Below are 55,880 nucleotides of genomic sequence, written 5' to 3'. Positions count from 1 at the left end.
CGCTGACCGGCGCCATCGATGCCATCGGCAATGTGTTCGGGCGTGACGACGACGAGGACAAGTGACCATGCATCTCTACCTCTACGCGATCACCCGCTCCGACCATCCGCTGCGGCTGGACGGGCTGCGCGCGGTGGGTGGCGTGGCCGGCGCGCCGCGCGCGGTGACCAGTGGCCCGCTGACGGGCGTGGTGAGCCCGGCGCCGGAGACCCTGCGCCCCAAGCGCCGTGATCTGACCGCCCACCAGGCGGTGCAGGAGCGGCTGATGACGGACGGGGCGGTGCTGCCGATGCGGTTCGGGCTGCTCGCCCCCGACGAGGTCGCGGTGAAGTCGGCGCTGGACGCCAAGCGCGCCGACTACGTCCGCGGCCTCGACGAGCTGCACGCCACCACGGAGTTCAACCTGAAGGCGGCCCGCTCCCAGGACGATCTGCTGCGGGAGGTGCTGGCCGAGTCCGACGACGCGCGGCGGCTCAACGAGCGCACCCGCGACGGCAGCGGTTCGTACGAGGACCGGGTGGTCCTCGGTGAACTGGTCGCCCGTCAGCTGGGGGCGCGGCAGCAGAGACTCGCCGAGCAGGTCGTGGGCAGCCTGGCGGGAATGGCCCGCCACAAGGTGGTGTCGTCCCCGGCCGGGGACGACTTCCTGAACGCCTCGTTCCTGGTGGAGCGGGCGCGGGCCGCGGAGTTCTCCCAGGCCGCGCAGCAGCTGGCGCAGGGCTACGGGGACGGGTACGACTTCCGGCTGCGCGGCCCGTTGCCCCCGTACAGCTTCGTGGCCTGAGAGGTGGGGGCGCCGTGGGACTGCTGACCGGGCTCCTCACCTTTCCGCTCGCTCCGGTGCGCACGACCGTGTGGGTCGCCGAGCAGGTACTGGAGGCCGCCGAGCGTGAGTACTACGACCCGGCTCCGGTCCGGCGCGCCCTCACCGCACTGGAACAGGACCTGCTGGCCGGGCGGATCGGTGAGGACGAGTACGACCGCCGCGAGAACGAGTTGCTGGACCGGCTGGACGAGCTGGAACAGTACGAGCAGAGACGAGCCCCGAGACGATGACAGAACCGGTAGCGGGCAGGCTGGGCGCGCCGCGCCTGCCCGCCTCGTACGACCAGCGGGACGCCCCGTCCCTCGCCGACATCCTGGAACGGGTGCTGGACAAGGGCGTGGTGATCGCGGGCGACATCCGGATCAACCTGCTCGACATCGAACTGCTCACCATCAAGCTCCGGCTGCTCGTCGCCTCCGTCGACAAGGCGAAGGAGATGGGCATCGACTGGTGGGAGCACGATCCGTCGCTGTCCTCGCGCGCCCGGCCCCCGGCCGTGGACGGCGGCGGGTCCGACGGGGCGGAACGGTCCCTCAGCGAGGAGAACGCACGGTTGCGCGCCGAGATCGCGGAGCTGAGGGCACGGACCGGGAACGGGAGCGACAGGAGCGTGGACGGGTGACCGAGATCGCACAGCACATGGTGTACGCCTACGCGGTGCTGCGCCCCACCCCCGAGGCCGCGCGTGCGGTCGCCGCGCTGCGGGGGGTGGCCCACGAGCAGGTGGGGCTCGTGGAGACCGGCGAGCTGGCCGCGGCCGTCGGCCCGGTTCCGGCCGGGGAGTTCGGGGAGGAGGCGCTGAAGGCCCGGCTGGAGGAGCTGCCCCGGCTCGAATCGCTGGCCCGGGGGCATCACGGGGTGGTGGCGGCGCTGACCCCGCTGGGCGCCGTCCTGCCGCTGCGGCTGGCCACCGTGTACCGGGACGAGGACCGGGTGCGGCAGGTGCTCCAGGAGCGCCGGGACGCGTTCCTGCCGCTGCTGGAGCGGCTGACCGGACGTGTCGAATGGGGCGTCAAGGTCTATACGGACGTCCGGGAAGAAGCCGAGAGCGCTTCGGAGAACGGCGCGGGGGACGGCACGGGGGACGCCGGGCTCAGCCCGGGCCGGGCCTATCTCGCCGCGCGCCGCAGACGGCGGCGCGGCACCGAGGACGCCTGGCAGGCAGCGGTGCGCACGGCCGCCCGCATCGCGGACGAGGCCGGGGAGATCGCCGTGGAGCGGGTCGCCCACCGGCCGCAGCGCGGCGAACTGGCCAAGGCGGGCGGCGGGGACGGCGGCGGCGAGAACATCGCCAACGACGCCTATCTGGTGCCCGCCGACCGCGCCGAGGACTTCCGCGCCCGCGTCCTGGCCGCGGCCGAGGGCCAGCAGGGAGTGCGGGTCGAGGTGACGGGCCCCTGGGCGCCGTACTCCTTCGCCCTCCCGCCCGAACCGGCCGCCCACCGGGAGACCGCGTGAGCACCGCGCTGGACGAGGAGGACGCCCGGGCGCTCGCGGGCCGCGAGGTCTCCCTGATCGACATCCTCGACCGGCTGCTCCAGGGCGGGGTCGTGCTGACCGGGGACCTCGTGCTGTCCATCGCGGACGTCGATCTCGTACGGATCGACCTGCGCGCGGTCATCGCCCCCGTCGACGCCGACCACCCGGCTCCGCCGCTGCTCTGACCGGAAGGAACCACCGCCGCATGTCCGCCACTCCCGACCGCCCCGCCCAGCGCCTGAGCACCGATCCGGACTCGGTGGAACGCGATCTGGCCCAGCTCGTGCTGACCGTGGTCGAGCTGCTGCGTCAGCTGATGGAGCGCCAGGCGCTGCACCGTGTCGAGAAGGGGGATCTGACGGAGGAGCAGGAGGAGCGGATCGGGTTGACGCTGATGCTCCTCCAGCAGCGCATGGAGGAGATGTGCGACCGGCACGGGCTGCGCATGGCGGACCTCAACCTCGACCTCGGCCCGCTGGGGACCCTGCTGTCCCCGGCGGGCCAGGCGTAGGGCGGGTCCGCGAGCGTCGCCTGGCGGGGCCGCGGGCGTCACCTCATTCTCACCGCCCGCCTCTCAAGGCGCACTCGACCCCCCTACGAGCCCGCACCGGCATCTTTTTCCCTGGAATCCAGTGACCCCGTCACGGTGTGCCACTTTACCGTTTCTTGAGCTTCGGTAAATGTGTCCAGAAGGGAACGCCATGCGATACGGCAACGCCTTGCGAGAAGATATCGGATCGTCTCGCACCACACCACTCATCGGCATCTACGACATGTACTCGGCATCGATCGCGGCCCGCCACTACGACGGCTTCTTCGTCTCCGGCTTCGGATTCGCCGCGTCGTACTACGGACTGCCGGACATCGGATTCATCGCCTGGCCGGACATGGTGAACTTCGTGGAGCGGCTGCGGCTGGCGTTCCCCGGGCACCATCTGCTCGTGGACATCGACGACGGCTATGTGGACCCCGAGGTCGCGTGCCATGTGGTGCAGCGGCTGGAACGCGCCGGGGCGTCCGGGGTGATCCTGGAGGACCAGAAGCGGCCGCGCCGGTGCGGGCACGCCGACGGCAAGCTGGTGCTGCCCCTCGAGGAGTACCTGGAGAAGCTCAACCTGGTGCTGAGCAGCAGGAAGGACATGCTCGTGGTGGCGCGCACGGACGCCACCGAGGAGGCGGACATCCTGCGGAGGGCCGCCGCGCTGGCGGAGACCGACGCGGATGTGGTCCTCGTCGACGGGGTGCGCAGCGTGGAGTGGATCCGCCGGATCCGTACGGTCGTCGGCGACAAGCCGCTGCTGTTCAATCAGATCGCGGGCGGGAAATCCCCCCGGCTCTCGCTTTCCGAGCTGACGGACCTCGGCGTCGACATCGCGATCTACAGCACCCCGTGCCTTTTCGCCGCGCACGGCGCGATCGACGGAGCGCTGGTCGATCTGAAAAAGGCGGACGGCCGGCTGCCGGACACCCGGGAGACCGACTGCATCGGTGTGCGGGGGTCCACGGAACTGCTGGAGGCGAACATCAGCAGGCATCACGCCGATCACCATCCGGCCACGGTATGACCCACGGATTCCGTTCCGTGTCGCCCCCGCCTTTCCGGGCCGGTACCGGCCGTCACCGGAAGACGGAAAAAGAGAGCGGCTTTACCCGGGCATCCGCCAAGGGAATCGTCCTCGCGGCCACCGCGGGCGTGCTGTGCGGCAGTCAGGCAGCAGGGGTCGCCACGCCTGCCGCGGCTGCCGCGCCCACCCCGCCCACTCCGTGCCCGGGCGCATCCGACGAGGAGCCGGAGGAGCCCACGCCGGTCGCCGGGCCGAAGATCGGCCTGGTGGTCATCGACAACTCCTTCGCCGACTCCTGGCTGGAGATCGACCGCGCCCTCGACACCCTGCTCCTCAGCGCGGGCACGGCAGGCAGCGATCACGAAAGCGGAAGCGGTGATTGACGTGAAGTCGCTGTCCTGGCCATGGCCGCGGTCATGGCCGGGCCGGCTGAGGAAGGCGGTCGACCCCTACGTCGCCGCCCTCCTCGGCACGGTCGCGCTCGCGGCGCTGCTGCCCGCCTCCGGACGGGCGGCCGGGGCGGTCGAGGGCGCCGCGGACATCGCCATCGGACTGCTCTTCTTCCTGTACGGCGCCCGGCTGTCCACCCGGGAGGCGGTGCACGGCCTGCGGCAGTGGAAGCTTCACCTCCTGGTCGGGGCGAGCACCTTCCTGCTGTTCCCGCTGCTGGGGCTGGCCATGGGCGGTCTGGCCCCGTTCCTGCTCACCGACCGGCTCTACACCGGCGTTCTCTTCCTCTGCGTCGTCCCCTCGACCGTCCAGTCCTCCATCGCCCTCACCTCCACGGCCCGGGGGAACGTCCCGGCCGCCATCTGCGCGGGTACGTACTCCAGCCTGGCCGGGATGGCCGTCACACCGCTGCTGGCGGCCTGGCTGATCGGTTCCACGGTCGGCTTTTCGGCCGACGGCGTGCTGAGCATCGCCACCCAGCTGCTGCTGCCCTTCGCCGCCGGGCAGTGCCTGCGCCGCTGGATCGGGGAGTTCACCGTCCGTCGAAGGCGGGCGCTCGGCCTGCTGGACCGCGGTGCGATCCTGCTCGTCGTGTACACGGCGTTCAGCCGGGGGATGACGGATGGCGTCTGGCAGCAGATCACTCCGGTGCGGCTGCTCGCCCTGCTGAGCCTGGCCGCGACGCTGCTGGCGGCGGCCCTCACCACGACGTCATGGGCCGCGCGGCGCCTCGGGTTCGGCCGGGAGGACCGGGTCGCCATCGTCTTCTGCGGCTCCAACAAGAGCCTCGCCACCGGGCTGCCCATGGCCGCGGTGCTGTTCGGGGACTCGGCGGGCCCGGTGATCCTGCCACTGATGCTCTACCACCAGCTCCAGCTGATGGTGTGCGCGGTCATCGCGGCCCGATGGGCCCGCCGTCCCGCCGGGTCGACACCTCTGATCAGTGCATAGACCACGGACCCCTGAAGGTCCGCGTTTCAACCTCTTGGTACCGTGATTTTTAGCGGTGTCACCCACCGCGAAGCACGACCAGTAGAGGAAGCAGTACCCATGAAGACCACCGCACGGGGGCGCGCCATCCTCAGCGATCCCCGGCTCAACAGGGGCACCGCGTTCACCGAGTCCGAACGCGACGCCCTCGGACTGACCGGCCTCATCCCGGCCCAGGTCATGACCCTGGAACAGCAGGCCACCCGCGCCTACGCCCAGTACCGGGCCAAGCCCACCGACCTCGACAAGAACGTGTATCTGCGGTCCCTCCAGGACCGCAACGAGGTGCTGTTCTACCACCTGCTCGGCCAGCACCTCAGCGAGATGCTGCCGATCGTGTACACCCCCACGGTCGGCACCGCGATCCAGCGCTACAGCCATGAGTACCGCCGCTCCCGCGGCGTCTATCTCTCGGTGGACGCCCCGCAGGACATCGAGCGCGCGCTGCGCGCCAGCGGCCTGGGCGCCGATGACGTGGACCTGCTCGTCGCCACCGACGGCGAGGCCATCCTCGGCATCGGCGACTGGGGCGTGGGCGGCATGGACATCTGCGTCGGCAAGCTCGCGGTGTACACCGCCGCCGCCGGAATCGACCCCGCCCGCGCGCTCCCGGTCGTCCTGGACGCGGGCACCAACCGCCAGGAACTCCTGGACGACCCGCTCTACCTGGGCAACCGTCATCCGCGCGTGGACCGCGAGACGTACGACGCCTTCATCGCCGAGTACATCGCCGCCGTCGGCCGCGTCTTCCCCGACGCGCTGCTGCACTGGGAGGACTTCGGGTCCGGCAACGCCCGGCGCATCCTCGACCACTACGCCGACAAGGCGCTCACCTTCAACGACGACATCCAGGGCACCGGCGCCGTCAACCTGGCCGCCGTCCTGTCCGGCGCCCGGGTCACCGGTACGCCGCTGCGCGACCACCGCATCGTCATCTTCGGCGCGGGCTCGGCCGGGCTCGGCATCGCCGACCAGCTGCGCGACGCCCTGATCGCCGACGGGCTCGGCCCGCAGGAGGCGTCCGACCGGTTCTGGTGCGTCGACCGGTACGGCCTGATCACCGATGACGCCGAGGGTCTCGACCACCACCGGCGGCGGTACGCCCGGCGGGCGGCCGATGTCGCCGACTGGCACCGGGACGAGCAGGTCGGCGGCATCGCGCTCACCGAGGTGGTCCGCCGCGCCCGGCCGACCATCCTCATCGGCACCTCGGGCCAGGGCGGCGCCTTCACCGAGGAGATCGTGCGGGAGATGGCCGCCCACACCGAGCGGCCCGTCATCCTCCCGATGTCGAACCCGACCCCGCTGGCCGAGGCCACGCCCGAGAACCTGGTCCGGTGGACCGGCGGACGGGCCCTGATCGCCACCGGAAGCCCCTTCCCGCCCGTGACCCACGACGGGGTCACCCATGTCATCGGGCAGGCCAACAACGCCCTGGTCTTCCCCGGGCTCGGTCTCGGCGCGATCGTGGCGCGGGCCACCCGGGTCACCGAGGGCATGCTGCTCGCCGCCGCCGAGCAGATCGCCGGGATGATCGACTCCAGCACCCCTGGTGCCCCGGTCCTCCCGATGGTCGACCAGCTGCGCGAGACCTCCGCCGCGGTCGCCGCGGCCGTCGCCCGCGCCGCCGCGCGCGACGGGGTGGCCCGTACGCCCATCGCCGACGACCAGCTCGACCGCACGGTCCGCGAGGCCATGTGGAGCCCGGTCTACCGCCCTATCCAGCCGGTCTGACGAACCGCACCTACCGGCTGAATTGGGGACTGGACCATGTCTTTTTCGCACATCTTCACCATCGTCGTGCCCGTCTTCCTCGTCATCGCCCTGGGCTACGGGGCCGGGCGGGGCACGTCGTTCGACGGGCAGCGCGCGGACGCGCTCCGGGTGCTCACGATGGAGTTCGCCCTCCCGGCGTCCCTCTTCCTGGGCATCGCGAACACCCCGCGCCACATCCTGCTCGGCCAGGGCCCCCTGGTGGGCATGCTCGCCCTCGGGCTGCTCGGCCTGTTCGGGCTGATCCTGCTGGGTCTGCGCCTGGCCGGGCGGCTGCCGCTGGAGCGGGCGTCGATCCTGGCGCTCGCCTCCGTCCAGCCGCAGTACGCCTTCATGGGCGTCACGATCCTGGGCAGCCTGTTCGGCGATGCCAAGGCCGCGATCCCGATCGCCATCGCGGGCATCCTCGTCAACGTCCTCCTCGACCCCCTCGTGCTGATCCTGCTCAACCTCGGCCGCTCGCCCGCCACGGAAGCCACCGCGACGGCGTCCGCGCCCGCCCGCGCCCTGGTGTCCTCGGGCGGCGGACCGGCCGCGGCCGAGGAGGAGCGGGACGGCGGCGGGACCGCGCCACCGGCCGCGGCCAAGCCCGTTCCCACCTGGGTGAAGGTCCTCCAGCCGTTGCGCAAGCCGTTCGCCTGGGCCCCGCTGCTCGGGCTGATCATCGCGCTGGCCGGGGTGCGTCCGCCCGAGATGATCGAGAGCTCGCTGTCGCTGGTGGGCCAGGCCGCCTCGGGTGTGGCGCTGCTGTCGGTGGGCGTCACCCTGGCCCGCGTCGGCCGGCCCGAGCTGAGCCCGGGGGCCATCGCGATCGCGCTGACCAGCGTGATCGTGCTGCCGCTCAGCACCTACGCCATCGGGCTGGTACTGGCCGGGCACCAGGTCGCCGCGCAGACGGCCCTGATCCTGGCGTTCCCCGTCTCTCCCGTGCCGATGATGCTCGCGTCGCAGCACGTCAAGAGCGAGGAGCACCGGATCGCCTCTTCGGTGATCATCAGCATCGTGCTGGCGTTCGTCTCACTGCCGATGCTGATCAACCTGACCAGCTAGCGGGGCCGGAGCCCGGTCCGGGGCGCGCCGGTACGCACTTGGGTCGCGTACCGGCGCGCCCTGGGCGTATCGGGCGTCGTGCTAGAAAGAGGGACATGTCTCCAGCGCAGGGATGGCTCCGTTGAGCGCGATCAGCATCGGCCAGGCCGTGGTCCTCGGCGTCGTCGAGGGGGTGACCGAGTTCCTGCCCGTCTCCTCCACCGGCCACCTCAAGATCGCCGAGGGGCTGATGGACATCCCGGTGGACGACAAGGCCGTCGTCGCCTTCACCGCGGTCATCCAGGTCGGTGCCATCGCCGCGGTGCTGCTCTACTTCTTCAAGGACATCGTTCGCTTCGCCCGCGCCTGGGGCCGGGGCATCGCCAACCGGGAGCTGCGCGAGCGGCACGACTACAAGTTCACCTGGTGGGTCATCTACGCCACCCTCCCCGTGGTGGCCGTCGGCCTCGCCGCAAAGCCGCTGATCGAGGGGGTGCTGGCGTCCCTGTGGGTGGTGGCCGGATCGCTGATCGTGGGCAGTGGGCTGATGTGGGCGGCCGACCGGATGGGCCGCCACAAGCGCGGCGAGGACGACACCTCGCTCAAGGACGCCATGCTGGTCGGCGGCTCACAGATCCTCGCGCTGCTCTTCCCCGGCTTCTCCCGCTCCGGCGCGACGATGTCCACCGGGCTGATCCTGGACCTGGACCGGCTGGCCGCCACCCGGCTGTCGTTCTTCCTCGGCCTGCCCGCCCTCACGGGTGCGGGGCTGTACGAGCTGAAGGACGCGCTCGGCGGCGGGGTGGCCGCGGGGCCGCTGGTCGTGGGCACGGTGGTGTCGTTCGTCGTGGCGTACGCGTCGATCGCCTGGCTGCTGAAGTTCGTCGCCAAGCACTCCTTCAACGCCTTCGTGATCTACCGCGTCGCGGTGGGCGTCCTGCTGTTCGGCCTGCTGGGGACGCACGTACTGAGCGCCTGAGCGCGGGCGGGGCCCCGGGCGGTCGCCCGGGGCCGTTCGCAACGCCGCTTGCCGAGAAGGAATCACTTCATGCCGATGGTGGCGCCCGGGCCCAGCGGCAGGTCGAATCCGTAGAAGATCCCCAGGATCGCCAGCCACACCGCCATGAACGGCACGACGAAGATGGCGAGCCGGGAGATGAGGGTGCCGAGCCGGGCTTCCGGTTCGTACTGGCGGACCATCGCGAGGATGAGGAAGAGGTACGGGTTCATCGGCGTGATGACCCCGGTGGCGGAGTCGCCGATGCGGAACGCGGCCTGGCTGAGCGCCGGACTCATGCCCATCAGCATGAACGCGGGCAGGAAGACGGGGGCGACCAGGGACCACAGGGCGGACCCGGAGAGGATGAAGAGGTTGAGGACCGAGGCCAGCAGGACGAACGCGATGATCGCCCAGAAGCCCGTCACCCCCGTGGCCTTGAACAGTGCCGCGGCCTTCACCGCCATCAGCACCCCCACATTGGACCAGGTGAACAGCGCGATGACCTGGGCGGCGAAGAACATCATGACGAGGTAGCCGGACATGTTCTTCATCGAGTCGGTCATGGCCGTGACCACGTCATCCGCACCGGTGAGCTTCCTGACCGTGAAGCCGTAGGTGACCCCGGCCAGCAGGAACGCGAAGAAGAGCACGGGGACAATGCCCTCCAGCACGGGCGAGGGCACGAAGGCCCCGCCCTCGCCGCGCAGCGGGGCCCCGGGCGGCAGCCAGAGCGCGAGGACCAGGGCCAGATAACCGGTGACGACGAGACCCGTGACCACCAGGCCGCGGCGCTGGACCGGGGTGAGGCCCAGGTCCTCCGGCCCGGACTCACCGTCGGCCGGCTCGTAGGTGCCCTCGTACGGGCCGAGGCGCGGCTCCAGGACGCGGCTGATGAGGAATCCACCGAGCAGCGCGAGGACGATGCTGCTGGAGGCGGTGAAGAAGTAGTTGATGAGCAGGTGGATGTGGAGCCCCTCGGCGGCGGGCAGCACCGCGGCTGCCTGCTGGGTGATCCCGACGTACAGGGCGTCGAGGGAGCCGATGGTGAACCCGGCCGCGTAGCCCGCGGTGACGCAGGCGAAGCCGCCGATGAGACCCGCCACGGGGTGGCGTCCGGCGCTCCTGAAGACCATGGCGGCCAGCGGCGGTAGCACGATGGCCCCGACGTCGCTCATCATGTGCGCCTGGCTGGCGACGAGCGCCACCGCGTACGGGAGTGCGGCGCGCGGTATGCGGGCCAGGGTGGCCCGCATCACCGTCTCCAGCAGGCCGGTCTTCTCCGCGAGCCCGACCACCATGATCAGGACCACGACGGCCCCGATGGGCGGGAACGTGGCGAAGTTGGGGATCAGGTTCTGCAGCAGCCAGCGCAGCCCGGTGCCGGTGAGCAGTCCCTCGATGTTCTTGGTGTCGTCGGTGCCGGGGACCTTCACCGAGACGCTCATGGCGGAGAGCGCGGTGGAGACGACGGCCAGCAGTGCGAAGAGCCCGGCGAACAGGACGACGGGGTTGGGCAGGGCGTTCCCCGCCCGCTCGATGAGGGAGAGCACCCGGTCGAGCCCGCGGGGCTTGCCGTTGTCCGGGGACTCGCCGTTCTGGGCGGGGATTCCCGTCAGCGATGCCATCAGGGTCGCGCCCCTTTCGTGGCTGTTGGGAGCAGGAGGTCCTTCTTGACCGCGCCGTCCTGGACGACGCACAGGATGTTGGCGGGGTCGCCGAGGACGGCGATGTCGGTGAGCGGGTCGCCGTCGCACAGGATGAGGTCGGCGGTGCGGCCCGCGGTGAGGGTGCCGAGCCGGTCGTCCACGCCGAGGAGTTCGGCGGCGGTGCGGGTTCCGGCGACGATGGCGGCCATGGGGTCCATGCCCAGGTCCACCAGGTAGCTCAGCTCCATCAGGTTCTGGCCGTGCGGGCAGACGGCGGCGTCGGTGCCGAGCGCGATGCGGGCGCCCTGCTCGATGGCGCGGGCGATGTTCTCCTTGGTGATGCCGGACCAGCGGACCTTCTTCTCGTAGTGGAAGGGCGCCATGGTGTCCTTGTTGATGCCCGCGTAGACGGTGGAGAGGGTCGGTACGACGAAGGTGCCGCGCTCCCCCGCCATCTCCAGGGCCTGGTCGTTCAGTCCGTAGCCGTGCTCGATGCTGGTGACGCCGCCGCGCAGGGCGTTGAGTATGCCCGCGGTGCCCTGGGCGTGGGCGGCGACGGGCTTGCCGCCGTGGCGGCGGCACTCGTCCACCACGGCCCGGATCTCCTCCTCCAGCAGCCCCTCGTCCTCCGGCTGGTCGTACGGGCTGCCCATGCCGCCGGTGGCGCAGACCTTGACCAGGTCGGCGCCCTCGCGCAGCACCTTGCGCACGGCGAGGCGGGATTCGTCCACGGTGTCGGCCAGTTCGGACATCGAGCCGCCGCTGAGGTCGGTGCCGTCGGGCAGCCGTACGTCGGCGTGGCCACCGGTGTGGCTGATGATCCGTACGGCGGTGTGCAGCCGGGGTCCTGTGATCCGTCCGCTCTCCACCGCTGTGCGGTAGCCCGCGGCGAGCCCGCCCAGGTCGCGGGCGCTTGTGATGCCCGCGTCCAGGGTCTGCCGCATGCGGGTGGCGGTGTCGAACGTGACGAGCACCGGGTCGAGTTCGCCGCGGCGGCCGGGCGGGGAGGCGTGTGCGTAAGCGAGGTGGGTGTGGCAGTCGAAGAAGCCGGGGAGGACGGTGCGGCCCCCGGCGTCGACGACCCGGTGTCCGTCCGGGTCGCCGGCGGGCGCGGGAGGCGCCGTCGCGGCGGGTCCCGCGTAGGTGAGGGTGCCCTCGGCGTCGCTGATCACGACCGCGTCGGTCACCGGGGACGCCCCGGTGCCGTCGATGAGGGTGGCGTTCTCGATGCGCAACGCGGTCCGGACGGTTTCGGGGGCCAGCTGATCCTTCATGGACCGGATTCACTCCTCGCGTGCGGTGAACAGGTAGGCAGCAGTGTTGGGCCGGTGTGTTTTCCGCGTGCTACGGTGCAGCATTCCATCGAGAATCGGCCACATCGCGCAGGAATCAGCCGCCCATGGACACGCAGTTTTCCGCCGGGCAACCGCAAGGCGAACTGGATGAACTGGACCGGGCGGTGGTGCACGCCCTCCAGATCCACCCCAGGGCCCCGTGGACGCTGGTCGGCGACGTCCTCGGGGTGAACCCGGTGACGGCCGCGCGGCGCTGGCACCGGCTGGAGGACGCCGGGCTGGCCTGGGTGACCGCCTATCCGCGGCTCTCCGACGCGCGCATCGTGGTGACCGCCGTCGTGGAGATCGACACCGAGCCCGGGGTCGGCGAGGACGTGGCGGAGGCGCTGGCGGCCGATCCGGCGGTGGCGAACGTCAAGCTCACGGCGGGCAGCCGGGATCTGGTGGCCACCGTGCAGACCGCGGACCTCGATGAGCTGGCGCACCTCGGCACGGTGCTGTTCCGGGGGAGACCGGGAGTACGGGCCACTCGTACCCATGTGGCCACGGCCATGCCGACCGAGGGCAGCCGGTGGCGGCTGCGCAGCCTGGACGCGGCGCAGTGCGCCCGGCTGGAGGCGGCGGCCTGCCCCGCGCCCGAACCGGCCCGCGGCGCCCCGGGCCCGGACACGCTGGACGCGCGGCTGCTGGAGTTGCTGGGCGCCGACGGCCGGATGTCCATCCGGGACCTGGCGGCGGCCGCCGACGCGGGAACCACCACGGTGCGGCGCCGGCTGGGCGTCCTGCTGGCCTCCTGGGTGAGCCTGCGCTGCGATCTGGCCCGGCCGCTGTCCGGCTGGCCGCTGTCCGCGGTGTACTTCGCGTCCGTACCCGCGCGGCATCTGCGGGAGACCACCCGGCTGCTGGCCGGGATGCGGGAGGTGCGGTCGTGCTCGATCACGGCCGGTCCGCACAACGTGGTGATCGACGTCTGGCTGCGCGCGATGAGCGATGTGCACGGCTTCGAGGCGCATGTGGCGCGGCAGGTGCCGCATCTGGCCATCGACGACCGCTCGGTGGTGCTGCGCACGGTGAAGCACATGGGGCGGCTGCTGGACCGGGACGGGCGCTGTGTGGGCGTCGTCCCGCTGCGTCAGCCCCAGGCAACGCGCCATGTGACGCCCGACGGGGGCGGCGTGGCGCCCGACGAGAACTGAGCGTCGGGATTCGGTCAGCTCAACGAGTGGAAGGCGCCTCGCGCCTATCCATCTGTCATATGCCTGCGTAGGACAATCGCATGATGCGTCTCCCTCGCGGTAACCCAGAAGAGCCCGTTCCCGCTACGCCCGGCCCGGCGGCCGCGACGATCCGGCGCGGCCGCGGCACGGGCGGTACGACAGCCGCATAGGCCCCCGACGCTTGCGTACGGACCCTCGCGGCGTGGCGCGAACCGGCTGGTCCGGGGCGGTGTGCCGGGCGGCGGCCGACGTACCGGCCACTCCCCCGCCGCGATGCCGCCGGGGGCCATGGGGCCGCGGAGGCCCGAAAGGGCCGCGGACCTTACTACACGGCGTACGCGGTGTCGGCCCAACGACAGATTTCACCCCCATCCGCTGAACCGTGCGTAACCTCTCCGTCACTGGCGAAGCCCCCGGGCGCGCCACGGGCAACGCAGGAGGGGAGACCGCATGCCCGGTATCGACGAATGCCTGCTCGACGCCATGACGGTGAACGGCGCGCGCGGCGCCGCCGTGATCGAGTGGACCAGTGGGCTCGCGCTCGGCATGGTCGGCGAGACCCGCCACGGCGACCCCGAGGCCACCGCGGCGGAGACGGCCGAATTGGCGCGCATGGCCGCCGAGCAGTCCGCGTTCGCGGCGCTCGAACCGCGCGGCGGGGGCGGCTTCGACGAGAGCGACGGCGGGGCGCCCGGGGAGGCCCCCGTGGAGGACGTCATCGTCACCACCCACACCTGCTACCACCTGCTGCGCTTCGTCGACACCGCCTTCGACAGCGGCGTCTTCTTCTACCTGTGGCTCGACCGCCACGAGGGGAACCTGGCGATGGCCCGGATGCGGCTGCGCGATCTGTCGCAGCGGCTGGCGCTCTGATGAGACCCGGCCGCGCGCCCCGCCTCACCGAGCTGGCCGACGAGCGGGCCAGCGGCGCCCTGCTGTGCGACGCGGGCACCGTCTATCTCGCGGACGGGCAGATCGTGCACGCGGAGAGCCCCGAGGCGCCGGGCCTGGACGTGCTGCTCACCACCGGCGGGCGGCTGACCGCCGACAGCTGGCGGGAGGCGGTCGACCGCACGGCCGCCGCCGGGCGGGTCGGCCGGTTCCTGGTGGACAGCGGGCGGCTGACCGACGCGGAGCTGGAGATCTGCCATCTGGGCGCACTGTTCGACGCGGCCTGGTTCGCGCTCGGTCCCGGCAGCGGACCGCGCGGCTTCCAGCGGGGCGCTGCGCACTGGCTCGGCCCGGTGCGCCCGGTGGGCGCGGCCGCCGTCGAGCGGGAGATCCGGCGGCGCGGCAAGCTCCTCGACAGCCTGTGGCCGTATCCGCCGGTGGACACCGAACCGGTGGTGCTGCGCCGCCCGGACGGTCATCTGCCGCCGGTCACCCGCCGCCAGCGCGCGGTGCTGGCGCTCGCCGACGGGGTCCGCACCCCCGCCGGGATCGCCCGGGCGCTGGGCCGCCCCGCCTTCCACACACTGCTCGACGTACGGCGGCTGGCGGCCGCCGGTTACGTGGAGACGCCCCGGCCCTCGCGCACCCCCATGCCGCCGGTCCCGCAACCGGTCCCGGCCGCGGTCGACTTCGCCGAACCCGACGCCCCACTGCTGCGTCGGCTCCGTGACGCCTTGGAGGCACACCTGTGATTCCCCCGACCGCCCCCGCCGCCTCGGGTCTCCCGTCGTGAGACGCGCCCTGCGGCAGCGCCCGGACCCGCGGCAGCGCGCGGACCCGCGCCGACGCGCGCCCGACCCGCGACAGCGTGCGGAGAGGAGAGAGCTGTTGGCCGCCGAAGCCGAAGTCCTGGACGAGCTGCGCCGATTGCGGGCCCGCGTCATTCATGTGACCGGCGCCCTGGTCGCCACCAGCGACGGTCTGGTGCTGGCACACGACACGGCCTCCCTCGAACCCGAGGGCGTCGCCGCGCTGACCGCCGCGGCCCTCGGCGTCTCGCAGTCCCTGGCCGACGCCACCGGCCGGGGAGCCTTCCGCGAACTGCTGGTCCGCGGCGAGGAGGGCTACGTCGCCACGTACGCCGCGGGCCCCGCGGCCGTCCTGACCGTGCTGGCGGGCGATCGCACCAACGTGGGCCGCCTCCATATGGAGGCCCGCCGCTCCGGCGCCCGCGTCGCCGAGCTGGTGGGCGAAGCGCTCGGCAAGGCCGAGCAGAGCTGACTTCCCGCAGACACCCCCGGACACCCCCACCTTCAACACCATCCATCGAAAGGAACCACTCGATCATGGCGAACACCCAGACCGCGCTCAAAGAGGCGATGACGTCTATCGAGGGCACCCTCGGCGTCGCGCTGGTCGACTACTCCAGCGGCATGGCCCTGGGCACCCTGGGCGGCGGCAAGGAACTCGACCTGACGGTGGCCGCCGCCGGCAACACCGATGTGGTCCGCGCCAAGGTGCGCACCATGGAACAGCTCGGCCTCAAGGACGGCATCGAGGACATCCTGATCACCCTCGGCAGCCAGTACCACCTGATCCGGCTGCTGAAGGGCCGCAACAGCCAGGGGCTCTTCCTCTATCTGGCGCTCGACAAGAACCGGGCCAACCTGGCGATGGCCCGCCACCAGTTGCGCCGGATCGAGGCCGATCTGGAGGTCTGATCCGGGGAAGCGCACGGCCACCGTGAGGGGGCCGCTGAACGTGGCGCCTTTCGTCGCCGCCGCACTCAGCGGCCCTCGGGGCGGGCCTTGCGGCGGGCCTCCTCCTCATCGAACAGCTCGGCCAGCTTCCGGGTGTGCGCGTCGAGTTCGAGGTCGTCGTCCCCGGCGCCCTCGTCGTCCTCGGCGTCGTCTGTGAGCAGGCCCTGTTCGCGGAGCTGCTGGTCGTGCAGCTTCACCGGGGGCTGCGGGTCCCAGTCGGAGGGGCGGGGGCCCTCGGGGCCGTCCGGGCCGATGCGCACCAGGCGCTCGACCCGCACGATCCTGAACAGCCGCCCCAGTACCCTCAGTTCATCGCCCCGCTCGGCGTCCAGCCGGTCCGCCGCGGCCATGTACGGGGCGCGCTCGGCGGGTTCGAGGCCGAGCTTCCACGGGATGAGGACCCGCATCTCCAGCGCCAGGGTGTCCCGGGCGCCCTGGGGGGTGGCGGACGTCCCCGTACAGTCGGAGCGCCACTCGCCGCCGGACCGCTCGACGGTCATGTACGTCGGCGGCAGCAGCACGCCTCCCGGGTGGGTGTCCGCCGCGCGCAGGCAGTCGTCGCGCACCTCCTGGGGGACGCTGCCGCGCTTGGGCAGCATCGACAGCAGTTCGAGCTTGAGGAGGCCGTCGGACACACCGGTGGCGGTCACCGGGTCGATCACGAAACCCGAGGTGGGGTCGGGCGCCCTGTGTGCCTCGCCAGGCGGCGCCGGGTCCAGGTCGGTGATCCGCGGCGGCTCGGGCCCCTGCGGTCCTGAGCGGAGGAAGCGCTCGGCCCGCACCACCCGGAACCGGCTGCCCCGGACCGTCATCTCGTCGATGACCTCCCAGTCCATCCGCTCCGCTGCCGCCCGGCACTCCGCGTGGGCCGCCATGTCACCGGCGGCCTCCGCCTCCTGTGCCATCTTGCGGAACTGACAGCCCATCGCCTCACGGGCGTCCTGCGGCGCCAGCCCCGAGAACGGCGACACCAGCTCCCAGCCGCCCTGTTCACGCTCCCGCACCACCCCGAACACCGGCCCGCCGGCCGAGAGGATCTCCGGATACGCCTCCCGCGACCGCCATGCCTCCACGTCCGCCACCGCCGCCACCGGCGCCTCCGGCGCGGCCACCCGGACCGTCCGATAAGCGGGGACGTTCTCGCCCTCTTCCGTCATGGGGCCAGCATGAGCACATACAAGTCATTGGCGCGACAGATCGGCTGAAAGTCCATTCGTCCGTGGGACGAAGGGTTGCGGCACCCCTCAACAACAAGGTGGCGCACGCTTATTGACCTGCCCTCCGGCGCCAACCTAGCCTCCATCTCCATACATAGACCGAGTACACATATGTGGAGCGGGGTCGCATGCCTCTTGTCATCGTCGGGATCAGCGTGCTGAGCCTGCTGTTCCTCATGACGAAGCTGAAGCTCAACGGCTTCATCGCGCTGCTTCTGGTGGCGGTCGGCGTCGCGCTGGTGCAGGGCGTGTCGCTGGAGAAGATCCCGGACGTCCTCGCGGGCGGCATCGGGGACCAGATCGGCGACACGATGATCGTCATCGGTCTTGGCGCCATGGTCGGCCGGGTCATGGGCGACTGCGGCGCCGCCCAGCGGATCGCGGGCAAGCTCGTCGACACCTTCGGGCTGCGCTGGGTGCAGGTGGCCATGGTGGTGACCGCGATGCTGATCGGCGTGACGATGTTCTACGAGGTGGCCTTCGTCATCATCGTGCCCATCGCGTTCACCATTGTCCGCGTCACCCGGTCCAACCTGCTGTGGGTCGGGCTGCCGATGTCCATCGCCCTGTCGACCATGCACAGCTTCCTGCCGCCGCACCCCGGACCCACCGCGGTGGCCGCGTCGTTCGACGCGTCGGTCGGGCTGACCCTGTTCTACGGCCTCTTCTTCGCGGTGCCGATCGGCGCGCTGATCGCCCTGGTGTGGCCGCGACTCCCGTTCGTCCGGCGGATGAACCCCAGCATCCCCGAGGGCCTGGTCACCGAGCGCACCTTCAGCGACGAGGAGATGCCCGGCATGGGCTGGTCGCTGTCGGTGGCGCTCTTCCCGGTGGTCCTGATCGCCGGTGCCGCGGTGTACGACATGTCCGTGCCCGACTCCGACGCGGCGCTGCCCGTCGTCACCTTCATCGGCTCGGCACCGATCGCCCTGCTGCTCACCCTGCTGCTGTCGCTGTGGGCGTTCGGCCCGCGGATCGGGCGGGGGCTCGCGGAGGTCAGCAAGTCGTGCAACGAGGCGGCCCAGGCGATGGCGATGATCCTGCTGGTGATCGGGGCGGGCGGCGCCTTCAAGGGCGTCCTGGTGGAGGGCGGGATAGCCGACTACATCAAGGACCTCACCCACGGCTGGCCGGTCTCCCCGATCTTCCTGGCGTGGCTCATCGCGGTCATCCTCCGGGTGGCCCTCGGCTCGGCCACGGTCGCCGTCGTCACGGCCGCCGGGGTGGTGCAGCCGCTGCTCGACGGCAGCGGGGTGCACCCCGAGCTCATGGTGCTCGCGGTGTCCTGCGGCTCCATCGCCTTCTCGCATGTGAACGACCCGGGCTTCTGGATGTTCAAGCAGTACTTCAACCTCTCCGTCATCGACGCCATCAAGGCGCGCACCACGTACACCACGGTGCTCGCGGTGCTCGGCCTCGGCGGTGTCCTGGCCGTCGAGGCGAGCCTGGACGCCCTCGGCCTGTGACGGGCCGGTCCGCTGTGGCACCGGTTTACGCCGAGTAGGCCCGCTTTCTACCGTTTACGCTCGAATGTGAAGAGCTGGTGGAAGGGAGCGCATCCGTGTCCGTCACCTCATCCGGGCCGTCCCCGGCCTCCTTGCCCCGCCATCGCGGCTGCCCGTTCGACCCGCCCGGTGCGTACGGGGCGCTCCGGGCGCGGGGGACGGCCGCGCGGCTCGCCTTTCCGGACGGGAAGGCGGGCTGGCTGCTCACCGGCTACGAGGACGTGCGCGAGCTGCTCGCGGACGACCGGTTCAGCTCGGACCGGGTGCGGGCCTCGTCGCCGGTCCGGGCGTTTCCGGTCCGGGAGGACGATCCGCGGCGGCTGGGCTCGTTCATCGGCATGGACCCTCCCGAGCACACCCGGTACCGGCGGCTGCTCTCCCGGTGGTTCACGGTGCGGCGGATGCGGGAGCTGCTGCCGCGCATCGAGGGGATCGTCAACGACCATCTGGACGCGATGGAGCGCACCGGCCCGCCAGCCGATCTGGTGCGGGCGTTCGCCCAGCCCATCCCGTCGCTGGTGATCTGCGAGCTGCTGGGGGTGCCGTACGCCGACCGGGCCGCCTTCCAGGCGTGGTCGGCCACCCTGTTCCGGATCGACGAGGACGAGGAGAAGATCTTCGCGGCCCGGGACGCGGTGTGGGACTACATGCGGGACCTGGTGGCGGCCAAGCGGCGGCGGCCGGACGGGGCGCTGCTGTCACGGCTGGTCCACGACGCGGGCGCGACAGGAAGCGCGGACGGCGCGGACCCGGCGGCGGACTTCTCCGACGCCGAGCTGACCGGGGTGGGGCTGCTGCTGCTCATCGCGGGCCATGAGACGACGGCGAACATGCTGGCCCTGGGCACGTTCGCGCTGCTGTGCCACCCCGAGCAGGCACGGCTGGTGCGCGAGCGCCCCGAGCGGGTCGAGGGCGCGGTCGAGGAGCTGCTGCGCTATCTGACCATCGTCCAGTTCGGCACGGTCCGGGTGGCCCGGGAGGACGTGGAGATCGCCGGGGCGCGGGTGCGGGCCGGGGAGACCGTGGTCGCCTCGATCGCCGCCGCCAACCGGGACCCCGCCCGGTTCCCCGACCGCCCCGACGACCTGGACCTCACCCGCGACGCCACCGAGCACATCGCCTTCGGCCACGGCGTCCACCAGTGCCTGGGCCAGCATCTGGCCCGGATGGAGATGCGGACCGGCTATCCGGCGCTGCTGCGGCGGTTCCCCACCCTGCGGCTGGCGGTGCCGCGCGAGGAGGTGCCGCTGCGCGACGACATGCTGATCTACGGAGTCCACCGGCTCCCCGTCACCTGGGAAGGGTGAGCGTGATGCGCGTCGAGGTGGACCGCGACCGGTGCCGGGGAGCCGGTCAGTGCACCCTGCACGCACCGGAGCTGTTCGACCAGGCCGAGGACGACGGCCTGGTCGTCGTCCTGGACGACCACCCGCCACCCGCCCTGCACGGGAAGGCCCGGCTGGCCGCGCGGCTCTGCCCGAACAGCGTCATCCGCGTCGTGGGCGACGGGCCGGACGAGGGCTAGCGCACCGTGCACCCCGTGCGCTCCAAGGCGCCCAGGAGCGTGACGCCGACGATCCGGGACACGCTGCCGGGCGTGCCCGCTCCCCCGGTGTGGCTGCGCTGGCTGCCGGTGCTGTACGTGGCGGCCATCCTGGCGGTCGAGCCGGTGACCCCGGTGGAGTGGCCGGTGAGCTTCCTGCTGATCGCCCTGCCGGTGGTGGCGGCGTTCACCCTCGGGCCGGTCGGGGTCGCCGGTGTCACGCTGTTCACGGTGGCCTTCGAGGGGGTGCTGGCCGGGACCCCCTGCTGTGCGGGCCGCAGCGTCGGCTATCTCTGGGACCGCCACTACGTCGCCTCGTACCTCTCCACCGCCCTGGTCGGCGCCCTCGGCACCGCGCTGGCCGCCCACCGCAAGCGCCAGGAGAAGCAGCTGGTGCACGCGACCTCGGTCACCGAGGCCCTGATGCGCACCCTGCTGCGGCCGCTCCCGCACGAGGTCGGCCATGTGCTGACCGCCGGGCTCTACCGGCCCGCCGAGGCCGGGACCATGATCGGCGGCGATCTCTTCGACATCCGCGCCACCCGGACCGGCGAGCGGGCCATCATCGGCGATGTCCGGGGGAAGGGGCTCCAGGCGGTCCGTACCGTCGCCGACGTACTCGGCGGCTTCCGCCAGGCCGTCTACGAACCGGGGGATCTGCGGCAGGTCTGTGCCCGGCTGGAGCGGCGGATGGCGCGGGAGGCCGCGGAGATCCCGGACGACGAGCTGTTCGTCACCGCCGCGCTGATCGAGTACGACCCGCTCGCGCACCGGCTGACGGTGATCAACCACGGGCACATCGAGCCCGTCCTGATCTCCCGGGGCGAGGTGATGACGCTGAGCGGGCCGCCGTCCCTGCCGCTGGGCCTGGGCTCGCTGGCCGACGAGAGCCCGGTGCCGGTGCACCACCGCTTCCTGCGCGGCGATGTGCTGCTGTTGTGCACCGACGGGCTGATCGAGGCCCGCGATGCGACGGGGGCCTTCTACCCCCTCCTCGACCGGCTGCGCGACCGTTTCGCCGGGGCGCCGCCGCCGGAGCCCATCGACGTCATCGAGTTCCTCAACACGGATCTGCCCACCTACGCCCGGGCGCTCCACGACGACGTCGCCGTCCTCGCCATCTCCCCGCACGAGCGCCAGTGAACCCGGCCCTCGCCGCGCGGGCGCACCGGTCAGCCGACGGGCATCTCCGCCCACCGGGTGATGGCTCCCCCACGGTCCGGGTGGGTGCCGTGGCGGGCCGAGAGCGCGGTGACGATGCCGAGCCCGCGCCCGTGTTCATCGGGTTCGACCTCCTCGGCGGAACCGGGCACCCGGGGCGTCGGTCCGCCGTCGGTGACCGCGATGTGCAGGGTGCCGCATCCCTTGGTCTCGCTCCAGCGCAGCCGCAGAACGGCCGGGGGCAGGGCGTGCAGAACCGCGTTGGTGATCAGCTCAGAGACCACCAGCAGCGCGTCCTCCAGGGTGTCGGCGGCCAGCCCCCAATCGGCCAGCAGCGCATGCGCCCGCCGCCGCACGGTGGCGACGGCCTCGTGGAGATGCGGCACCGGAAAGTGATGATCGACGTAGGTGCCGCCGGTCCACGGGACGGTCAGCTGGTCCGTCATATCTCCTCCTTCCGGATGGTCCGCCGGTCGTGTTCCTCATGTCCTGATACGGACGTTATGGACGACGACCGGCGGGGTCAACGAATCCTGGTCGGCATTACCGAACGTTCCCCTGCGGGGGTGAACGCATGCCCGAAGAGCTACGATCACGTCATGGCCGGCCCGGTGCAGTCCATCGAGCGGGCGGCGGCGATCCTGCGGCTGCTCGCCCAGGGTTCCGGTCGGCTCGGGCTGGGCGAGGTGGCCGCCTCGCTGGGCCTGGCGAAGGGCACCACCCACGGCATCCTGCGCACCCTCCAGAGCGTCGACTTCGTCGAACAGGACCGGGCGACCGGCAAGTACCAGCTCGGCGCGGCGCTGCTGCACCTGGGGACCAGCTACCTCGACATCAACGAGCTGCGGTCCCGTTCCCTCAACTGGGCCGACGCCCTCGCCGCCCGGAGCGGGGAGGCGGTCCGCATCGGGGTGCCGCTGGAGGGCAAGGTGCTGATCGTCCACCATGTCTTCCGGCCCGACGACACCTTCCAGACCCTCGACGTGGGCTCGCTGCTGCCGCTGCACGCCAGCGCCCTGGGCAAGGTCCTGCTGGCGTTCGGGGCGACGCCGGTGGAGCCGGTCGTGGAGGCGGAGCCGGAGACCTATACGCGGCACACGCTGGTCACCCCGGAGGCGCTGCACCGGGCGCTGGGCGAGATCCGGGAGGCCGGATGGGCGTCCGCGGTCCAGGAAACCGTCATGGGTGAGGCGGACATCGCGGCACCGATCCGCGGCCAGGGCGGCCTGGTCGTGGGCGCCGTCGGGGTGTCCGGCACCGTGGAGCGCGTCTGCGACGGCAAGGGCCGGCCCCAGCCGTCACTGGTCGGACTGACCCGGGACGCCGCACGGGCGATCTCCCGCGACCTCGGCGCGGCCCGCTGGTGATCCCCCATGTCCCGCCCGTACCCACTGACCTGCTCGTATCGCCACGAAGGCAGGCAAGGCCATGGTTGAACGCTATGTGTTGTCCATCGACCAGGGCACCATGTCCACCCGGTGCATCCTCTTCGACCATCAGGGGCGCCTTGCCTCCGTAGCCCAGCGGGAGCACCGGCAGCACTACGCCAAGCCCGGCTGGGTGGAGCACGACCCCGCCGAGATCTGGTCCCATCTGCGGCGGGTGGTACCCCGGGCGCTGAGCGACGCGGGCGTCGGCCCCGAGCAGATCGCGGCCATCGGCATCGCCAATCAGCGCGAGACGACGGTGGTGTGGGACCGCCGTACGGGCCGTCCCGTCGGCAACGCGATCATCTGGCAGGACACCCGTACCGACGAGCTGGTCAAGGAGCTGCGGCGCAGCACGGGTGACGACTTCTTCCTCGACCGCTGCGGGCTCACCCCCGCCACCTACTTCTCCGCGCCCCGCATCCGCTGGCTGTTCGACCACGTCGAGGGGTTGCGGGAGCGCGCGGAGCGCGGCGAGGTGCTGTTCGGCACGATGGAGAGCTGGCTGATCTGGAACCTCACCGGCGGCCCTTCCGGGGGGCTGCACATCACCGACGTCACCAACGCCAGCCGCACCATGCTCATGAACATCCGCACCCTCACCTGGGACGACGAGCTGCTGGCGTACTTCGGGGTGCCCCGGGCGATGCTGCCCGACATCCGCCCCTCCGCCGAGGGCTACGGAGTGGCGCGGTCGGTGCTGCCGGGCGTGCGGATCGGCGCCGCCCTCGGCGACCAGCAGGCGGCGCTGTTCGGGCAGACGTGCTTCGCGCCCGGCGAGGCCAAGTGCACGTACGGCACCGGGAGCTTTCTGCTGCTCAACACCGGCACCAGCCCCGTCCGCTCCCGGCACGGGCTGCTCACCACCGTGGGCTACCAGGTCGGCGACGAGCCGCCGGTCTACGCCCTGGAGGGGCCGATCGCGGTCACCGGCTCGCTGGTGCAGTGGTTCCGCGACCGGCTGGGCCTGATCCACAGCGCGCCGGAGATCGAGACGCTGGCCCGCACCGTCGAGGACAACGGCGGCTGCTACATCGTGCCCGCCTTCTCGGGCCTGTTCGCGCCGCACTGGCGCAGCGACGCGCGCGGCGTCGTCGTCGGCCTCACCTCGTACATCACCAAGGGCCATCTGGCCCGCGCGGTGCTGGAGGCCACCGGCTGGCAGACCCGCGAGGTGGTCGACGCGATGAACGCGGACTCGCCCGAACCGCTGAAGGCGCTGAAGGTCGACGGCGGCATGACCGCCAACAATCTGCTGATGCAGTTCCTGGCCGATGTGCTCGACGTGCCGGTGGTGCGGCCGATGGTCTCGGAGACGGTGTCGCTCGGCGCCGCGTACGCCGCGGGGCTGGCCGTCGGCTACTGGCCGGACCTGGAGGGGCTGCGCCGCAACTGGCACCGGGCCGGGCAGTGGCTGCCCACGATGGACCCGGCGCGGCGGGAGGCGGAGTACGAGAACTGGCAGCGGGCGGTGGAGCGGTCGTTCGGCTGGCTGCGCTAGAAGGTGTTCAGGGGCGGCGCGCCCAGGCGGAGATCATGGGGGCGGTGGCCAGGTCGAGGCGTCCGGTGGCGACGTTGGCCAGATGCCGGTCGATCTCCTCGTCGGTGGCCAGGCCCGCGGCCACCAGCCGGGTCCGGATCTGCCGCACGGTGGCGTCCTCCAGCACCGTGCAGGCCGGTGAGGCGATGGGGAAGTACGCGTCGGCGCACACGTCCGCAAGGCCCGCCTCGCGCAGCAGCCGGGGCAGGGTGCGCCCGTACGCGAGGTCCGCGCCGCGCCCGGCCATCAGCTCGCGGAAACCGGACCGCAGCCGGTTGGCGAGGCGCTGTTCGGGGCCTGACTCGTCCGGGCACAGCAGCGGCTGGAGCCCCGGGTCGGCGTCCTCCAGCAGCAGCCAGCCGCCGGGCCGCAGCGCCTGGATCATCCGGCGCAGGGCCTCGGCCCGGTCGGGGACGTGCACCAGGACGAGGCGGGCGTGCACCAGGTCGAAGGGGCCGGGCGGCGGCGGGTCGGCGGCCACGTCGTGGCGCAGCACCTCGATCACCCGGTCGGGACCGGTGGCCGTGGTGCGGGTCCAGGACACGTCGATGTCGGTGGCGATCACCTGCCCGCTGGGCCCGACCCGTTCGGCCAGCCCCTCGGGTACGGAGGGGCCGCCCGCGCCGACCTCCCAGACGCGCATGCCGGGGCCGATGCCGAGCCGGTCGACGTGGCGGAAGGTGCTCGGGTCGAACAGCTCGGCCAGGGCGCCGAACCGGATGCCCGCCTCGGTCTGCCGGTTGTCCAGCAGATAGCCCCGCTCCTCATCGGCCGCGGCGTTGACGCCGTGCGTGTCGTCCATGCCGTAGATCGTGGCAGACGGGGAGCGGGAGGACCGGTCGAGGGGTCAGACGAGGATGCCGGTGCAGCGGTCCTCGATGTACGCGCGCTTGGCGGCCTCGTCGCGGGCGGAGGTCAGATAGCGGGACCAGGCGCGCCGCTCGTGGGAGGTGGCGTCCAGCTCGACGACCTCCTGGGTGGGGCGGGGGGCGCCGTCGGGGACGGGGTAGGGCTGGAAGCCCGCGCCGTCCTTGAAGTAGAGCGTCTGCCAGAACTCGTTGTTGTTGCGCCAGACGCCGACGAGCACGAAGTACTTGTCGCCGGCCCGGTGGTTGAGGATGAAGCCCAGCTCGCCGCGGAGCCCCAGCCGGCCGGCCGCGGCCTCGTCACGGAGGTATTCGCGGGCCTCCTCCCGGACGTCCTTCGGTACGTCCTGGCCGTCGCGGTGGACGTCGTACCACTTGAAGGGGCCGCCGGGCACGGCGAGTTCGTCGCCCGGCGCGATGTTCTTCTGGACGTGCTCGTAGTCCGCGGGGATGTCGCCGAGGCCGTCCAGCTGCGGAAGCGCTTGCGCCATTGTCTCATCAACCCAATCTCGCGTTGTCGGAGTGGTACAGGCCGTTCTCTTCGAGCTCGCGCAGCCGGTGGTAGTCCGCCTCCACCTGCGCCTCGTCGTCTGAGCTGAGGTAGAGATAGCCCGGTGAGGTGGCCAGGTCGAGGGTGCGGGTGACCGGTTGCCAGCACACCGCGCGCTACAGCCGGCCGACCCTCACCTACGTCGACCGGGTCACCCAGCTCGGTGCCAAGGTCCGGACGTCCGAGGACAGACTGCGCCGCATGCTGGTCTTCGACCGAAGCCTCGCCGTCATCGAGGTCCAGGACGACTCCGAGGCGGCCCTGGTGATCCGCGAGCCCAACATCATCGAATTCATGCGGGCCGTCTTCGACCAGACCTGGCTGCGGTCCGTCCCCTTCGCCTCCGCCATCTCCCGGGAACAGGCCAAGGCCATTTCGGACCAGATCCGCCAGGCGATCACGAGCCTGCTGGCCGAGGGCCTGAACGACAAGTCCATCGCCCGGCGGCTGGGCATGTCGGAACGGACCTGCCAGCGCCACATCTCCGAGATCATGGCGCACATCGGCGCGAAGAGCCGCTTCCAGGCGGGCTATCTGCTGCGCGACCTCCAGCAGGCCTGACCGGCCCCGGCCCCGGTGCCCACTACGGCTTCCGGGCGTCCGCGTACAGCACCCGGGTGGCGGTGGTGAAGCGGGCGAGGACGTCCGGCAGCGGGGTGACGCCGATGCCGGGCGTGGTGGGCACCGGGAGATGGCCGTCCGCCAGGACGAACGGCTCGGTGAGGTCCTCGGCGAAGTACCGCCTGGACGCCGAGGTGTCGCCGGGCAGGGTGAATCCGGGGAGGGCGGCGAGGGCCAGGTTGGGGGCCCGGCCGATGCCGGTCTCCAGCATGCCGCCGCACCACACCGGGACGCCGTGGGCGGTGGCGAGGTCATGGATGCGGCGGGCCTCCGTGTAGCCGCCGACCCGGGCGGGTTTGACGTTGATGACCCGGCAGGCGTCCATGGCGATCGCGGAGGCCGCGTCGCTCGCGGAGTGGATGGACTCGTCCAGGCAGACCGGGGTGGTGAGCCGCCGCTGGAGCTGGGCGTGGGCGTGGAGGTTGTTCTCCGCCAGCGGCTCCTCGATGAGCAGCAGGCCGAAGGCGTCGAGCTTCCGCAGATGGGGCGCGTCGGCGAGGGTGTACGCGGTGTTGGCGTCGACCTGGAGGGGCAGTGCGTCGCCGAACCGCTCCCGTACGGCGCGCACCGGCTCCACGTCCCAGCCGGGCTCGATCTTGAGCTTGATGCGGACGTAGCCCTCGTCGAGATACCGCTCGACGTCGTCGATCAGCTCGGGGAGGGAGTTCTTGATGCCGACGGAGACCCCGGCGGGCACCCGGTCGCGGACCGAGCCGAGGAAGGTGGCGATCGGCATGCCGTACGCGCGGAGTTCGGCGTCCAGCAGGGCCGTCTCCACGGTGGCCTTGGCGAGTTCGTGCCCCTTGACAGCGGCCATCGCGGGCGCAAGGGCCGCCGTGGTCGGCTCGGGGAGTGCGGCGACGCGGGGCAGCAGGAAGTCGCGGATCACGGTCTCGGCACCGGCGACGAACTCGGAGCAGTACAGCGGCTCCGGGTCGGCGGCGAACTCGGACCAGCCCTCGGCCTCGTCCGTGACGACACGCAGCAGGAAGGTGTCCTTGGCCGTCATCGTCCCGAAGGAGGTGCGGAAGGGGGTGACGAGCGGCAGGGCGACATGGAGCAGTTCGACGCGTTCGAGCCTCATGAGCGCGGTTCCTCAGGGGTGTTCGGGGTGAGCAGATACCAGCCGTCGCGGGACATCGACGTCGCGCGCAGCCCCTCGGCGTACGCGTCGGTGAACACCTCGCGCACGGCGTGCCGCCAGCGCAGTGCCTGTGCGGGGTCGGCGGCGCGCAGCGCGACGATGTCCTCGGGCACCCGGCACCACAGCCGCCGGCCGTCCCGTACGGCGAGCGGACCGCCGTCGGGGGCCGTGCGGACCTCCGTGGCGCGTGCGCGGGCCGCCCCGTCGGCGGCCTCGTCGGTCGTTGCGGCGGTGGTGCGCAGGTCCCAGGCGGCGGTGAGCCGGTCGCTCTCGTCGCCGTCGTTCACCCCGTCGTTCATCGGCCCGTACAGGTCGACCAGGTACTCGGATCCGACGGCGCCCAGCTTGACCAGGTTGAACCGGGCGTTGCGGCCCACCAGCGGGTCGAAGGTCCAGCGCATGGTGCGGGCGCCGCGGTCCAGCGCCCAGACCCGCTGGGCCTGCTTGAGCGCGAAGCCGACGCCGCGGTCGGAGGCGGTGGCGGCGGCCACGAACGAGTACGCGCTTCGGTCGGCGGGCGGTCCGAAGACCGCGACGGCCGCCCCGGCGAGCCGGTCGCCGTGCGGCCCGGCGCTGTACGCGGCGTGTACCGCGCCGCCCGCGTGCACGAGGCTGTGCAGCACCTCGCTGGGATAGGGCGGGTTGGTGTGCGGCAGCTGCCATACGTCGGCGAGGAAGTCGGCCACCGCCCGGATACCGGCCACATCGTCCACGGTGCGGACGGCGACCCCGGCGGTGTGGGCGGCGGCGGACGCGAGCGCGCGTGCGTCCATCGTCACTGCTGGTGTCATGCCATCGAGTCTCCCGGCCCGCACCCGGACACCCCTTGTCCGGACGCACAAAGACAGCCTAGGGTCCTGTGCCGATCGGCCAACCATGACAGGAAGGGCCCGGCACCGCACCCATGGACGCCCGCACTCTCGGGGACATCCTCGCCGTTCTCGGCGAACCCACCCTGCGCCCGCTCAGCTCCCCGGCCGGTCTCACCGCGCCCGTCACCGAGGTGCTGCTGTACGACGCCCACGCGCCGCTCCCGGCCCGGGCGCCCGGCGCGCTGCTGCTGGCCGTCGGGGTGCGGGCGGAGGACGCCGGGCCGCTGGTGCGGGAGGCGGCCGCCGCCGGGATGGCCGGGGCCGTGGTGCGCGGCGCGGCCGGGCCGGTGGCCGAGGCGGAGGAGTGCGGTACGGCGCTGCTCGCCGTGGACGAGGACGCCGCCTGGCACCACGTCCATCTGCTGCTCGCCCAGGCCGTCGGGGCGCGGCCGTCCCCGGCGGGCGACGGGGCCGCGCTCGGGGATCTGTTCTCGCTGGCGGGCGCGGTGGCGGCGGCCGTCGGCGGTGCCACCGTGATCGAGGATCCGCGGCAGAGCGTTCTCGCGTACTCCACCGTGCCCGGGCAGCCGGTCGACGAGGCCAGGCGGCAGGGCATCCTCGGCCGTCAGGTGCCGGACAGCCCCGAGAACACCGAGCAGTACCGGGTGCTGTTCGCCGCCGAGGGCCCGGTCCGGCTCGCCGCCCTCGGCGAGGGCGAGCTGCCGCGGCTGGCCGTCGCCGTCCGGGCGGGCGGCGAGACCCTGGGCTCGCTGTGGGTCGTGGACGACGGGACGCTCGCCGCCGACGCCGGGACCCAGCTCGCCCAGGGCGCCTCCACCGCCGCTCTCCTGCTGCTGCGGGCACGGGCGGCGGCCGAGCTGTCCCGGCATCTGACCGGCGATCTGCTGCGCCGCCTGCTGGACGGCACCGCCGAGCCCGCCACCGCCGCCCAGCGCCTGGGCCTCACCCCGGGCACCCCGCTGCGGGTGGCCGCCTTCGCCCTGGACCCGGCCGTCTCCGCGTCGCCGGACGGCGAACAGGCCGCGCCGCGGCTGCTGGACCTCGTACGGCTCCAGTGCGAGGCGCGCTACGGGCGGCAGGCGTGCGTCCTGGTCGACGGGGTGGTGTACGCGCTGCTGCCGGGCGACGGGGAGCCCGGCGGGCCCGCCGGGGAGCGGCAGCGGCGGCTCGCGGAGGACATCGTGCGGCGCGCCGGGCAGGCGCTGCGGGTGCCGGTGCGGGCCGGGCTCGGCGAGGCGGTGCCGGACCCGGCGCGGATTCCGGGCTCGCGGGAGGACGCCGATCTGGTGCTGCGGGTGCTCCGCCCGGACGAGACGGTCGCCGCGGTGCACGAGGTGCGGGCCCGGGCCGTCCTGTTCCGGCTCACCGGGCTCCTCGGCGAGCGGCGGGAGCTGGCGGCTGGCGCGTGGCGGCAGGTGCTCGCGTACGACGAGGGCCACGGGACGGACTACGCCCGCACCCTGGTGTGCTGGCTGGACGCGGGCTGCGACATGGCCCGGGCGGCGAAGTGGCTCGCCGTGCACCCCAACACCTGCCGCTACCGGCTCCGTCAGCTGCGCTCCCAGCTCGGCATCGACCTGGACGACCCGGACGAGCGGCTGGTGCTGTGGCTCCAGCTGCGGACGCTCGGGGGCCCCCGCGCGTAGGGCCCCGTCAGCCGCCGAGCCAGTCCGCGAGCCGCGCCTCGCACGCCCGCAGCTGGTCGAGGGGCACGTACTCCCCCGGGGTGTGCGCCAGGGACGGATCGCCCGGGCCGTAGTTGAGGGCCGGGGTGCCGAGCGCGGTGAACCGGGCGACGTCGGTCCAGCCCAGTTTGGGTCGGGGCACCGCGCCCACCGCGGCGACGAACGAGGCGGCGGCGGGCCGGTCGAGGCCGGGGAGGGCGCCGGGGGTGACCTCGGTGATCTCGACCTCGTACTCGGGGAAGAGGTCCCTTACGTAAGCCTCGGCGTCCTCGGCCGAACGGCTCGGCGCGAAGCGCAGATTGACCGTGATCACGCAGGCGTCGGGGACGACGTTCTCGGCCACGCCCGCGCGCACGGCGACGGCGCTCAGCCCCTCGCGGTACTCCAGGCCGTCGATGACGACGCGTTCGGCGGTGTGGTCGTCCAGCCGCTTCAGGACGGTGGCGGCGCGATGGGCCGCGTTGACCCCTCGCCAGGCGCGGGCGGTGTGCGCGCGGGCGCCGCGCACGGTGATGTCGGCCATCAGCATGCCCTGGCAGCCCGCCTCGACCCCGGCGTCGGAGGGTTCCATGAGGATCGCGAGGTCGGCGTGGAGCAGTTCGGGCCGGGCCGCGGCGATCCGCGCGAGGCCGTTGCGGTCGCCGGAGACCTCTTCGCACTCGTAGAAGACGTAACTCACGTCGTGGACGGGGGCGGTGAGGGTGGCCGCGAGCCGCAGCGCCACCGCGACGCCGCCCTTCATGTCGCAGGCGCCGAGCCCGTGGAGCCGTTCCGGATCGAGGCGGGCGGGCAGGTTCCCGGCGGCCGGGACGGTGTCCAGATGGCCCGCGACGATCACGCGCCGGTCGCGGCCCAGGCGGGTGCGCGCCACCACGGAGTCGCCGATCCGCTCGACCGTCAGATGCGGCAGGGCGCGCAGCGCGGTCTCGACGGCGTCGGCGAGCGCGGCCTCCTCGCCGCTCTCGGACGGGGTGTCGACCAGGGCGCGGGTGAGCGCGACGACGTCGGCGGCCGGGGCGATGGCGGGGGCGGGGGTGCTCATGAAGCGGTCTCCTGGACGGTCTTCTCGGGGGTGGGGTTACGGCCGAGCGCGGAGTGGCGGATGCCGTAGAGCCCGTAGACCGCGAGCCCCGCCGCCATCCAGGCGCCGAAAGCGATCCAGGTGTCGGTGCCGAGCCCGAACATCACGTACCCGCAGGCGGCCACGCCGAGCAGCGGGGTCAGCGGCGCGAACGGCACCCGGAAGCCGCGCGGTGCGTCCGGGCTGCGCCGCCGCAGGATCAGCACCGCCAGGTTGACCAGGGCGAACGCGAAGAGGGTGCCGATGCTGGTGGCATCGGCGAGGGCGCCGAGCGGAATGAGCGCGGCGAGGACCGTGACGAAGGCGGTGACGATGACGGTGCCCGCGCGCGGCACCCCGGTCCGCGGATGGACGGTGGAGAACAGCGGAGGCATCAGCCCGTCGCGTGACATCGCGAAGAGGATGCGGATCTGGCCGTACTGCACGGTCAGCACGACGCTCGTGGTGGCGATGACCGCGCCGATGGACAGCAGGACGGGCCACAGGTTGCCGCCGCCGACCGATCGCACCAGCACCTGGCTCAGCGTGGCCTCGGTGCCCGCGAACCGCTGCCAGGGCATCGCCCCGACCGCCGCCAGCGCGACCGCGCAGTACAGGGCGGTGACCAGGGCGAGCGAGAGGATGATGGCGCGCGGCAGATCGCGCTGCGGATTCTTCGCCTCCTCTCCGGCCGTGGACGCGGCGTCGAAGCCGATGTACGAGAAGAACAGCGAGGCGGCGCCCGCGGTCATCCCGGCGGTGCCGAGCGGGAAGAGCGGGCGGAAGTTCCCGGCGTGGAAGGCGGTGAAGGCGACGGCGCAGAACATCAGCAGCACGACGACCTTCACCGTCACCATGACGGCGTTGGCGAGCGCGCTCTCCCGCGCCCCGCGCAGCAGCACCACCATGGCGAGGACGACGATCACCGCGGCGGGCACGTTGAGCACCCCGCCCGCGCCCGGCGGGGCGGCGAGCGAGTCGGGCAGCGTCCAGCCGATCGTGAGCTGGAGCAGTTCGTTGACGTACTGGCCCCAGCCGACCGCGACCGCGGCCACCGACACGCCGTACTCCAGGATCAGACACCAGCCGCAGACCCAGGCCACCAGCTCGCCGAGGGTGGCGTAGGCGTAGCTGTACGAGGAACCGGCGCCCGGGATCATGCCCGCCAGCTCGGCGTACGAGAGCGCCGAGAACAGCGCGGTGACCCCGGCGAGCACGAAGGACACCACCACCGCCGGACCGGCCTCGGGCACCGCCTCACCCAGCACCACGAAGATCCCCGTGCCGAGGGTGGCGCCCACGCTGAGCAGCGTGAGCTGGCTCAGCCCCATGGTGCGCCGCAGCGGGCCCCCGCTCGCGTCGGCGACCAGGCCCGCCACGCTCCGGCGCCTTGTCAGCTTGTTCTCACCCTGCACCGACCCGCTCCTTCCGCTGCCGCATGGCCCCTGATGATGCGGCAGCGGGGCGGGCGCGGGGATGCGCGCATCGGCCAAGATGATCCGGGTCGCTTTGAACGATCGGCCAAGCGCCGTCCGGTGGCGGACCGTGGCCGAAGATGCGCCGCCCTGCCCGGGGCGGCTGTGAGTCCGGACACAGGATCACCGGCCGCTCCGCGGGCGTGCGGCGGACCGCGAACGACATCGCGAAACCGGCTCCCACCAGGCATGCCGCACAAGAAACGGGAGCGGGCGGGGGTGACGGGCGGCCTGGACGCGCGGCCACCGGCCGGGGCCGCGAGCACACCGTAAGATCTGCGGCTCCTGTTAACGCTGGGTAAACTGCCTGCTCGGCGTGGAGCGGTGCCGGTTCGGTTGGGGGGCGGAACAAGCCTTTTCAGCCATCGGTGGCCGCGGATTCGGGGCGGCTGCTGAAGGGCCGCGCCGAAGCTGCGCCCTCGCGGCAGCCATCGGCCGCGAGCGGGTGTTCGGGACCCGGCTCAGTGTGGAGCCGGAATGGCGGAGGCCGATGGTCCGGTGGTCCGGACGGTGTCGCCGAACTCTCGGTCCGCTGACTCCTTAAGAGGCCGGATGACCCTCGTACACGACTCCCAGACACTGATCGCCCCGCCGTCGGCACCCACCGTGGCGGAGCCCGTGCCGCCGCGCGCCCTGTTCACCGGGGGCGGCGCCCACGCCGAGCGCACCCTCGTCGACGTCCTCCGCGAGACGGCCCGCCGCTACCCGAACGCCCCCGCCGTCGACGACGGCACGGCCGCGCTGAGCTACCGGGCGCTGCTCGCCGAGGTGGAGCGGGTGCGGCGGCGGCTGGCCGGGGCAGGCGTCGGCGTCGGCGACCGGGTCGGCATCCGCGTCCCGTCCGGGACCGCCGATCTGTACGTCGGGATCCTCGCCGTGCTGGCCGCCGGGGCGGCGTACGTCCCGGTGGACGCGGAGGACCCGGACGAGCGGGCCGAACTGGTCTTCTCCGAGGCCGGGGTGAGCGCGGTGCTCGGCACCGGTCTGGAGATGGCGCCGCGCGCCGAGCCGCACGGCGCCCCCGGCCGCCCGGGGCCCGGCGACGACGCGTGGATCATCTTCACCTCCGGCTCGACGGGCAAGCCGAAGGGCGTCGCCGTCAGCCATCGCAGCGCGGCGGCCTTCGTGGACGCCGAGGCCGGGCTGTTCCTGGCGGACGAGCCGATGGGCCCGGGGGACCGGGTGCTGGCCGGTCTCTCGGTGGCGTTCGACGCGTCCTGCGAGGAGATGTGGCTCGCGTGGCGCAGCGGCGCCTGTCTGGTGCCCGCACCCCGGTCGCTGGTGCGCACCGGTGTGGACCTCGGTCCCTGGCTGGTCGAGCAGGAGATCACCGTGGTGTCCACGGTGCCCACGCTGGCCGCGCTGTGGCCGGTGGAGGCGCTGGACGACGTACGGCTGCTGATCTTCGGCGGCGAGGCGTGCCCGCCGGAACTGGCCGAGCGGATGGCGGTCGAGGGCCGTGAGGTGTGGAACACCTACGGCCCGACCGAGGCCACCGTCGTGGCGTGCGCCGCGCAGCTGACCGGCGAGGGCCCGGTGCGGATCGGGCTGCCGCTGGACGGCTGGGAGCTGGCGGTCGTGGACTCCCGGGGCGAGGTCGTGCCCATGGGCGAGGTCGGCGAGCTGGTGATCGGCGGGGTGGGCCTGGCCCGCTATCTCGACCCGGCGAAGGACACCGAGAAGTACGCCCCGCTGCCCGCGCTGGGCTGGTCGCGGGCGTACCGCAGCGGTGACCTGGTGCGCGCCGAGGACGAGGGGCTGCTGTTCGTCGGCCGGGCCGACGAACAGGTCAAGCTGGGCGGCCGCCGGATCGAGCTGGGCGAGGTGGACGCCGCGCTCCAGGCGCTGCCGGGCACGGCGGGCGCCGCGGCCGCGGTGCGGACGACGAAGGCGGGCCACCAGCTGCTGGTGGGCTACGTGGTCCCCGAAGAGGAGAGCGGCTTCGACCAGGCGGACGCGCTGGACCGGCTGCGGGATGTGCTGCCCGCGGCGCTGGTGCCGCTGCTCGCGGTGGTGGACACGCTGCCCACCCGTACGTCCGGCAAGGTGGACCGGGCCGCGCTGCCCTGGCCGCTGCCGGGGGTCGGCACGGCCGGTGCGGCGGATGGGCTGACCGGGACCGAGAGCTGGCTGGCCGAGCTGTGGGGCGAGGTGCTGGGCACCCCGGCGAGCGGTCCGGACACCGACTTCTTCGCGGCGGGCGGCGGCAGTCTGGCCGCGGCCCAGCTGGTGTCGCGGATCCGGGACCGCTTCCCGAGCGGTTCGGTCAGCGACATCTACCAGAACCCGCGGCTGGACGCGCTGGCCCGGACGCTGGACGCGATGGGCGGCGAGGTGACGGCCCCGCGCACCGTACGGCCCGTCCGCCGGCGTACCGGGGTGGCGCAGACGCTGCTGACGCTGCCGCTGCTGACGGTCGCCGGGCTGCGCTGGGGCGTGGCCGCGGCCGCCGTCCTCAATGTGCCGCACCTTCTCGGCTCCGCGCCCTGGGCGCCCACCGTGTCCTGGTGGTGGGTGGTGCTCGGCTGGCTGTTCTTCGTCTCGCCGCCGGGCCGGATCGCGATCGCCGCGGGCGGTGCGCGGCTGCTGCTGCGGGGGCTGAAGCCGGGGACGTACCCGCGCGGCGGCGGTGTCCATCTGCGGCTGTGGACGGCCGAGCGGCTGGCCGAACTGAGCGGCGCCACCGGCCTGTCGGGCAGCTGGCTCACCCACTACGCGCGGGCGCTCGGCGTGCGGATGGGCCCGGATGTCGATCTGCACGCGCTGCCGCCGGTGACCGGGATGCTCAAACTCGGCAGGGGCAGCGCGGTCGAGCCCGAGGTCGATCTGTCCGGCCACTGGCTGGACGGCGACTGCTTGCGGATCGGCCGCATCCGGATCGGCGCGGGCGCCACGGTCGGCGCGCGCAGCACCCTCTTCCCCGGCGCCCGGATCGGCAAGCGCGCCGAGATCGCCCCGGGGTCCGGGGTGACCGGTGCGGTGCCCGCGGGGCGCCGCTGGGCGGGCGTACCGGCCGCCAAGTCCGGCAAGGCGGCGCAGCACCGGCCGGAGGACCGGCCGCCGCGCACCCGGCGCTGGGCGCTGGTGTACGGGCTGACCTCGCTGGGCCTTTCGCTGCTGCCCACCCTGGCGCTGCTGCCCGCGCTCGCCGTCCTCGCGCTGTTCGTGCGGGGCACCCACGGCGCGGACCAGGCGCTGTTCCACGCGCTGGCCGCCGTGCCACTGGCGACCGTGGCCGGGATGGTCTGCTACGCGCTGCTGATCCTGGCCGGGGTGCGCACGCTCGGCATCGGCCTGCGCGCGGGTCATCACCCGGTGCACGGGCGGATCGCCTGGCAGGCGTGGGCCACCGAGCGGCTGATGGACATGGCGCGGGTGCATCTGTTCCCGCTGTACGCGAGCCTGTTCACCCCGGTGTGGCTGCGGGCGCTCGGGATGAAGGTGGGCCGCGATGTCGAGGCGTCCACCGTGCTGGCGCTGCCGTCGATGACGACGGTCGGCGACGGCGCGTTCCTCGCCGACGACACCATGGTCGCCTCGTACGAACTGGGCGGCGGGCAGCTGCGGATCGCCGAGTCGCGGGTCGGCAAGATGGCGTTCCTCGGCAACTCCGGCATGGCCGCGGGCGGCAGCTCGGTGCCCAAGCGCGGCCTGGTGGGCGTGCTGTCCGCCGCGCCCAAGGGCGCCAAGGCGGGCAGCTCCTGGCTCGGGATGCCGCCGATGAAGCTGCCGCGGGCGGCCGAGGAGGGCGACCAGAGCCGTACGTACCGCCCGGCGCGGCGGCTGAAGTGGGCGCGTGGCGCCGTCGAACTGTGCCGGATCGTGCCCGTCATGGGCGGCGCGGCGCTCGCGGTGCTGGTGCTGGCCGCCTTCGCGGCGGCCGCCGGGCGCTGGGGCTTCCCGGCGGCCCTGGCGGGCGGCGGGGTGCTGCTGTTCGCTGGCGGTCTGGTCGCGTGCGCGGTCGCGGTGCTGGCCAAGTGGCTGCTGGTGGGCCGGTTCCGGGCGGCCGAACGGCCGCTGTGGAGCTCGTTCGTGTGGCGCACCGAGCTGGCGGACACCTTCGTGGAGGTGCTGGCCGTACCGTGGCTGGCCGGGGCCGTTTCGGGCACACCGCTGATGAACTGGTGGCTGCGGGGGCTCGGCGCGCGCATCGGGCGCGGAGCCTGGTGCGAGACCTACTGGCTGCCCGAGGCCGATCTGGTACGGATCGGCGCCGGCGCGAGCGTGAACCGGGGGTGCGTGGTGCAGACCCATCTGTTCCACGACCGGATCATGCGCATGGACGAGGTGGTGCTGGAGGAGGGCGCGACCCTGGGCCCGCACGGCATCGTGCTGCCGGGCGTCACGGTCGGCGCGTGTGCCACGGTGGGTCCGGCGTCGCTGGTGATGCGTGGCGAGGCCCTGCCCGCGGGCACCCGGTGGCTCGGCAACCCGATCGCGGCGTGGCAGCCGGAGAAGGAGCGGGACATGCGGAAGACGGAGGACACGGCGAAGTGAGCAGGGGCAGGGGCAAGGGCGGCCGGGCACAGACCGCGCCGGGCGGCTCGGTCGGGGCGGACCGGTCCGGGGATTCGTATCTGCCGGGGCACGGCAACGGCGGCTACCGGGTGACCCATTACGACCTGGAGCTGACCTGCCGTCCGAGCACCGGCCGGATCTCGGGCCGGGCCCGGATCTCGGCGGTCGCCGAACCGGGCGCGACGGGCGAGCCGCTGGCCGGGTTCAGCCTGGACCTGGGCGCCTTCCGGGTGGACGGGGTGCTGGTCGACGGAGTCCGCGTGGCCCGCTACACCCACCGGGCGGACAAGCTGCGCGTCCGCCCGGCCCGCCCGCTGACCGCCGGGACGCCGTTCACCTTGGAGGTGCGGTACGTCGGGGTGCCACGGCCGGTGAAGACCCGGCACTGGGGCGACCTGGGCTGGGAGCAGCTGGAGGACGGGGCGCTGGTGGCGGGCCAGCCGATCGGCGCGCCGTCCTGGTTCCCGTGCGACGACCACCCCTCCGCCAAGGCGTCGTACCGGGTCGCGGTGACCGCGCCGTCGCCGTACGCGGTGGTCGCCGCGGGCACCCTGGAGTCGTGCACGGTCAGCGCCTCCACCACGACCTGGGTGTACGAGCACCCGGCGCCGATGTCCACGTATCTCGCGACCGTCCAGATCGGCCTGTACGACCTGGTCGAGCTGACGGACAAGGCGGTGAGCCCGGTGCCCCAGCGGGCGGCCGTACCGCCGCGGCTGCGCGACCGCTTCGACCACGACTTCGCCCGCCAGCCCCGGATGATGGCCGTCTTCGAGAACCTGTTCGGCCCGTATCCGTTCGACGAGTACGCGGTGGTGGTGACGGACGACGAGCTGGAGGTGCCGGTCGAGGCGCAGACGCTCTCCGTCTTCGGCTCGAACCATGTCGACGGACGGCGCGGCTGTGAGCGGCTGGTGGCCCATGAGCTGGCGCACCAGTGGTTCGGCAACAGCCTGGGCCTCGCCGACTGGCGCCACATCTGGCTGAACGAGGGCTTCGCCAAGTACGCCGAGTGGCTGTGGTCGGAGTTCTCCGGCGGCGTCCCGGCCGCCGTCCACGCCGCCCGGTTCCGGGCCGCGCTGGCGGAGCAGCCGCAGGATCTGCTGGTCGCGGACCCGGGCATGGCGCGGATGTTCGACGACCGGCTCTACCACCGCGGGGCCCTGACGCTGCACGCGCTGCGCACGGTCCTCGGGGACGACGCCTTCTTCGCCTGCCTGCGGGAGTGGACGGCCGCCCACCGTCACTCCACCGTCACCACCATGGAGTTCACGGCCCTGGCGCGGCGCCATACGGCACAGCCCCTGGACTCGCTGTTCACCGACTGGCTCTACACCCCCCGGCTGCCGGAACTTCCCGGCGGCAGCGGCCCGGTGTGAGCCGCCCGTTCCGCGTCCGGCCTCCGTACGTTTCAACTCGCGGCTCCCGCAGGCCACTTCATTCCCACCGGACGGCCTGATACTGGTCTCAACGCCGGACCCTTGGAGGAGCCATGCCCGCACCTCTGTTCAGCCGCCGTCACGGGATGCGCGCCGCGGCCGCCGCCGCCCTCGCACTTCCGCTTAACCCCCAGCCGGAGGCCCGCGCCGATACCACCGGCGACGGCCCGGCCGTCCCCGTGGACGGCTCACAGCTGCACTCCATGACCTTCAACCTGCGCTACGCCAGCGACACCACGCCCAACTCGTGGGCCGAGCGGCGCCCGGTCATGCGGGAGCTGCTGCGCCGCGCCGCGCCCCATCTGCTGGGCACGCAGGAGGGGCTGTACGGGCAGCTGCGCGACATCGCCGCCGATCTCGGCCCGCGCTACGACTGGCTCGGCACGGGCCGGGCGGGCGGCAGCCGCGACGAGTTCATGGCCGTCTTCTACGACACCAGACGGCTGGAGCCGCTGGAGTACGACCACTTCTGGCTGTCCGACACCCCGTATGTGATCGGCTCCAACACCTGGGGCGGCGCCGTGGTGCGCATGGTCACCTGGGTGCGCTTCCACGACCGGGCCACCGACCGGGAGTTCTACGCCCTCAACACCCATCTGGACCATCTCAGCCAGTACGCCCGCGAGCGCGCCGCCGGGCTGATCACCGAGCGGCTGCGCGGGCTGGACGCCTCCCTCCCCCGCGTCGTCACCGGGGACTTCAACGTGGCCGCCCACCGCAACCCGGTGTACGACACCATGCTGGACGGCGGCGCGCTGGCCGACGCGTGGGACGCCGCCGACCGGCGCAGCAAGCTGTACGCCACCTTCCACGGCTACAAGCCGCTGGTACCGGACGGCGACCGCATCGACTGGATCCTCACCTCACCCGGGGTGCGCGTCCGGTACGCCGCCATCAACACCTACTCCAGCGGCGGGCAGTTCCCCAGCGACCATCTGCCGGTGCAGGCCGTGCTGGAGCTGTGACGGCGGGCCCGGCCCGGTGTCCGGTGCCCGCCGACGGTCAGGCGCCTTCCCGCAGGAAGAGCTCCACGACCGGCACCGCGACATCGGGCCGGACCACCGGCAGCGACAGGGTCAGCGTCCCCGGGGGCTGGCCGCCGAGCGTGGTGTTCTGGGCGGTGGCCGTGGGGTCGATCTCGCGGTAGTGGATCTCGGACGCGTCGTGCAGGAACTGCGCGTACTCCACCTTGCCGCCCAGGTCGGGGAGGTGCACATGGGTGAAGGGCCAGGAGAAGAGGTGGAGGTAGAGGCGGTTTCCGCGCTGGGTGTACCGGGCGTCGACCGGGGCGCGGTGTGAGGAGGGGCCCGCGCCGTAGATCGAGCGTGCGTGGCGGGACATCCACTCGCCGATGCCCTCCAGCGTGGCGACCGCGGTCGGGTCCAGCTCGCCGCGCCCGGTGGGCCCGACGTTCAGCAGCATGTTGCCGTTCTTGGAGACTCCGTCGATGAGCATCCGCACCAGGAGTTCGACGCTCTTGATGTTGAGGTTGTCGCGGTCGTAGCCCCAGCTGCCGTTGAGGGTCTGGCACGCCTCCCAGACCACCGGCTCGCCGTCGACCTCCATGGCCTTGTCGGGCTGGTACTGCTCCGGTGTGACCAGGTCACCGGGGATTTCGAGCCGGTCGTTCACGATGATCCCGGGCTGGAGGCGGCGGGTGAGCGCGAGCAGTTCCTCCGAGCCCCATTCGTCGGCGCCCTTGGCGTTGAACACCTCGCTGTGCCTGCCGCGCTTGTACGAGAAGTCGTAGAACAGGTAGTCGATGCGGCCGTAGCCGGTCAGCAGCTCCTCCACCTGGCCGTGCAGATACGCGCGGTACCGGGCCATGTCGCGGCCCTCGTTCAGCCGCTCGATCTCCTCCGGCGGGTCGTCGCGCCGCGGGTGGAGGCCGTCGACGACGAAGTCGGGGTGGTGCCAGTCGATGAGCGAGTGGTAGAAGCCGACGCGCAGCCCCTCGGCGCGCACGGCGTCGACGAACTCGGCGACGAGGTCCTTGCCGATGGGCGTGTGCACCGAGGTGTAGTCGGTGAGCTTGGAGTCCCACAGGCAGAAGCCGTCGTGGTGCTTGGTGGTGAGCACCACGTACTTCATTCCGGCCTGCTTGGCGGCCCGGGCCCAGGCGCGCGGGTCGTAGAGGTCCGGCTCGAAGTGGCGGAAGTAGCGGTCGTAGTCCTCGTCCGTGATGCGCTCCCGGTTCTTCACCCACTCATGTCGGGCCGGCAGCGCGTACAGACCCCAGTGGATGAACATGCCGAAGCGGTCCTCGGTGAACCAGGCGGGGATGGCCATTGACGCGGATTCCTTTCGGATGAGGCTGTGAAGGTTCAGCGGCCGCCGAGGCCGCTGGTGACGATGCCCCGGACGAGGTGCTTCTGGAGCAGGACGAGGAGGAGCACGGTCGGCAGCATCGAGATCACCGACGCCGCCATGACGAGGCTCCACTGGGTTCCCTGCTGGCCGAAGAACGCCTGGAGACCGAGCGGGATGGTCGCCCGGGCGTTCACGTCGTTGACGACGACCAGGGGCCACAGGAAGGAGTTCCAGTAGCTGATGAAGGTGAAGACGGCGAGCACGGCCAGGGTCGGGCGGGCCAGCGGCAGCATCACGGCGATGAAGGTCCGCACCGTGCCCGCGCCGTCGGCGCGGGCGGCGTCGTCCAGCTCCTGCGGCACGGTCAGGAAGAACTGCCGCAGCAGGAACGCGCCCAGCGCGGTGAACGCCCACGGGATGATGAGCGCCTGGAAGGTGTCCACCCATCCGAAGTTCTGCATCATCACGTACATCGGGATGATGAGGACGTCCTGCGGGATCATGAGCGTCGCCAGGAACAGGACGAAGACGACGTTCCTGCCGCGCCAGCGAAGGCGCGAGAAGGCGTAACCGCTGAACGCGGCGACCGCGACGTTGATGGCGGTACCGACAGCGGCGACGAACACACCGTTCAGGATGAACCGCTGGAACGGCAGATAGCTGAACACGTCCGCGTAGTTCTGCCAGCGGATCTCCGAGCCCCAGAGGGTCGGCGGCGTGGTGAAGGTGTCGGCCTCCGGCTTGAGGCTGGTGGCCACCATGTAGATGAGCGGCGCCATGAACGCCAGCGCGATCAGGCACAGAATCAGATAGCCGATGGACTGCCGGGCCCGTGAACCGGCCTTCGCCGCCTGCGTCTCGCTACTCATAGTGCACCCAACGCTTCTGGCCGAGGAACTGGACCGCCGTGATGCCGAGAATGATCACGAACAGCACCCAGGCGCCCGCCGAGGCGAGCCCGAGCTGCTGGGTCTGGAAGCCGGTGTTGTAGATGTACTGCACGAGCGTCTCGGTCGCCGTCCCCGGCCCGCCCTTCGTCAGCAGGAACGGCTGGGTGAACACCTGGAACGAGGTGATGAGCGTCATCATCGTCGCGAAGAATATCGACGGGGAAATGGCGGGGAATTTGATGCGCCAGAAAACCTGCCACGCACTCGCGCCGTCTATCTGCGCCGCCTCGAGCAGGTTGTCCGGCACCGCGTCGAGGGCGGCGGAGAAGATCAGCATGTTGTAGCCGAAACCCGCCCAGACGCTCATCGCGACCACCGCGAACATGGCCCAGGTGCTGTCCGCGAGGAAATTGGGCGCCTGCGCCCCGACCGTCGACTGCAAGCTCGAATCGATCAGGCCGCCGGGCTGGTAGAGCATCCGCCATACGACGACATTCGCCACGAGCGGCGTGATCGTCGGAATGAAGAACAGCACCCGGAAGACATGCCGGTGCCGGATACGCGGCGTCAGCCAGGCCGCGAGCCCGAGCGAGACCACGAGGTTCAGCGGCACATAGAGAGCCACGTACTCGACGGTGTTCCGCGCCACGGTCCAGAAGACCGGGTCGTCGAACAGCTGACGATAGTTGCCGAGGCCGATCCACGAGTGCTCCCCGAGCATCGGCCAGTTCATGAAGCTCACGACGAGGGACGCGACGATCGGGACGACCGTGAAGAGCGCCAGCCCGAAAGAGTGGGGAGTGGCGAACACCGCGCCCCACCACGAACGGCGCCCGATCTGCCGCTGCCCCGACCGCTCCCCGGACTCCCGTCCCGCCTTCCTGTGCTTCGGCCCCTCCCGTGGCACGCCCGCCACGGCGACCGCGCCCGTACCAGCCGCCGGCACCGACGCCGCCGCCCCGGGAGGAACGGCGGACGTCGACGCGAGCACCGGCTGGGACACCGATTCCGTCATTTCCTGACCTCTCTTGCCCCGGTCGCCCCTGTGCCCTCGGGTCGCCTCACTTCTGGAGCTGCCCCGCGATGGACTTCATCGTCTGCTGGCCCGACTGCTGGCCGTTCACGGCCTGGATGCCGTACTGGAAGAACAGCTGCTGGAGCTGGTCGCTCTGCTTGTTCCCGGGCAGCGGGGTCGACGCCTTCTGCGCCGCCTTGAGGACGGTCTCGACACCACCGATGTTGGCGTTGTCGTACCACGCCTGCTGCGCCGCCGTACGGCCGGGGAAGGCGCGCCCCTGCTGCGCGAGCGTCGTCAGCACCTTCTGGCTCGTCATCGTCTTGACCGCCTGGAAGGCCTGGTCGGGGTACTTGCACTGCTTGGAGATGCCGAAGCCGGAGCCCGCCGAGTAGCTGGACGGGGTGGTGCCGGCCTTGCCGACGGGTATGGTCGTGATCCCGATGTTGAAGTTGGCCTTCCCCTTGCGGTCGAGCAGCGACCAGGGGCCGTCGGGGTACATGGCCACCTTCTTGGCCACGAAGTCGTTGCCCGCGACCGAGGTGTCCGAGCTCGCCTGGGTGGCCCAGCCCTTCTTCTCCAGCGATCCGAGCCAGTCCAGGCCCTTGGCGAACTTCGGGTCCGACGTGTCGAGCGTGCCGTCCTTCTTGATGACACGGCCCCCGTTGTAGCCGAGGATCATCGACTCGAGGTTCATGTCCCCGATCGCCGAGCCGTACATCGTCTTCCCCGCGGCCTTGAACTTCGCCGCCGCGGCCTCGAAGTCCCTCACCGTCCAGCCCGGCTCGGGGGCCTTCGCGCCCACCTGCTTGAAGAGGTCCTTGTTGTAGAACAGCAGCATGGGGCCGGTGTCATAGGGCAGGGCGTAGATCTTCCCGTCGACCTTCAGGGCGTCGAGCGCGGTGGAGTCGAACTGCGACAGGTCGACGCCCTGCTTCTTCGCGAGGGAGTCGAGGGGCAGGAGGACATCGGTGTAGTTGGCCGCGCGGAGGCTCTGCATGCTGACGATGCACGGGGCGCTGCCCGCGCTCAGCTGGGTGCGGAGCTTGGTGAAGTAGTCCTCGAACGGCGCACCCTGGATGGTGACCTTCGCGCCTCCGGCCTTCTTGACCGAGTCCGCGACCTTCTGCCAGGCGGCCTTGTCGGCCGAGCCCGCGATCCACATCGACCAGGTGAGCTTGTCCTTCGACTGGCCCGATGTGCCGCCGCCGGAAGAGCATCCCGACAAAGTGAGACCCAATGCGGCAGCCGCCGCGGTGGCACTCACGAGGAGTCGTCTTTTCATAGCAGTGTCCACTTCAATTTTGCGTGCTCACATGGACGCACTCCGGCAGCACGGAATGGCGCGTGCGAATGCTGGAGAGAAAGCCGCCGATCGCGGCGTGTGGGGGCTTGGTGGGGAGGGGGAAATTCAGCTGCTGAATAAGACAGGCGCAGGGTACCCGGCGGCCACCTCATGGTGCGCTCGCGGCGTGCGGAAACAGAAGTCCCTGACCGTCGCTGCTGTGATCCGACCCATTGCGACTCCTTTGGCCGGTCCCTTTTACCAGGACGCATCGGCATCAGAACATCCGATGTATTGGGGTGTCAAGGCGTCGTACGGCCCTATTTTCGCGGCAATCGTCCCTGGGTGAGGGGCCAGAGTTTGGATGTCTCTCCGGGGCGCCGGCGAGGGCCGCCAGGCATCGCACGGAACATCCGATGCGTCCTGCCGCCGGACTCCGACAGGGCGGGCGGCAAGGGGCAGAAGGGACGGAAGGGGTCAGCCCAGCAGCCGCCGCTCGGTGGCGACGGCCACCGCGCCCGCCCGGGTGTCCACGCCCAGCTTCCCGTAGATCCGCCCCAGGTGGGTCTTCACCGTGGCCTCGCTGATGAACAGGGCGCGGGCGATCTCCCGGTTTCCCAGCCCCCGGGCGAGCTGCTGGAGGATGTCCCGCTCGCGCTCGGAGAGGGCGGGGCGGGGCGTGCGCATCTGGGCCATCAGCCGGTCGGCGACCGGCGCCGACAGCGCGGTGCGCCCGGCCGCCGCGTTCCGTATCGCCGCGAACAGCTCCTCCGGCCGCTCGGCCTTGAGCAGATAGCCGGTGGCGCCCGCCTCGATGGCCCGGGCGATGTCCGCGTCGGTGTCGAACATGGTGAGCACCAGCACCCGCGGGGCCGTTTCGTCGCCCGTGGACCGGGCGGAAGCGAGCCTGCGGGTGGCCTCCACCCCGTCCATGCCGTCCCCGAGCTGGAGGTCCATGAGCACCACATCGGGCCGCAGCCGCGCCGCCATGGCAAGTGCCTCCTCGCCGCTGCCCGCCTCGCCGACCACCTCGATGCCCGCGGTGCTGGACAGCAGCGCGAGCAGACCGGCGCGCACCACGGCGTGGTCGTCGCACAGCAGCAGCCGGACGGGCGGAGTGGCGGCGTCGGTCGGGGTCATGGTGCGGCGGTCCTCCGTGGTCGGGTGGCGGTGAACGTCAGGGGCTGTGGACATCAGGAGGTGGCGAGGGGGACGGCCGCCGAGACGACGGTGCCCTCCCCCCGGGTAGATTCGACCGTGAGCGTGCCCCCGAGCTGGCGCGCCCGCACCCGCATGGCGGGCAGCCCGTGGCCCCGCTCCCGGCCGGTGTCCGGGGTCCGGGGCCGCTCGGGGTCGAAGCCGCGGCCGTTGTCGGCGATGTCCAGCGAGATCTGGTCGTCCAGCCAGGTCAGAGTGAGCGCGGCGCGGGTCGCCCAGGCGTGTTCCCGTACGTTGGCCAGGGCGCCCTGGGCGATGCGCAGCAGCGCGGCCTCGACCCGCTCCGGCACCGGGCCCGGCACCCCGTCCAGCCGGAAGCCGACGGTCAGCCCCTCGCCGCACTCCCGGTCGGCCAGCGCGCGCAGCGCCTCGGCGAGGGTGCGGTCGGCGAGGTCGGCGGGGGCCAGGTCATGGACGAACCGGCGGGCCTCGGCGAGGCTGCGGGACGCGATCTCGGCCGCGTCCCGCATGTGGCGGCGGGCCGCGCCGGGGTCCGACGACCAGGTGCGGTCGGCGGCCTGGAGCAGCATCCGCTGGCTGGACAGCCCCTGTGCGAGGGTGTCGTGGATCTCGCTCGCCAGCCGCTGCCGTTCCGCGAGGATGCCCGCCCGCCGCTCGGTGGTGGCCAGATCGCGGCGGGTGCACACCAGGTCGTCGATGAGGAGGCGCTGCCGGGCCGTCTGGCGCTGGAGATGGACCAGGACGGCGGTGGCGACGGCGCTGATGGCCAGCGGGGCGATCACCACGTTCGGGTTGAGCCCTTCGTGGGACAGCCGCAGCTCGGTGGCGACGACCAGCACGGTGAGCACGGCCGCCAGCGGCACCGCGGTGCGCGCGGGCAGCGTCTGGAGCCCGGTGAACAGCAGTGGCATGGCGCACCAGGTGGCGCTCGGCGAGAGGGTCAGCAGCCCGGCCCAGACCACCGACACCGCGCCCAGCCAGGCCAGGTGCCGGGCGCTCGGCCGGGCGCCGGGGCGTGGCGCGGGGGCCAGCAGCCGCCCGAGCACATACAGCAGCCCGAAGGCGGCGAACAGGGCGACGGCGAGTCCGGTGTGCGTCCCCTCGTGGTCGCGGGTCAGGAAGCGGACGAGGGACGAGCCGAGCAGCAGCAGGAACGCCCCGTCCATGACCCACCGGAGCCACCGGGCGTCCGGATCGGCCCACTCGCCTTCCCCCACCTGACCGCGCCACATCGCCGCCCCTCCCTCTCTCCCGTAGCCAGTCCTATTACGGGGCACCGCGCCGCGCATCATCCGATCGGCTGACCCCGGCATCGCCCGAACCGCCTCGGGCCGGTGGCCGGTCCGCCGACCCCGACGGCCGTCACCCGCACGGATGCTGAGTTCAGGGGCCGCGACACACAGGCCGCGTCCCCGGGAAAGGATTTTTCATGCCCGCCAAGAACGTCACCGTCAACCGCGCCAGCCTCGGCCATCGCGTCTCCTACGCGCTCCGCCACCCCGAGCGGGTACCGCGCCATCTGGTGCGGGCCACCCGGGACGCCTGGCTGCGCTACCGCTGGCCGGACCATGTCGACTACTACCGCGCCGTGATGCGTTCCGACACCCGTGCCAGCGCGGACGCGGCGGTCGGCGGCCGTACCCGGGAGCGGTGGCTGGCGCTGGGCGCGATGCAGTTCGACTATCTGCTCAAGCACGGGCTGCGCCCCGAGCACCGCATACTGGAGATCGGCTGCGGCAATCTGCGCGCGGGGTGGCGTTTCATCCGCCACCTCGAACCCGGCCACTACTACGGCGTCGACATCTCCCCCGACATCCTGGTCGCCGCGCAGGACACCCTGGTCCACACCGAGCTCCAGGACCGGCTTCCCACCCTGACCCCCGTCCGGGACCTCACTCTGCGCTTCCTGCCCGAGGCGCACTTCGACGTCGTCCACGCCCACAGCGTGTTCTCCCACTCCCCGCTGCCGGTCATCGACGAGTGCCTGGCCAACGTCGGCCGGATCCTGGCGCCCGGCGGCTGGTTCGACTTCACCTTCGACCGCACCGAGGGCAAGGAGCACCAGGTCCTGCGGGAGGACTTCTACTACCGCACCGAAACCCTCGTCGACCTCGCCGCGAAACACGGTCTGAAGGCCCGCTTCATGGAGGACTGGGAGGAACTCCCGCACGGCCAGTCCAAGATCCGCGTCACTCACGGCAACGGCGGCTGAGGCTCAGCCGGACACGGCGGCCGGGCGTTCGGCCCCGGCCGCGCGCCGCCGCCGGATCAGGGTGACGCCGAGGACGGCGACCAGCGCGCCGCCGAGGGCGTAGGCGGCCAGCACCGCCAGGTTGGCGGTGATGCCGTGGCCGGAGAAGTACATGACGTGGCGTACGGCATGGGTGGCGGCGCCGTTGGGGAGGGCGGGGCTGAGCGCCCGCCAGAACGGGGGCAGCAGTTCGGGGCCGTAGGCGCCACCGGCGCTGGGGTTGCCGAGGACGACGAACAGCAGCACCGTGACGCCGATGCCGAGGACGCCGAACAGCACCTGGAAGGCGATCGTCACGGCGGCGGCGCCGAAGACCACCAGGGCTCCGATCGCCGACAGGGCGAGGAAGTGTCCGTTCAGGGCGCCGAGCAGCGGGCCCACGATGGCTGCGCCGCCCAGGCCGGAGAGCACCGCGTACGGCACGGCCGCCAGCAGGCGCCGCCCGGCGGCGCGGGCGGTGGCCGGGCGGGCGCCGAGGGACACGCCCAGCAGCGCGGCGAGCAGGTAGCCGCCCACGGTCCAGCCCACCACCAGGTAGAAGCTGCTCAAGCCCCGGGCGTCGCCCGCCTGCGCGGGATGCGCGTCGACCACGGACACGCCGCGGTGTTGCGACTTCTCGGCCTTCTCCAGCACCGTTTCCAGCGCGGTCGCCGTGGAGGCGCCTCCGGCACCGGCGACCAGGAGGGTGTCGGTGCGGCCCTGGGGCTTCACGATCAGCGCACCGCTGATCTCCCCGTCGCTCAGCCGCTCGCGGGCCGTGGCCTCGTCGGTGGCGGTGGCCTTCAGCGGGTGGTCTGGGAGCGCGTTGAGCTTTTCCACCGCGCCCGGCGCCACCCGCTCCGGCGCCGCGACCGCGATCGGGATGCGGTGCGGCTGGGGATGGTGGAACGCCCCCACGTACGACAGGACGAATCCCAGCTGGAGCAGCAGCGCGCCGACGAGCATCGCCGCGATGCGCGGCGGGACCGCGCCGCGCAGCCGGGCCCGGAATCCCCCGGGCGCCGGGGCCTTCCCCTTCTTCGGCCGGTCCGCGTCCGGCTCACCGCTCTGCGCGGCCGTGGCCGCGTCCGGGGTCTCCGTGTGGTCCGTATCCACCTGACTCACTGATCCGCACTTCCCTCGATCACCGACGGGTTCGATACATCATCGTATCGGATACACGAGTGTATCGAACTAGGATGGGCGGCATGACGGAAGCCAGTAACAGCGCACTCGACCGCCGGGCGCTGCGCAGCGGACGCCGCGCGGACGGCACCCCCACGCGCGTCACCCGGCGCCGGGCCGAGACCCGGGAACGGCTGCTGGCCGCGGCGCTCACGGTCTTCGCGGAGCGCGGCTTCGGCCGCGTGGGAATCGAGGAGATCTGCGAGGCCGCCGGGTACACGCGCGGCGCCTTCTACTCCAACTTCGACAGCCTCGACGAGCTGTTCTTCGCGCTCTACGAGCGGCAGGCCGCGCTTCAGACGGCCCAGGTGCGGGACGCGCTGGACGGCGCCACCCCCGACGAGGGGCTGGCGGCGCTGCTGGACCGGGTGGTGGACGCGCTGCTCATCGACCGCACGTGGGTGCTCGTACGCACCGACTTCATGCTGTACGCGGCGCGCGACCCGGACACCGCGGCGGCCCTGATCCGGCACCGCGAGGCGCTGCGCGAAACGCTCCAGCCGATCGTGACCGCGTACGTCGACCCCGGCGCCATGCCGCCCGGGCTGAGCGACCCCGGGTCCCTGACGGCGGCGGTCCTCACGATCCACGACGCGGCGGCGGGCCGGTTGCTGCTCGACCCGGACATCGACGCCCTGCGGAGCTGGCTGCGCGACATGCTCACCGCGCTGCTCACCCCGCGGCGCTGAGCGGCGGGAACGGGCGGGGACGGTGGGGTGGGTGGCGAGCCGCCACCCACCCCACCGCGGGTCAGCGCGCGGCCGCTGCCGCGCGGCGGCGGCCCGCGCGGGTGATCAGCACCGCGCCGATGACCATCAGCAGGCCCACACCCGCCGAGCCGAGACCGATCGTCACCAGATCGGTCTCCAGGGGCGGATGCTGGGTCTTCGGCGTGCCGTCCGGGGTGGCCAGGTGCTCCTTGCCCGTGTACTTCGCCGGGACCGTCCCGTCGGCGGGCGGCTTCGCGGCGGCCCGGACGGCGGCCGCGGCGTCGATCGGTCCGTACCCGACCAGCGCGTCGCGCCCGCCTGCCGGATGGTGTGCGGTCTTCGTCAGCACGGTGCGGACCTGGGCCGGGGTCAGCTTGTCGTTGTGCGACAGCATCAGGGCCACCACGCCCGAGGTGAGCGCGGCCGCGGGCGAGGTGCCGTTGACCGGCTCGTAGCCGCCGGTGTTCTTCGCGCTCATGATGGCCACGCCGGGCGCGGCCACCGAGTTGTACGTCCGTACCGTGGAGAACTCGGCGCGGCCGCCGCCCTGCTGGGTGGCGGCCACGGCGATCACGCCCGGATAGCCCGCCGGGTACGAGGCGTCGTTGAACATGTCGCCCTCGTTGCCCGCCGAGGCGACGACCGGAATGCCCTTCTGGGCCGCCCTGGCCAGCGCGTCGACCTCGTCCTCGTCGTAGGAGTCGCCGAACATCTCGCCACCGAGCGACATGGAGATCACATCGGCGCCGTGGTCGACCGCGTAGTCGATGCCCTGGGCGACCGGGCTGATCCCCTGCCGGATCTCCCCGCCGTGGTCCTTCTTGTCGTCGATCACCCGGACCGACAGGATGCTCGCCTTCGGGGCCACCTTGAGGACGTCCGAGGCCATCGCGGTGCCATGGCCGCCCCAGCGCGGATCGCCGGGCTTCAGACCGTCCTTGAGGAAGTCGGGGCCGGTGGTCACCTTGCCGTTCAGCGCCACGTGGTTGGTCATGACGCCACTGTCCAGGACCGCCACCTTGATGCCCTCGCCCTGGGCGGTGGCCTGTGCCGACGCCAGGCCGAGGGCCTTCGCCTCCCAGCTGGTGGGGGTGGGGGTGGCGGCGGCCGCGGGCGGCGCGGCCACCACGCCCAGCACCGAGCCGAGGACGGCCGCCGTCGCGGCCGCGCCGAGGCGCGCGCCGGTGTGTCGCCGGACGCTCATGAGGTCCCCTCCATCAGCAGATCCATGAGGTGCAGGTTCAGGGCGTCGACGAGACCGTCGGCGGCGCCGCGCCACGGCGCGCGGTCCTGCTTGGCGTCGAGGCTGTACCGGCCCCACTCGCCCGGCAGCTCGCCCGCCTTGCGGCCGTCGACGGCACCCGCGGAGACCATCAGGGCGTAGGGGAGGTACATCTCGGTGACCGACTGCCCCGCCGAGCCGTTGGCCCGCGCGTCGCTCCACTTGGCCGCGATGGTGCCGGGGACGCCGTACGCCTTCACACCGGGCCCCGGGTTGTCCTTGTCCTTCTCGGCGTCGAAGAACGTGCTCATCTCCGTCTTCGCGGAGTCGCTCTCCGGCAGGACGATCAGCGCGGCGGTCGCCACGGTGTTGCCCGTCGGGTCCACATAGGTGGCGCGCAGCACGGCCTTGCAGCCCAGCTTCTTCGCCTCGGTCGCGGCGGCGCCGCTCAGCCCGTCGTCACAGCCGGTCTGCTGGGATATCCCGACGCGGTGCCACTGCGCGCGCTTGCGGTCGGTGGTCTCGGACTGGGTGTTCTTGCGGGGTGCGAGGGTGTCCGGGAAGAGCGCGTCCGCGCGCTCGTTGCGCCACATCGACGCGCCGTACTCGGTGCGGTTGGCGATGTTCTGGCTGTGGTTGGAGTAGGCGTGCGCGGTCAGCGCGCCACCGCCGAGCATCGCGAGCCCGCCGACGATGCCGAGGAAGGCGCTGAGGCAGGTGCGCCCCGTGTTCTTCTGCGGCTGCGCGGGCGGCGGCGGTTGCGGGGCGGACATGGCGCCGCCGTACGGAACGCCCTGGGGCCCTGACCCGCCGTACGGTGCGCCCTGGGCCCCCTGGCCTCCGTACCCCGGTGGCCCCTGCCAACCCTGCTGACCGCCGGGCGGCGGGGGCGGTGGCATGGACGGCGGCATGGGCGGTGGGGGTGGCACGGGCGCTGGGCCCTGCTGGGGTGGGTATCCGTAGGGCCCGGCGTTGGCGTGGCCTTCGGGTGGCGGCGGGTACGACATGGGCTCCCCTCCTCGGTGTCGGCGGCCGATGAGCGGGCGCAGCACGACAGAGGAGACCAACCTCCGGCACACGCCCCCGCACGTGCAGAGGTGAACCTTACAGATCGTGACGGGAAACGGAGCAACCGGCCCCGGACAACGCCTGGCTAGCCCTTCCGGTACACGGTGATGGAGTGGCCGACCTCGTCGACGGGGCGGCTGCGCTCGATCAGCGCAGCCAGCCGCCCCTGCGCGCGGGCGACCGAGGAGTCCGACACGACGAGCAGCCCGCGCACCCGGTCCGGGGACACCCGGCGCGGGTCGTGGGCGCGGATGCCGTACGCGGGGGGCACACCGCTGCCCTTGTACACCAGCCACACCCGCTGGTTCCGGTAGCGCTCCCGGAGCCGGTCGGCCAGCCGCCCCAGGTCCTGGCCCCAGTCGACGTTCGAGTCGTGGAGATGCCGGTGGGTGCCGGCCGGACCGCCGAACGCCTCGTTGGCGTACGGCAGGTAGTACGGGAAGGTCCGCAGCGAGCTGACCGCCACGCACACCACCAGCACCGCCGTCACGCCGCGGGCCCCTCGCCACCGGAGGGTGACCACCCCGGCCGCGGCGACCGCCAGGAACATGGGCAGGAAGAGCGCGTACCGCACACCGAGGTCGCGGGCTCCGTTCATGGCCACGGCCAGCAGCACGGCCGCGGGCAGCAGGACGTACGGCGCGGCGGGCCGCATCCGGGGCACCGCCACCATGGCGACGGCGCCGACGGCCCACAGCGCGAGCATGCCGAGCGGCGTCTTCACCAGCAGAGCGGCGGGCAGGTAATACCAGAGCGAGCCGTCGTACTGGCGGCCGAACAGGAAGCCGCGCCACAGCTGGTTCTCGAATCCGAACTGGATGCGCATCCCGTCCCGGAACGGCTCGGGCACCGGCAGCAGGTCGACGGCGAGCCCGCGCAGCCCGTGGACGGCGGGCACGTTGCCGGGCGCGGTCCAGCGCAGCCGCGGGTCCACGGCGAGATACGTGGCCCACACCACGGCGAGCGCGACCAGCGCCATGCCCACGGCGCCCGCCACCCCCAGCGCCAGGACCCGCACCCTGCCGCGCCATGCGGTGCCGCGCCATCCGGTGCCGGATGTGCCGGAGCGGGCGTACGCGTACGACAGCACCGCCAGCAGCATCAGCACCGGAACCGCGGGCAGCACACTCATCTTGGTGGCCACGGCCGCGCCGAGCGCCGCCCCGGCGAGCGGCAGGTGGCGTAACGGGCGGCGGCGCGCCCGCCACAGCAACCACACCGAGGTCAGCAGGAAACCGGCCATCGGTACGTCGAGCGTGGCGAGCGAGCCGTGCGCGATGACATCGGGCGAGAACGTGTACAGGGTGAGCGCCGCCACTCCGCCCAGGAGACCGGCCAGCTCGGTTGCGAACGCGAAGACGACCAGCCCGAACAGCAGCGTCAGCACGATCACCGGCAGCCGCGCCCACAGCATCAGCTGCCAGGGGTCGTTGCCCGACTCGTACAGCAGGCGCCGCCCCAGCGCCCCCTGGTCCCCGGTGAAGCCGGGGGCGAGGCGGGCGTGGGCGAACAGCAGCCCGGTGGCGATGACGAGCTTGCCGAGCGGCGGGTGTTCGGGGTTGAACCGCAGGCTGTGTTCCTGGAGGTACGTCTTCGCCGTCCCCACGTACACCGGCTCGTCGATGGTCGGCGTCTGCTCCACGGCCGCGGTCACCATCGCGACGGCCATCTGGGCGAGCAGCACCGCCACGAGGACGACGAAGGCCACCGCCACGCGGCGCCGCCGCGCCTCACCGGTCAGTGGCGCCCCGCCCCGCGGCCCTCCGGCCCGCACCACCGGGCCCACGGCCGCGCGGGTCACCCTGTCGAGGACACCTGCCACGTGCATGGCACCCGACCATAATGGTGCGCATCCGCGAACGGGCGCAGGAACGCGAACTCAGCGTGAACCGCAAAAAGCGTGCGGGGCGGGAGGGCGTGTGGGTGCTAGCGGGCGGTGCCGAAGTCCTGCGTCCAGTAGTTGTCGGCCCCGGAGAGGCCGACGCCGATCTCCTTGAAGTCGCAGTTCAGGATGTTGGCCTTGTGGCCGGAGCTGTTCATCCAGCCCTCCATCACGCTCTTGGCCGAGCCGTAGCCGTAGGCCACGTTCTCGCCGTAGGTGCTCCACGAGTAGCCCGCGCGCGTGATCCGGTCGCCGGGCGAGGACCCGTCGGAGCCGGTGTGCGACATGTTGCTGTGCTCGGCCATGTCCTCGCTGTGGGCCTCGGCGGCCTCGGTGAGCTTCGCGTTCACCTTCACCGGCGAGCACCCCACCTTGGCACGCTCGTCGTTGACGAGCTCCACGACCTGGGCCTCGGCACTGGACGCCGCGGACGACGGGGCGGCGGCGGCCTTGGTGGCGGGCGCGGTGGTGGCCGGGGCCTTGGACTTCGCCGCGGCCGGGGCGGTGTCCGACAGGGTCGTGGCGGGGGTGGACGTCGTACGGGTTCTCGGCGTGGCGGAGGCCGACCGCGAGGCCCGCTTCGTCGCCTCGGCGCGCTTGGTCGTCGCCGGTTCGTCCGCGTCCCGGTGGTGGCCCTTCTTCTCGTGCCGCGACTGGCTCTGTTCCCGGCCCTGTCCGTGCTCCTGCTTCGCGGAGGCGCTGGTCTCGACGCCATGGGCCGCGTTGCTCTTGTCGTCCGGCCCGTTCAGACACGCCATCGCGACGGACGGCACACCCACGGCGGCCACCGCGACGGCGGCGACGGCTATCTTCCGGTGGTGGGTCTTGGTGGTCCGGTGCTTGCTCATGCGTGTCCCTCACTCGGTAGTCACGGCACGCCCTCCCCCATGTGCGGCCGACTCTGTACGCGGCGAAGCCAGGACTGCCGAGGCGCGGTGTGGGCCGTCATTGTTAGGGCCGCGCCGAAACCACTGCAACAAGTGTTCGCTACTACCCGGGGTCGTAGCGCGGCCGACGCTTGCGAAGGAACACCGAGGTGTGCTGTGCCGCTCCGGTGAAGGAGATGTGACGGTGCCCTGCCGCCGGAACCCCTGGTGGACTTGGAGCCGGGCAGGACACCGGCCCCGCGGCGAAGCCGGATACGACATGTCGGCAAGAGCCGAAAAGTCTCCGATTTCGCCGAGCGGGTATCTACTATTGCGCCCGGTTCATTCCCGGGGCCGGTGTGACTGTTGTCATGAGTCCCGCCACGTTCAGTTGACGGAGATCCGCGCGGCCACGCAGGGGTCCTCGTTGCGGTAGCCGAGGCGGGTGTAGAGCCGTTCGGCGGGGGCGTTGTCGGCGAGCTGCCACAGCGTGCAGAAGCCGTGGCGGCGCACCGCGTACCGGGTCAGCCACGACGTCAGCGCCGCGCCCAGCCCCTGGCCGCGCTGGGCGGCGTCCGTCGCCACGGACGCCATCAGCGGGGCGCCGCTGTCCCGCAGGCTGCTCAGGGCGCCACAGGCCACCATCCGGCCCTCGTCGTCACGGATCGCACACCACAGGCTCACATTCGCGGAGTCGGGGCCGGTGGAGTAGGCGGGGCTGTGTTCGCCGAGGAAGGCGAGCAGTTCGTCGTGGTGGCTCTCGTCGAGGACGACCACGCGCTCCTCGCCCCGCTGCACGGGCGGCTCCTCCATCGTCCAGCGGAACACCCACTCGACGATGTCGTCCACCGGAAGATGGCGGGCGACCAGGGCGTCGGTGCCGCGCGGCCCGGTGAACTCGCGCACCTGCTCGGGACGGCGCTGCGCGGCGCTCAGGACGAGCCCGGCGGCGGCCTCCGCGCCGCCGACGGTCCACACGTGGCCACGGCTGTCGTCGAGCCATGCCGCTGCGCCCGGGCCCGACCAGCTGATCCGGCCGGCCGGTCGCGGCCGCGCCGCGCCGAAGCGCAGCAGCGCGGAACCGGGTCGCAACTCCAGGCCCTGGTCGAACAGGTCCGTGGTCCGGGGAGGAAGAGTCGTTGCCAGCATCGCTGCCTTCAGGATGGACGGGGTGGAGGACGGCGACAGCCCGGACGCGCGCGGGCGCGACCGGAGACTGTCCTGATGAGGTATGGGGAGCCCGTCGGCGGCTGCGCGCAGGGGCGCGCCCGGCCGGGCGGGCGGTCCACTGTCGCACACGGCCCCGGGCCGGGGGCAAATCGACCGCGGCGCCCACCAGGCGTTCCTCCGATTGCCGCGGAAGTGTCCCCCGCCGTTCAGGACACCGATGCCCCGCGGCTCCCTGTCCCCGCGGGGCCAACTCCCCCTGGGCCACGGGCGGTCCGTGCCGGACCCGTCAGCCCGTACCGTCCGGCTCGGCCATCCCGGCCAGCCCCTTCGGCAGTGGCGTGGTGTGCACCACTCCCAGCCGCT

55 protein-coding genes (2 of these 55 cut by a window edge) are annotated in these 55,880 nt (G+C 72.3%); 31 read left to right on the top strand and 24 right to left on the bottom strand.

Features of this window, described 5'->3' with window-relative positions; all coding sequences use genetic code 11:
• The 13 genes from gvpJ (ACH4TL_RS12815) to ACH4TL_RS12755 form a co-directional block, all read left to right on the top strand.
• Window positions 1-65 carry the 3' end of a gas vesicle protein GvpJ gene (gvpJ, locus tag ACH4TL_RS12815; protein ID WP_398318684.1) on the top strand. 307 nt of this gene lie to the left of the window's left edge, so only the last 65 of its 372 coding nucleotides appear in the window; its start codon lies beyond the left edge, outside the window; the stop codon is at window positions 63-65.
• Window positions 66-67: 2 nt separating this feature from the next.
• On the top strand, window positions 68-784 hold the full coding sequence (locus ACH4TL_RS12810; protein ID WP_398317987.1) for a GvpL/GvpF family gas vesicle protein: 717 nt from the start codon (window positions 68-70) through the stop codon (window positions 782-784).
• A 14-nt stretch (window positions 785-798) separates the two neighbouring features.
• Window positions 799-1,056, top strand: coding sequence for a gas vesicle protein GvpG (locus tag ACH4TL_RS12805; RefSeq protein WP_398317990.1), 258 nt, complete (start codon window positions 799-801; stop codon window positions 1,054-1,056).
• A complete protein-coding gene (gene gvpJ / locus ACH4TL_RS12800; RefSeq protein WP_398317993.1) occupies window positions 1,053-1,448 on the top strand; it encodes a gas vesicle protein GvpJ in 396 nt (131 codons plus the stop codon). Before ACH4TL_RS12805 ends, gvpJ (ACH4TL_RS12800) begins: the two co-directional genes overlap by 4 nt.
• On the top strand, window positions 1,445-2,284 hold the full coding sequence (locus ACH4TL_RS12795; RefSeq protein ID WP_398317996.1) for a GvpL/GvpF family gas vesicle protein: 840 nt from the start codon (window positions 1,445-1,447) through the stop codon (window positions 2,282-2,284). Before gvpJ (ACH4TL_RS12800) ends, ACH4TL_RS12795 begins: the two co-directional genes overlap by 4 nt.
• Window positions 2,281-2,490, top strand: coding sequence for a gas vesicle protein (locus ACH4TL_RS12790; RefSeq protein WP_398317999.1), 210 nt, complete (start codon window positions 2,281-2,283; stop codon window positions 2,488-2,490). Before ACH4TL_RS12795 ends, ACH4TL_RS12790 begins: the two co-directional genes overlap by 4 nt.
• Window positions 2,487-2,816 (top strand): gas vesicle protein K, encoded by a 330-nt coding sequence (locus tag ACH4TL_RS12785; RefSeq protein WP_398318687.1) that lies wholly within the window; start codon window positions 2,487-2,489, stop codon window positions 2,814-2,816. Before ACH4TL_RS12790 ends, ACH4TL_RS12785 begins: the two co-directional genes overlap by 4 nt.
• Window positions 2,817-3,006: 190 nt before the next feature.
• Window positions 3,007-3,870 carry an oxaloacetate decarboxylase gene (locus ACH4TL_RS12780; protein ID WP_398318002.1) on the top strand — a complete coding sequence of 288 codons (864 nt, stop codon included), beginning with the start codon at window positions 3,007-3,009 and terminating at the stop codon, window positions 3,868-3,870.
• A 17-nt stretch (window positions 3,871-3,887) separates the two neighbouring features.
• On the top strand, window positions 3,888-4,253 hold the full coding sequence (locus ACH4TL_RS12775; RefSeq protein WP_398318005.1) for a hypothetical protein: 366 nt from the start codon (window positions 3,888-3,890) through the stop codon (window positions 4,251-4,253).
• Window position 4,254: 1 nt separating this feature from the next.
• On the top strand, window positions 4,255-5,271 hold the full coding sequence (locus tag ACH4TL_RS12770; protein WP_398318690.1) for a bile acid:sodium symporter family protein: 1,017 nt from the start codon (window positions 4,255-4,257) through the stop codon (window positions 5,269-5,271).
• A 42-nt stretch (window positions 5,272-5,313) separates the two neighbouring features.
• Window positions 5,314-7,044 carry an NAD-dependent malic enzyme gene (locus ACH4TL_RS12765; protein ID WP_398318008.1) on the top strand — a complete coding sequence of 577 codons (1,731 nt, stop codon included), beginning with the start codon at window positions 5,314-5,316 and terminating at the stop codon, window positions 7,042-7,044.
• Between the two features lie 36 nt (window positions 7,045-7,080).
• On the top strand, window positions 7,081-8,133 hold the full coding sequence (locus tag ACH4TL_RS12760; RefSeq protein ID WP_398318011.1) for an AEC family transporter: 1,053 nt from the start codon (window positions 7,081-7,083) through the stop codon (window positions 8,131-8,133).
• A 121-nt stretch (window positions 8,134-8,254) separates the two neighbouring features.
• Entirely contained in the window at window positions 8,255-9,091 is an 837-nt protein-coding gene (locus ACH4TL_RS12755; RefSeq protein ID WP_398318014.1) for an undecaprenyl-diphosphate phosphatase, read from the top strand.
• A gap of 62 nt (window positions 9,092-9,153) precedes the next feature.
• Here the strand turns inward: ACH4TL_RS12755 and ACH4TL_RS12750 are convergent, their stop codons facing one another.
• Together ACH4TL_RS12750 and ACH4TL_RS12745 are read right to left on the bottom strand one after the other, a co-directional pair.
• On the bottom strand, window positions 9,154-10,737 hold the full coding sequence (locus tag ACH4TL_RS12750; protein WP_398318017.1) for an AbgT family transporter: 1,584 nt from the start codon (window positions 10,735-10,737) through the stop codon (window positions 9,154-9,156).
• Complete coding sequence (locus ACH4TL_RS12745) at window positions 10,737-12,032, bottom strand: amidohydrolase family protein (RefSeq protein ID WP_398318020.1); 1,296 nt, start codon at window positions 12,030-12,032, stop codon at window positions 10,737-10,739. The genes ACH4TL_RS12750 and ACH4TL_RS12745 overlap by 1 nt, the downstream gene beginning before the upstream one ends.
• 125 nt (window positions 12,033-12,157) lie before the next feature.
• On the opposite strand from ACH4TL_RS12745, the gene ACH4TL_RS12740 reads away from it, so the two are divergent.
• From ACH4TL_RS12740 to ACH4TL_RS12720, 5 genes are all read left to right on the top strand, one after another.
• Complete coding sequence (locus tag ACH4TL_RS12740) at window positions 12,158-13,249, top strand: Lrp/AsnC family transcriptional regulator (protein WP_398318023.1); 1,092 nt, start codon at window positions 12,158-12,160, stop codon at window positions 13,247-13,249.
• Window positions 13,250-13,720: 471 nt separating this feature from the next.
• Window positions 13,721-14,143, top strand: a complete 423-nt coding sequence (locus tag ACH4TL_RS12735) for a hypothetical protein (protein WP_398318026.1) — start codon at window positions 13,721-13,723, stop codon at window positions 14,141-14,143.
• Entirely contained in the window at window positions 14,143-14,913 is a 771-nt protein-coding gene (locus ACH4TL_RS12730; RefSeq protein WP_398318029.1) for a transcriptional regulator, read from the top strand. The genes ACH4TL_RS12735 and ACH4TL_RS12730 overlap by 1 nt, the downstream gene beginning before the upstream one ends.
• 133 nt (window positions 14,914-15,046) lie before the next feature.
• Window positions 15,047-15,442: a roadblock/LC7 domain-containing protein gene (locus tag ACH4TL_RS12725; protein ID WP_398318693.1), complete on the top strand. Its 396-nt coding sequence runs from the start codon at window positions 15,047-15,049 to the stop codon at window positions 15,440-15,442.
• Between the two features lie 65 nt (window positions 15,443-15,507).
• Window positions 15,508-15,882: a hypothetical protein gene (locus ACH4TL_RS12720; RefSeq protein ID WP_358617178.1), complete on the top strand. Its 375-nt coding sequence runs from the start codon at window positions 15,508-15,510 to the stop codon at window positions 15,880-15,882.
• 65 nt (window positions 15,883-15,947) lie between these two features.
• Here ACH4TL_RS12720 and ACH4TL_RS12715 read toward each other — a convergent pair whose 3' ends face one another.
• Complete coding sequence (locus tag ACH4TL_RS12715; protein ID WP_398318033.1) at window positions 15,948-17,078, bottom strand: DUF5954 family protein; 1,131 nt, start codon at window positions 17,076-17,078, stop codon at window positions 15,948-15,950.
• Between the two features lie 188 nt (window positions 17,079-17,266).
• Here ACH4TL_RS12715 and ACH4TL_RS12710 point away from each other — a divergent pair, with 188 nt between their 5' ends.
• From ACH4TL_RS12710 to ACH4TL_RS12695, 4 genes are all read left to right on the top strand, one after another.
• A complete protein-coding gene (locus tag ACH4TL_RS12710; protein WP_398318036.1) occupies window positions 17,267-18,604 on the top strand; it encodes a gluconate:H+ symporter in 1,338 nt (445 codons plus the stop codon).
• A gap of 95 nt (window positions 18,605-18,699) precedes the next feature.
• The gene (locus ACH4TL_RS12705; RefSeq protein ID WP_398318039.1) at window positions 18,700-19,950 is read left to right on the top strand and encodes a cytochrome P450; all 1,251 of its coding nucleotides are present in this window, start codon (window positions 18,700-18,702) and stop codon (window positions 19,948-19,950) included.
• Window positions 19,951-19,955: 5 nt separating this feature from the next.
• A complete protein-coding gene (locus ACH4TL_RS12700; RefSeq protein ID WP_398318696.1) occupies window positions 19,956-20,168 on the top strand; it encodes a ferredoxin in 213 nt (70 codons plus the stop codon).
• A 39-nt stretch (window positions 20,169-20,207) separates the two neighbouring features.
• Window positions 20,208-21,329, top strand: coding sequence for a PP2C family protein-serine/threonine phosphatase (locus ACH4TL_RS12695; RefSeq protein ID WP_398318042.1), 1,122 nt, complete (start codon window positions 20,208-20,210; stop codon window positions 21,327-21,329).
• A 29-nt stretch (window positions 21,330-21,358) separates the two neighbouring features.
• On the opposite strand, the gene ACH4TL_RS12690 is transcribed toward ACH4TL_RS12695, so the two are convergent.
• On the bottom strand, window positions 21,359-21,793 hold the full coding sequence (locus tag ACH4TL_RS12690; protein WP_398318045.1) for an ATP-binding protein: 435 nt from the start codon (window positions 21,791-21,793) through the stop codon (window positions 21,359-21,361).
• 153 nt (window positions 21,794-21,946) lie between these two features.
• Between ACH4TL_RS12690 and ACH4TL_RS12685 the strand changes: the two genes are divergently transcribed.
• On the top strand, window positions 21,947-22,714 hold the full coding sequence (locus ACH4TL_RS12685) for an IclR family transcriptional regulator (protein WP_398318048.1): 768 nt from the start codon (window positions 21,947-21,949) through the stop codon (window positions 22,712-22,714).
• 61 nt (window positions 22,715-22,775) lie between these two features.
• Complete coding sequence (gene glpK / locus ACH4TL_RS12680) at window positions 22,776-24,275, top strand: glycerol kinase GlpK (RefSeq protein ID WP_398318051.1); 1,500 nt, start codon at window positions 22,776-22,778, stop codon at window positions 24,273-24,275.
• Between the two features lie 7 nt (window positions 24,276-24,282).
• Here the strand turns inward: glpK and ACH4TL_RS12675 are convergent, their stop codons facing one another.
• From ACH4TL_RS12675 to ACH4TL_RS12665, 3 genes are read right to left on the bottom strand one after another with little or no spacing between them, the layout of a single operon-like run.
• On the bottom strand, window positions 24,283-25,116 hold the full coding sequence (locus tag ACH4TL_RS12675; protein WP_398318054.1) for a class I SAM-dependent methyltransferase: 834 nt from the start codon (window positions 25,114-25,116) through the stop codon (window positions 24,283-24,285).
• A 45-nt stretch (window positions 25,117-25,161) separates the two neighbouring features.
• On the bottom strand, window positions 25,162-25,671 hold the full coding sequence (locus tag ACH4TL_RS12670; protein ID WP_398318057.1) for a hypothetical protein: 510 nt from the start codon (window positions 25,669-25,671) through the stop codon (window positions 25,162-25,164).
• 7 nt (window positions 25,672-25,678) lie between these two features.
• Window positions 25,679-25,840: a hypothetical protein gene (locus ACH4TL_RS12665; RefSeq protein ID WP_398318060.1), complete on the bottom strand. Its 162-nt coding sequence runs from the start codon at window positions 25,838-25,840 to the stop codon at window positions 25,679-25,681.
• On the opposite strand from ACH4TL_RS12665, the gene ACH4TL_RS12660 reads away from it, so the two are divergent.
• A complete protein-coding gene (locus tag ACH4TL_RS12660; protein WP_398318063.1) occupies window positions 25,821-26,291 on the top strand; it encodes a LuxR C-terminal-related transcriptional regulator in 471 nt (156 codons plus the stop codon). The two genes, ACH4TL_RS12665 and ACH4TL_RS12660, sit on opposite strands and share 20 nt — an antisense overlap.
• 22 nt (window positions 26,292-26,313) lie before the next feature.
• Here ACH4TL_RS12660 and menC read toward each other — a convergent pair whose 3' ends face one another.
• Both menC and ACH4TL_RS12650 read right to left on the bottom strand, forming a co-directional pair.
• A complete protein-coding gene (gene menC, locus ACH4TL_RS12655) occupies window positions 26,314-27,435 on the bottom strand; it encodes an o-succinylbenzoate synthase (RefSeq protein WP_398318066.1) in 1,122 nt (373 codons plus the stop codon).
• The gene (locus ACH4TL_RS12650) at window positions 27,432-28,286 is read right to left on the bottom strand and encodes a chorismate synthase (protein WP_398318069.1); all 855 of its coding nucleotides are present in this window, start codon (window positions 28,284-28,286) and stop codon (window positions 27,432-27,434) included. Before ACH4TL_RS12650 ends, menC begins: the two co-directional genes overlap by 4 nt.
• A 113-nt stretch (window positions 28,287-28,399) precedes the next feature.
• On the opposite strand from ACH4TL_RS12650, the gene ACH4TL_RS12645 reads away from it, so the two are divergent.
• On the top strand, window positions 28,400-29,974 hold the full coding sequence (locus tag ACH4TL_RS12645) for a PucR family transcriptional regulator (protein WP_398318072.1): 1,575 nt from the start codon (window positions 28,400-28,402) through the stop codon (window positions 29,972-29,974).
• 7 nt (window positions 29,975-29,981) lie between these two features.
• Here the strand turns inward: ACH4TL_RS12645 and dapE are convergent, their stop codons facing one another.
• Together dapE and ACH4TL_RS12635 are read right to left on the bottom strand one after the other, a co-directional pair.
• Window positions 29,982-31,055, bottom strand: a complete 1,074-nt coding sequence (dapE, locus tag ACH4TL_RS12640; protein ID WP_398318075.1) for a succinyl-diaminopimelate desuccinylase — start codon at window positions 31,053-31,055, stop codon at window positions 29,982-29,984.
• A complete protein-coding gene (locus ACH4TL_RS12635) occupies window positions 31,052-32,488 on the bottom strand; it encodes an amino acid permease (protein ID WP_398318078.1) in 1,437 nt (478 codons plus the stop codon). The genes dapE and ACH4TL_RS12635 overlap by 4 nt, the downstream gene beginning before the upstream one ends.
• Before the next feature lie 612 nt (window positions 32,489-33,100).
• On the opposite strand from ACH4TL_RS12635, the gene ACH4TL_RS12630 reads away from it, so the two are divergent.
• From ACH4TL_RS12630 to ACH4TL_RS12620, 3 genes are all read left to right on the top strand, one after another.
• A complete protein-coding gene (locus ACH4TL_RS12630; protein ID WP_398318081.1) occupies window positions 33,101-37,045 on the top strand; it encodes a Pls/PosA family non-ribosomal peptide synthetase in 3,945 nt (1,314 codons plus the stop codon).
• Window positions 37,042-38,445, top strand: a complete 1,404-nt coding sequence (locus ACH4TL_RS12625; RefSeq protein WP_398318084.1) for a M1 family metallopeptidase — start codon at window positions 37,042-37,044, stop codon at window positions 38,443-38,445. The genes ACH4TL_RS12630 and ACH4TL_RS12625 overlap by 4 nt, the downstream gene beginning before the upstream one ends.
• A gap of 113 nt (window positions 38,446-38,558) precedes the next feature.
• Window positions 38,559-39,470: an endonuclease/exonuclease/phosphatase family protein gene (locus ACH4TL_RS12620; protein ID WP_398318087.1), complete on the top strand. Its 912-nt coding sequence runs from the start codon at window positions 38,559-38,561 to the stop codon at window positions 39,468-39,470.
• 37 nt (window positions 39,471-39,507) lie between these two features.
• On the opposite strand, the gene ACH4TL_RS12615 is transcribed toward ACH4TL_RS12620, so the two are convergent.
• The 6 genes from ACH4TL_RS12615 to ACH4TL_RS12590 all read right to left on the bottom strand — a co-directional run bounded on the left by ACH4TL_RS12615 (window position 39,508) and on the right by ACH4TL_RS12590 (window position 46,416).
• Complete coding sequence (locus ACH4TL_RS12615; RefSeq protein ID WP_398318090.1) at window positions 39,508-40,794, bottom strand: alpha-L-fucosidase; 1,287 nt, start codon at window positions 40,792-40,794, stop codon at window positions 39,508-39,510.
• A gap of 35 nt (window positions 40,795-40,829) precedes the next feature.
• Window positions 40,830-41,684: a carbohydrate ABC transporter permease gene (locus ACH4TL_RS12610; protein ID WP_398318093.1), complete on the bottom strand. Its 855-nt coding sequence runs from the start codon at window positions 41,682-41,684 to the stop codon at window positions 40,830-40,832.
• Window positions 41,677-42,720, bottom strand: a complete 1,044-nt coding sequence (locus tag ACH4TL_RS12605; protein WP_398318096.1) for a carbohydrate ABC transporter permease — start codon at window positions 42,718-42,720, stop codon at window positions 41,677-41,679. The genes ACH4TL_RS12610 and ACH4TL_RS12605 overlap by 8 nt, the downstream gene beginning before the upstream one ends.
• 46 nt (window positions 42,721-42,766) lie before the next feature.
• A complete protein-coding gene (locus ACH4TL_RS12600) occupies window positions 42,767-43,987 on the bottom strand; it encodes an ABC transporter substrate-binding protein (protein ID WP_398318099.1) in 1,221 nt (406 codons plus the stop codon).
• Between the two features lie 495 nt (window positions 43,988-44,482).
• Complete coding sequence (locus ACH4TL_RS12595) at window positions 44,483-45,145, bottom strand: response regulator (protein ID WP_398318102.1); 663 nt, start codon at window positions 45,143-45,145, stop codon at window positions 44,483-44,485.
• 53 nt (window positions 45,146-45,198) lie between these two features.
• Window positions 45,199-46,416 (bottom strand): sensor histidine kinase, encoded by a 1,218-nt coding sequence (locus tag ACH4TL_RS12590; RefSeq protein ID WP_398318104.1) that lies wholly within the window; start codon window positions 46,414-46,416, stop codon window positions 45,199-45,201.
• A 197-nt stretch (window positions 46,417-46,613) separates the two neighbouring features.
• Here ACH4TL_RS12590 and ACH4TL_RS12585 point away from each other — a divergent pair, with 197 nt between their 5' ends.
• Window positions 46,614-47,396 carry a class I SAM-dependent methyltransferase gene (locus ACH4TL_RS12585; protein ID WP_398318107.1) on the top strand — a complete coding sequence of 261 codons (783 nt, stop codon included), beginning with the start codon at window positions 46,614-46,616 and terminating at the stop codon, window positions 47,394-47,396.
• A gap of 3 nt (window positions 47,397-47,399) precedes the next feature.
• Here ACH4TL_RS12585 and ACH4TL_RS12580 read toward each other — a convergent pair whose 3' ends face one another.
• Window positions 47,400-48,530 carry a DUF3533 domain-containing protein gene (locus ACH4TL_RS12580; protein WP_398425235.1) on the bottom strand — a complete coding sequence of 377 codons (1,131 nt, stop codon included), beginning with the start codon at window positions 48,528-48,530 and terminating at the stop codon, window positions 47,400-47,402.
• Window positions 48,531-48,622: 92 nt separating this feature from the next.
• Between ACH4TL_RS12580 and ACH4TL_RS12575 the strand changes: the two genes are divergently transcribed.
• The gene (locus ACH4TL_RS12575) at window positions 48,623-49,288 is read left to right on the top strand and encodes a TetR/AcrR family transcriptional regulator (RefSeq protein ID WP_398318113.1); all 666 of its coding nucleotides are present in this window, start codon (window positions 48,623-48,625) and stop codon (window positions 49,286-49,288) included.
• A 61-nt stretch (window positions 49,289-49,349) separates the two neighbouring features.
• On the opposite strand, the gene ACH4TL_RS12570 is transcribed toward ACH4TL_RS12575, so the two are convergent.
• The 6 genes from ACH4TL_RS12570 to ACH4TL_RS12545 form a co-directional block, all read right to left on the bottom strand.
• Window positions 49,350-50,513, bottom strand: a complete 1,164-nt coding sequence (locus ACH4TL_RS12570) for a S8 family peptidase (RefSeq protein WP_398318116.1) — start codon at window positions 50,511-50,513, stop codon at window positions 49,350-49,352.
• Window positions 50,510-51,304, bottom strand: coding sequence for a hypothetical protein (locus ACH4TL_RS12565; protein ID WP_398318118.1), 795 nt, complete (start codon window positions 51,302-51,304; stop codon window positions 50,510-50,512). The genes ACH4TL_RS12570 and ACH4TL_RS12565 overlap by 4 nt, the downstream gene beginning before the upstream one ends.
• A gap of 380 nt (window positions 51,305-51,684) precedes the next feature.
• Window positions 51,685-53,427 (bottom strand): ArnT family glycosyltransferase, encoded by a 1,743-nt coding sequence (locus ACH4TL_RS12560; protein ID WP_398318121.1) that lies wholly within the window; start codon window positions 53,425-53,427, stop codon window positions 51,685-51,687.
• Between the two features lie 98 nt (window positions 53,428-53,525).
• Window positions 53,526-54,329, bottom strand: a complete 804-nt coding sequence (locus ACH4TL_RS12555; protein WP_398318124.1) for a CAP domain-containing protein — start codon at window positions 54,327-54,329, stop codon at window positions 53,526-53,528.
• Between the two features lie 405 nt (window positions 54,330-54,734).
• A complete protein-coding gene (locus tag ACH4TL_RS12550) occupies window positions 54,735-55,496 on the bottom strand; it encodes a GNAT family N-acetyltransferase (protein ID WP_398318127.1) in 762 nt (253 codons plus the stop codon).
• Between the two features lie 307 nt (window positions 55,497-55,803).
• Window positions 55,804-55,880, bottom strand: the end of a protein-coding gene (locus ACH4TL_RS12545; protein WP_398318699.1) for a HelD family protein. The gene runs 2,155 nt beyond the window's last position; 77 of the gene's 2,232 nt are visible here — the last part of the coding sequence; its start codon lies off the right edge, out of view — the gene reads right to left on this strand; its stop codon occupies window positions 55,804-55,806.

Origin of the sequence: Streptomyces sp. NPDC021115 (genome assembly GCF_044333065.1) — a bacterium.
GTDB lineage: Bacteria > Actinomycetota > Actinomycetes > Streptomycetales > Streptomycetaceae > Streptomyces.
The sequence above is the reverse complement of the archived record's forward strand: the minus strand, read 5'-3'. Positions and strand labels throughout refer to the sequence as shown.

Excerpts from the sequence above, each read along its gene's own strand:
- ACH4TL_RS12810 (WP_398317987.1), top strand. The coding sequence starts at position 68 with ATGCATCTCTACCTCTACGCGATCACCCGCTCCGACCATCCGCTGCGG.
- gvpJ (WP_398317993.1), top strand. The coding sequence starts at position 1,053 with ATGACAGAACCGGTAGCGGGCAGGCTGGGCGCGCCGCGCCTGCCCGCC.
- ACH4TL_RS12780 (WP_398318002.1), top strand. The coding sequence starts at position 3,007 with ATGCGATACGGCAACGCCTTGCGAGAAGATATCGGATCGTCTCGCACC.
- ACH4TL_RS12760 (WP_398318011.1), top strand. The coding sequence starts at position 7,081 with ATGTCTTTTTCGCACATCTTCACCATCGTCGTGCCCGTCTTCCTCGTC.
- ACH4TL_RS12750 (WP_398318017.1), bottom strand. The coding sequence starts at position 10,737 with ATGGCATCGCTGACGGGAATCCCCGCCCAGAACGGCGAGTCCCCGGAC.
- ACH4TL_RS12745 (WP_398318020.1), bottom strand. The coding sequence starts at position 12,032 with ATGAAGGATCAGCTGGCCCCCGAAACCGTCCGGACCGCGTTGCGCATC.
- ACH4TL_RS12740 (WP_398318023.1), top strand. The coding sequence starts at position 12,158 with ATGGACACGCAGTTTTCCGCCGGGCAACCGCAAGGCGAACTGGATGAA.
- ACH4TL_RS12735 (WP_398318026.1), top strand. The coding sequence starts at position 13,721 with ATGCCCGGTATCGACGAATGCCTGCTCGACGCCATGACGGTGAACGGC.
- ACH4TL_RS12730 (WP_398318029.1), top strand. The coding sequence starts at position 14,143 with ATGAGACCCGGCCGCGCGCCCCGCCTCACCGAGCTGGCCGACGAGCGG.
- ACH4TL_RS12720 (WP_358617178.1), top strand. The coding sequence starts at position 15,508 with ATGGCGAACACCCAGACCGCGCTCAAAGAGGCGATGACGTCTATCGAG.
- ACH4TL_RS12715 (WP_398318033.1), bottom strand. The coding sequence starts at position 17,078 with ATGACGGAAGAGGGCGAGAACGTCCCCGCTTATCGGACGGTCCGGGTG.
- ACH4TL_RS12710 (WP_398318036.1), top strand. The coding sequence starts at position 17,267 with ATGCCTCTTGTCATCGTCGGGATCAGCGTGCTGAGCCTGCTGTTCCTC.
- ACH4TL_RS12700 (WP_398318696.1), top strand. The coding sequence starts at position 19,956 with ATGCGCGTCGAGGTGGACCGCGACCGGTGCCGGGGAGCCGGTCAGTGC.
- ACH4TL_RS12690 (WP_398318045.1), bottom strand. The coding sequence starts at position 21,793 with ATGACGGACCAGCTGACCGTCCCGTGGACCGGCGGCACCTACGTCGAT.
- ACH4TL_RS12685 (WP_398318048.1), top strand. The coding sequence starts at position 21,947 with ATGGCCGGCCCGGTGCAGTCCATCGAGCGGGCGGCGGCGATCCTGCGG.
- glpK (WP_398318051.1), top strand. The coding sequence starts at position 22,776 with ATGGTTGAACGCTATGTGTTGTCCATCGACCAGGGCACCATGTCCACC.
- ACH4TL_RS12675 (WP_398318054.1), bottom strand. The coding sequence starts at position 25,116 with ATGGACGACACGCACGGCGTCAACGCCGCGGCCGATGAGGAGCGGGGC.
- ACH4TL_RS12670 (WP_398318057.1), bottom strand. The coding sequence starts at position 25,671 with ATGGCGCAAGCGCTTCCGCAGCTGGACGGCCTCGGCGACATCCCCGCG.
- menC (WP_398318066.1), bottom strand. The coding sequence starts at position 27,435 with ATGAGGCTCGAACGCGTCGAACTGCTCCATGTCGCCCTGCCGCTCGTC.
- ACH4TL_RS12650 (WP_398318069.1), bottom strand. The coding sequence starts at position 28,286 with ATGACACCAGCAGTGACGATGGACGCACGCGCGCTCGCGTCCGCCGCC.
- ACH4TL_RS12645 (WP_398318072.1), top strand. The coding sequence starts at position 28,400 with ATGGACGCCCGCACTCTCGGGGACATCCTCGCCGTTCTCGGCGAACCC.
- dapE (WP_398318075.1), bottom strand. The coding sequence starts at position 31,055 with ATGAGCACCCCCGCCCCCGCCATCGCCCCGGCCGCCGACGTCGTCGCG.
- ACH4TL_RS12630 (WP_398318081.1), top strand. The coding sequence starts at position 33,101 with ATGACCCTCGTACACGACTCCCAGACACTGATCGCCCCGCCGTCGGCA.
- ACH4TL_RS12620 (WP_398318087.1), top strand. The coding sequence starts at position 38,559 with ATGCCCGCACCTCTGTTCAGCCGCCGTCACGGGATGCGCGCCGCGGCC.
- ACH4TL_RS12615 (WP_398318090.1), bottom strand. The coding sequence starts at position 40,794 with ATGGCCATCCCCGCCTGGTTCACCGAGGACCGCTTCGGCATGTTCATC.
- ACH4TL_RS12610 (WP_398318093.1), bottom strand. The coding sequence starts at position 41,684 with ATGAGTAGCGAGACGCAGGCGGCGAAGGCCGGTTCACGGGCCCGGCAG.
- ACH4TL_RS12605 (WP_398318096.1), bottom strand. The coding sequence starts at position 42,720 with ATGACGGAATCGGTGTCCCAGCCGGTGCTCGCGTCGACGTCCGCCGTT.
- ACH4TL_RS12595 (WP_398318102.1), bottom strand. The coding sequence starts at position 45,145 with ATGACCCCGACCGACGCCGCCACTCCGCCCGTCCGGCTGCTGCTGTGC.
- ACH4TL_RS12590 (WP_398318104.1), bottom strand. The coding sequence starts at position 46,416 with ATGTGGCGCGGTCAGGTGGGGGAAGGCGAGTGGGCCGATCCGGACGCC.
- ACH4TL_RS12585 (WP_398318107.1), top strand. The coding sequence starts at position 46,614 with ATGCCCGCCAAGAACGTCACCGTCAACCGCGCCAGCCTCGGCCATCGC.
- ACH4TL_RS12575 (WP_398318113.1), top strand. The coding sequence starts at position 48,623 with ATGACGGAAGCCAGTAACAGCGCACTCGACCGCCGGGCGCTGCGCAGC.
- ACH4TL_RS12570 (WP_398318116.1), bottom strand. The coding sequence starts at position 50,513 with ATGAGCGTCCGGCGACACACCGGCGCGCGCCTCGGCGCGGCCGCGACG.
- ACH4TL_RS12565 (WP_398318118.1), bottom strand. The coding sequence starts at position 51,304 with ATGTCCGCCCCGCAACCGCCGCCGCCCGCGCAGCCGCAGAAGAACACG.
- ACH4TL_RS12560 (WP_398318121.1), bottom strand. The coding sequence starts at position 53,427 with ATGCACGTGGCAGGTGTCCTCGACAGGGTGACCCGCGCGGCCGTGGGC.
- ACH4TL_RS12555 (WP_398318124.1), bottom strand. The coding sequence starts at position 54,329 with ATGAGCAAGCACCGGACCACCAAGACCCACCACCGGAAGATAGCCGTC.
- ACH4TL_RS12550 (WP_398318127.1), bottom strand. The coding sequence starts at position 55,496 with ATGCTGGCAACGACTCTTCCTCCCCGGACCACGGACCTGTTCGACCAG.